This is a genomic window from Rhodococcus sp. IEGM 1370, from assembly GCF_033142325.1.
Classification (GTDB): Bacteria; Actinomycetota; Actinomycetes; order Mycobacteriales; family Mycobacteriaceae; genus Rhodococcoides.
In genome coordinates this window covers 1-57,161 of sequence record NZ_JAWLRY010000020.1, presented here as the reverse complement: position 1 = coordinate 57,161, position 57,161 = coordinate 1, and the positions used below count along the sequence as shown (strand labels likewise).

52 protein-coding genes, 1 tRNA gene and 1 riboswitch are annotated in these 57,161 nt (G+C 65.5%); of the genes, 29 read left to right on the top strand and 24 right to left on the bottom strand.

Annotated features, from left to right (window positions below):
- Nucleotides 1-38 precede the first annotated feature (38 nt).
- Nucleotides 39-1,028, top strand: a complete 990-nt coding sequence (locus R4P47_RS20615) for an ABC transporter substrate-binding protein (protein ID WP_269595687.1) — start codon at nucleotides 39-41, stop codon at nucleotides 1,026-1,028.
- On the opposite strand, the gene R4P47_RS20610 is transcribed toward R4P47_RS20615, so the two are convergent.
- From R4P47_RS20610 to R4P47_RS20595, 4 genes are all read right to left on the bottom strand, one after another.
- Nucleotides 1,025-2,890, bottom strand: coding sequence for an ABC transporter ATP-binding protein (locus tag R4P47_RS20610; RefSeq protein ID WP_317785587.1), 1,866 nt, complete (start codon nucleotides 2,888-2,890; stop codon nucleotides 1,025-1,027). The genes R4P47_RS20615 and R4P47_RS20610 overlap by 4 nt on opposite strands.
- An 87-nt stretch (nucleotides 2,891-2,977) precedes the next feature.
- Nucleotides 2,978-5,293 (bottom strand): endopeptidase La, encoded by a 2,316-nt coding sequence (gene lon, locus R4P47_RS20605; RefSeq protein ID WP_317785586.1) that lies wholly within the window; start codon nucleotides 5,291-5,293, stop codon nucleotides 2,978-2,980.
- A 108-nt stretch (nucleotides 5,294-5,401) separates the two neighbouring features.
- A complete protein-coding gene (locus tag R4P47_RS20600; protein WP_094669513.1) occupies nucleotides 5,402-6,103 on the bottom strand; it encodes a type 1 glutamine amidotransferase domain-containing protein in 702 nt (233 codons plus the stop codon).
- Between the two features lie 46 nt (nucleotides 6,104-6,149).
- Entirely contained in the window at nucleotides 6,150-6,932 is a 783-nt protein-coding gene (locus R4P47_RS20595) for a putative protein N(5)-glutamine methyltransferase (protein WP_317785585.1), read from the bottom strand.
- Nucleotides 6,933-7,065: 133 nt separating this feature from the next.
- On the opposite strand from R4P47_RS20595, the gene R4P47_RS20590 reads away from it, so the two are divergent.
- The gene (locus tag R4P47_RS20590) at nucleotides 7,066-8,106 is read left to right on the top strand and encodes a pentapeptide repeat-containing protein (RefSeq protein WP_317785584.1); all 1,041 of its coding nucleotides are present in this window, start codon (nucleotides 7,066-7,068) and stop codon (nucleotides 8,104-8,106) included.
- Nucleotides 8,107-8,128: 22 nt separating this feature from the next.
- Nucleotides 8,129-9,016 (top strand): oxidoreductase, encoded by an 888-nt coding sequence (locus tag R4P47_RS20585; protein ID WP_317785583.1) that lies wholly within the window; start codon nucleotides 8,129-8,131, stop codon nucleotides 9,014-9,016.
- 10 nt (nucleotides 9,017-9,026) lie between these two features.
- On the opposite strand, the gene R4P47_RS20580 is transcribed toward R4P47_RS20585, so the two are convergent.
- Entirely contained in the window at nucleotides 9,027-10,070 is a 1,044-nt protein-coding gene (locus R4P47_RS20580; RefSeq protein WP_317785582.1) for a glycerophosphodiester phosphodiesterase family protein, read from the bottom strand.
- A gap of 314 nt (nucleotides 10,071-10,384) precedes the next feature.
- Nucleotides 10,385-11,416 carry a GGDEF domain-containing protein gene (locus R4P47_RS20575; RefSeq protein WP_317785581.1) on the bottom strand — a complete coding sequence of 344 codons (1,032 nt, stop codon included), beginning with the start codon at nucleotides 11,414-11,416 and terminating at the stop codon, nucleotides 10,385-10,387.
- Between the two features lie 541 nt (nucleotides 11,417-11,957).
- On the opposite strand from R4P47_RS20575, the gene R4P47_RS20570 reads away from it, so the two are divergent.
- Both R4P47_RS20570 and R4P47_RS20565 read left to right on the top strand, forming a co-directional pair.
- Nucleotides 11,958-12,329: a hypothetical protein gene (locus R4P47_RS20570; protein ID WP_317785580.1), complete on the top strand. Its 372-nt coding sequence runs from the start codon at nucleotides 11,958-11,960 to the stop codon at nucleotides 12,327-12,329.
- Complete coding sequence (locus R4P47_RS20565; RefSeq protein WP_317785579.1) at nucleotides 12,326-13,213, top strand: pirin family protein; 888 nt, start codon at nucleotides 12,326-12,328, stop codon at nucleotides 13,211-13,213. The genes R4P47_RS20570 and R4P47_RS20565 overlap by 4 nt, the downstream gene beginning before the upstream one ends.
- Here R4P47_RS20565 and R4P47_RS20560 read toward each other — a convergent pair.
- The 4 genes from R4P47_RS20560 to R4P47_RS20545 form a co-directional block, all read right to left on the bottom strand.
- Nucleotides 13,181-14,236, bottom strand: a complete 1,056-nt coding sequence (locus tag R4P47_RS20560; protein ID WP_317785578.1) for a hemolysin family protein — start codon at nucleotides 14,234-14,236, stop codon at nucleotides 13,181-13,183. The two genes, R4P47_RS20565 and R4P47_RS20560, sit on opposite strands and share 33 nt — an antisense overlap.
- On the bottom strand, nucleotides 14,233-15,645 hold the full coding sequence (locus R4P47_RS20555; protein WP_317785577.1) for a hemolysin family protein: 1,413 nt from the start codon (nucleotides 15,643-15,645) through the stop codon (nucleotides 14,233-14,235). The genes R4P47_RS20560 and R4P47_RS20555 overlap by 4 nt, the downstream gene beginning before the upstream one ends.
- Before the next feature lie 171 nt (nucleotides 15,646-15,816).
- On the bottom strand, nucleotides 15,817-16,359 hold the full coding sequence (locus R4P47_RS20550; protein ID WP_300519338.1) for a ribonuclease H: 543 nt from the start codon (nucleotides 16,357-16,359) through the stop codon (nucleotides 15,817-15,819).
- Nucleotides 16,360-16,478: 119 nt separating this feature from the next.
- Nucleotides 16,479-17,672 (bottom strand): MFS transporter, encoded by a 1,194-nt coding sequence (locus R4P47_RS20545; protein ID WP_317785576.1) that lies wholly within the window; start codon nucleotides 17,670-17,672, stop codon nucleotides 16,479-16,481.
- Between the two features lie 176 nt (nucleotides 17,673-17,848).
- Between R4P47_RS20545 and R4P47_RS20540 the strand changes: the two genes are divergently transcribed.
- From R4P47_RS20540 to R4P47_RS20520, 5 genes are all read left to right on the top strand, one after another.
- Nucleotides 17,849-18,781 carry a DNA-3-methyladenine glycosylase family protein gene (locus R4P47_RS20540; RefSeq protein WP_094669521.1) on the top strand — a complete coding sequence of 311 codons (933 nt, stop codon included), beginning with the start codon at nucleotides 17,849-17,851 and terminating at the stop codon, nucleotides 18,779-18,781.
- 52 nt (nucleotides 18,782-18,833) lie between these two features.
- Entirely contained in the window at nucleotides 18,834-19,778 is a 945-nt protein-coding gene (locus tag R4P47_RS20535) for an aldo/keto reductase (RefSeq protein WP_317785575.1), read from the top strand.
- A gap of 60 nt (nucleotides 19,779-19,838) precedes the next feature.
- Nucleotides 19,839-21,104: a multidrug effflux MFS transporter gene (locus R4P47_RS20530; protein WP_411567363.1), complete on the top strand. Its 1,266-nt coding sequence runs from the start codon at nucleotides 19,839-19,841 to the stop codon at nucleotides 21,102-21,104.
- 39 nt (nucleotides 21,105-21,143) lie between these two features.
- On the top strand, nucleotides 21,144-21,620 hold the full coding sequence (locus R4P47_RS20525) for a DUF309 domain-containing protein (RefSeq protein ID WP_317533516.1): 477 nt from the start codon (nucleotides 21,144-21,146) through the stop codon (nucleotides 21,618-21,620).
- 107 nt (nucleotides 21,621-21,727) lie between these two features.
- The gene (locus R4P47_RS20520) at nucleotides 21,728-22,423 is read left to right on the top strand and encodes a hypothetical protein (protein ID WP_269595670.1); all 696 of its coding nucleotides are present in this window, start codon (nucleotides 21,728-21,730) and stop codon (nucleotides 22,421-22,423) included.
- Here R4P47_RS20520 and R4P47_RS20515 read toward each other — a convergent pair.
- A complete protein-coding gene (locus R4P47_RS20515; protein WP_068048648.1) occupies nucleotides 22,401-23,165 on the bottom strand; it encodes a deoxyribonuclease IV in 765 nt (254 codons plus the stop codon). The genes R4P47_RS20520 and R4P47_RS20515 overlap by 23 nt on opposite strands.
- Nucleotides 23,166-23,240: 75 nt before the next feature.
- Between R4P47_RS20515 and R4P47_RS20510 the strand changes: the two genes are divergently transcribed.
- From R4P47_RS20510 to R4P47_RS20490, 5 genes are all read left to right on the top strand, one after another.
- Nucleotides 23,241-23,975 carry an ABC transporter ATP-binding protein gene (locus R4P47_RS20510; RefSeq protein ID WP_068048639.1) on the top strand — a complete coding sequence of 245 codons (735 nt, stop codon included), beginning with the start codon at nucleotides 23,241-23,243 and terminating at the stop codon, nucleotides 23,973-23,975.
- Nucleotides 23,976-24,043: 68 nt separating this feature from the next.
- A complete protein-coding gene (locus R4P47_RS20505) occupies nucleotides 24,044-26,566 on the top strand; it encodes an ABC transporter permease (protein ID WP_269595700.1) in 2,523 nt (840 codons plus the stop codon).
- Between the two features lie 183 nt (nucleotides 26,567-26,749).
- On the top strand, nucleotides 26,750-29,305 hold the full coding sequence (locus tag R4P47_RS20500; protein WP_317533517.1) for an alpha/beta fold hydrolase: 2,556 nt from the start codon (nucleotides 26,750-26,752) through the stop codon (nucleotides 29,303-29,305).
- A gap of 98 nt (nucleotides 29,306-29,403) precedes the next feature.
- Nucleotides 29,404-30,318 (top strand): alpha/beta fold hydrolase, encoded by a 915-nt coding sequence (locus tag R4P47_RS20495; protein WP_269595668.1) that lies wholly within the window; start codon nucleotides 29,404-29,406, stop codon nucleotides 30,316-30,318.
- A complete protein-coding gene (locus tag R4P47_RS20490; protein WP_269595667.1) occupies nucleotides 30,315-30,953 on the top strand; it encodes an LON peptidase substrate-binding domain-containing protein in 639 nt (212 codons plus the stop codon). Before R4P47_RS20495 ends, R4P47_RS20490 begins: the two co-directional genes overlap by 4 nt.
- 55 nt (nucleotides 30,954-31,008) lie before the next feature.
- On the opposite strand, the gene R4P47_RS20485 is transcribed toward R4P47_RS20490, so the two are convergent.
- A tRNA-Met gene (locus tag R4P47_RS20485) sits at nucleotides 31,009-31,082 on the bottom strand.
- Nucleotides 31,083-31,159: 77 nt separating this feature from the next.
- On the opposite strand from R4P47_RS20485, the gene R4P47_RS20480 reads away from it, so the two are divergent.
- Nucleotides 31,160-31,939, top strand: coding sequence for an enoyl-CoA hydratase/isomerase family protein (locus tag R4P47_RS20480; RefSeq protein WP_269595666.1), 780 nt, complete (start codon nucleotides 31,160-31,162; stop codon nucleotides 31,937-31,939).
- Here the strand turns inward: R4P47_RS20480 and R4P47_RS20475 are convergent.
- Nucleotides 31,922-32,539 carry a DUF998 domain-containing protein gene (locus R4P47_RS20475; protein ID WP_269595665.1) on the bottom strand — a complete coding sequence of 206 codons (618 nt, stop codon included), beginning with the start codon at nucleotides 32,537-32,539 and terminating at the stop codon, nucleotides 31,922-31,924. The two genes, R4P47_RS20480 and R4P47_RS20475, sit on opposite strands and share 18 nt — an antisense overlap.
- A 65-nt stretch (nucleotides 32,540-32,604) precedes the next feature.
- On the opposite strand from R4P47_RS20475, the gene R4P47_RS20470 reads away from it, so the two are divergent.
- Nucleotides 32,605-33,168, top strand: a complete 564-nt coding sequence (locus R4P47_RS20470) for a TetR/AcrR family transcriptional regulator (RefSeq protein ID WP_188078731.1) — start codon at nucleotides 32,605-32,607, stop codon at nucleotides 33,166-33,168.
- The gene (locus tag R4P47_RS20465) at nucleotides 33,165-34,505 is read left to right on the top strand and encodes an ABC1 kinase family protein (protein WP_317533519.1); all 1,341 of its coding nucleotides are present in this window, start codon (nucleotides 33,165-33,167) and stop codon (nucleotides 34,503-34,505) included. The genes R4P47_RS20470 and R4P47_RS20465 overlap by 4 nt, the downstream gene beginning before the upstream one ends.
- A 20-nt stretch (nucleotides 34,506-34,525) precedes the next feature.
- Here the strand turns inward: R4P47_RS20465 and R4P47_RS20460 are convergent, their stop codons facing one another.
- Nucleotides 34,526-35,503, bottom strand: coding sequence for an NADPH:quinone oxidoreductase family protein (locus R4P47_RS20460; protein WP_317533520.1), 978 nt, complete (start codon nucleotides 35,501-35,503; stop codon nucleotides 34,526-34,528).
- A gap of 139 nt (nucleotides 35,504-35,642) precedes the next feature.
- Between R4P47_RS20460 and R4P47_RS20455 the strand changes: the two genes are divergently transcribed.
- Nucleotides 35,643-36,329, top strand: a complete 687-nt coding sequence (locus R4P47_RS20455) for a dienelactone hydrolase family protein (RefSeq protein ID WP_317533521.1) — start codon at nucleotides 35,643-35,645, stop codon at nucleotides 36,327-36,329.
- Nucleotides 36,316-37,224, top strand: coding sequence for an amidohydrolase family protein (locus R4P47_RS20450; RefSeq protein ID WP_317533522.1), 909 nt, complete (start codon nucleotides 36,316-36,318; stop codon nucleotides 37,222-37,224). The genes R4P47_RS20455 and R4P47_RS20450 overlap by 14 nt, the downstream gene beginning before the upstream one ends.
- Nucleotides 37,225-37,233: 9 nt before the next feature.
- On the opposite strand, the gene R4P47_RS20445 is transcribed toward R4P47_RS20450, so the two are convergent.
- Together R4P47_RS20445 and R4P47_RS20440 are read right to left on the bottom strand one after the other, a co-directional pair.
- Entirely contained in the window at nucleotides 37,234-38,079 is an 846-nt protein-coding gene (locus R4P47_RS20445; RefSeq protein WP_269595660.1) for a patatin-like phospholipase family protein, read from the bottom strand.
- Between the two features lie 28 nt (nucleotides 38,080-38,107).
- Nucleotides 38,108-38,962, bottom strand: coding sequence for an alpha/beta hydrolase (locus R4P47_RS20440; RefSeq protein ID WP_283347215.1), 855 nt, complete (start codon nucleotides 38,960-38,962; stop codon nucleotides 38,108-38,110).
- Between the two features lie 174 nt (nucleotides 38,963-39,136).
- Between R4P47_RS20440 and R4P47_RS20435 the strand changes: the two genes are divergently transcribed.
- Complete coding sequence (locus tag R4P47_RS20435; protein ID WP_283347214.1) at nucleotides 39,137-40,318, top strand: alkane 1-monooxygenase; 1,182 nt, start codon at nucleotides 39,137-39,139, stop codon at nucleotides 40,316-40,318.
- Nucleotides 40,319-40,325: 7 nt separating this feature from the next.
- Here the strand turns inward: R4P47_RS20435 and R4P47_RS20430 are convergent, their stop codons facing one another.
- The gene (locus tag R4P47_RS20430; protein ID WP_068048586.1) at nucleotides 40,326-41,528 is read right to left on the bottom strand and encodes an ATP-binding protein; all 1,203 of its coding nucleotides are present in this window, start codon (nucleotides 41,526-41,528) and stop codon (nucleotides 40,326-40,328) included.
- A gap of 229 nt (nucleotides 41,529-41,757) precedes the next feature.
- Here R4P47_RS20430 and R4P47_RS20425 point away from each other — a divergent pair, with 229 nt between their 5' ends.
- A complete protein-coding gene (locus tag R4P47_RS20425) occupies nucleotides 41,758-42,225 on the top strand; it encodes an alpha-isopropylmalate synthase regulatory domain-containing protein (RefSeq protein ID WP_121871447.1) in 468 nt (155 codons plus the stop codon).
- Between the two features lie 48 nt (nucleotides 42,226-42,273).
- Here the strand turns inward: R4P47_RS20425 and R4P47_RS20420 are convergent, their stop codons facing one another.
- On the bottom strand, nucleotides 42,274-42,789 hold the full coding sequence (locus R4P47_RS20420) for a hypothetical protein (RefSeq protein WP_259468079.1): 516 nt from the start codon (nucleotides 42,787-42,789) through the stop codon (nucleotides 42,274-42,276).
- A gap of 114 nt (nucleotides 42,790-42,903) precedes the next feature.
- Here R4P47_RS20420 and R4P47_RS20415 point away from each other — a divergent pair, with 114 nt between their 5' ends.
- The 3 genes from R4P47_RS20415 to R4P47_RS20405 are packed head-to-tail and all read left to right on the top strand — an operon-like array spanning nucleotide 42,904 to nucleotide 45,809.
- Complete coding sequence (locus R4P47_RS20415; RefSeq protein WP_094669920.1) at nucleotides 42,904-43,803, top strand: metal-dependent hydrolase; 900 nt, start codon at nucleotides 42,904-42,906, stop codon at nucleotides 43,801-43,803.
- On the top strand, nucleotides 43,800-44,906 hold the full coding sequence (locus tag R4P47_RS20410) for a PDR/VanB family oxidoreductase (RefSeq protein WP_121871449.1): 1,107 nt from the start codon (nucleotides 43,800-43,802) through the stop codon (nucleotides 44,904-44,906). The genes R4P47_RS20415 and R4P47_RS20410 overlap by 4 nt, the downstream gene beginning before the upstream one ends.
- Nucleotides 44,907-44,918: 12 nt before the next feature.
- A complete protein-coding gene (locus R4P47_RS20405) occupies nucleotides 44,919-45,809 on the top strand; it encodes an alpha/beta fold hydrolase (protein WP_121871450.1) in 891 nt (296 codons plus the stop codon).
- A gap of 10 nt (nucleotides 45,810-45,819) precedes the next feature.
- Here the strand turns inward: R4P47_RS20405 and R4P47_RS20400 are convergent, their stop codons facing one another.
- The 5 genes from R4P47_RS20400 to R4P47_RS20380 form a co-directional block, all read right to left on the bottom strand.
- On the bottom strand, nucleotides 45,820-47,088 hold the full coding sequence (locus R4P47_RS20400; RefSeq protein ID WP_121871451.1) for an LLM class flavin-dependent oxidoreductase: 1,269 nt from the start codon (nucleotides 47,086-47,088) through the stop codon (nucleotides 45,820-45,822).
- 1 nt (nucleotide 47,089) lies between these two features.
- Nucleotides 47,090-47,851 carry a 3-oxoacyl-ACP reductase gene (locus tag R4P47_RS20395; RefSeq protein WP_121871452.1) on the bottom strand — a complete coding sequence of 254 codons (762 nt, stop codon included), beginning with the start codon at nucleotides 47,849-47,851 and terminating at the stop codon, nucleotides 47,090-47,092.
- A 49-nt stretch (nucleotides 47,852-47,900) separates the two neighbouring features.
- Nucleotides 47,901-47,993: riboswitch (TPP riboswitch) on the bottom strand.
- Between the two features lie 74 nt (nucleotides 47,994-48,067).
- The gene (locus tag R4P47_RS20390) at nucleotides 48,068-49,363 is read right to left on the bottom strand and encodes an alpha-amylase family glycosyl hydrolase (protein WP_269595656.1); all 1,296 of its coding nucleotides are present in this window, start codon (nucleotides 49,361-49,363) and stop codon (nucleotides 48,068-48,070) included.
- Nucleotides 49,363-50,541 (bottom strand): alpha-hydroxy-acid oxidizing protein, encoded by a 1,179-nt coding sequence (locus tag R4P47_RS20385; RefSeq protein WP_121871454.1) that lies wholly within the window; start codon nucleotides 50,539-50,541, stop codon nucleotides 49,363-49,365. Before R4P47_RS20385 ends, R4P47_RS20390 begins: the two co-directional genes overlap by 1 nt.
- Before the next feature lie 9 nt (nucleotides 50,542-50,550).
- Nucleotides 50,551-51,264, bottom strand: coding sequence for a type 1 glutamine amidotransferase (locus tag R4P47_RS20380; RefSeq protein ID WP_121871455.1), 714 nt, complete (start codon nucleotides 51,262-51,264; stop codon nucleotides 50,551-50,553).
- A 48-nt stretch (nucleotides 51,265-51,312) separates the two neighbouring features.
- Between R4P47_RS20380 and R4P47_RS20375 the strand changes: the two genes are divergently transcribed.
- The 3 genes from R4P47_RS20375 to R4P47_RS20365 all read left to right on the top strand — a co-directional run bounded on the left by R4P47_RS20375 (nucleotide 51,313) and on the right by R4P47_RS20365 (nucleotide 54,686).
- A complete protein-coding gene (locus R4P47_RS20375; protein ID WP_259468080.1) occupies nucleotides 51,313-53,262 on the top strand; it encodes a helicase-related protein in 1,950 nt (649 codons plus the stop codon).
- 93 nt (nucleotides 53,263-53,355) lie between these two features.
- A complete protein-coding gene (locus R4P47_RS20370) occupies nucleotides 53,356-53,511 on the top strand; it encodes a DUF6131 family protein (RefSeq protein WP_094611554.1) in 156 nt (51 codons plus the stop codon).
- Between the two features lie 422 nt (nucleotides 53,512-53,933).
- A complete protein-coding gene (locus R4P47_RS20365) occupies nucleotides 53,934-54,686 on the top strand; it encodes a GTP pyrophosphokinase family protein (protein ID WP_068282717.1) in 753 nt (250 codons plus the stop codon).
- Nucleotides 54,687-54,751: 65 nt separating this feature from the next.
- Here the strand turns inward: R4P47_RS20365 and R4P47_RS20360 are convergent, their stop codons facing one another.
- Nucleotides 54,752-56,335, bottom strand: coding sequence for an MFS transporter (locus R4P47_RS20360; protein ID WP_094640520.1), 1,584 nt, complete (start codon nucleotides 56,333-56,335; stop codon nucleotides 54,752-54,754).
- 119 nt (nucleotides 56,336-56,454) lie between these two features.
- On the opposite strand from R4P47_RS20360, the gene R4P47_RS20355 reads away from it, so the two are divergent.
- Nucleotides 56,455-57,021, top strand: a complete 567-nt coding sequence (locus R4P47_RS20355) for a TetR family transcriptional regulator (RefSeq protein ID WP_269595655.1) — start codon at nucleotides 56,455-56,457, stop codon at nucleotides 57,019-57,021.
- The last annotated feature ends 140 nt before the right edge of the window (nucleotides 57,022-57,161 follow it).

Sequence of the window (57,161 nt, the reverse complement as noted above, 5' to 3'; positions counted from 1 at the left end):
TAGGCTAACCTCGCTAAGTTCCGTTGCGAGGAGACCCCATGAAGAAGTCTGTCCAGCTCGTCGTCACCGGTGCCTCGGTTCTGGCGCTGGCCGTCGGCTGCTCGTCCACCGACGAGCCCGAACCCACCGGTAACTCCGGGAGCGCCGACGGATTCCCGGTCACCGTCGATCACCGGTTCGGTGAGACGGTCATCGACACCGAGCCCACCCGCGTCGTGACGATCGGGTTCAACGAGCAGGACTTCGCCCTCGCACTGGGCGTCAAGCCCGTCGCGACCCGCGGCAACCTCAGCTACGACTACCGGCAGCGCCCATGGGCCCAGGAAGCGTTGGGCGGTACCGAGATTCCCGAGGTCGGCAGCACCGATCTCAACCTCGAGCAGATCGCCGCGCAGGCACCCGACCTGATCCTCGGCCCGTACTCCTTCATCGACCAGGGCCAGTACGACCAGCTCTCCGGGATGGCCCCGACGATCGCCGACATCGGCGGCTACGAGAACGTGCCCGCCGCGACGTGGCAGCAGGAGTTCGCCGTCGTCGGCGAAGCACTCGGCAAGCAGCAGGAAGCACAGGACCAGACGTCTACGCTCGAGCAGAAGTTCGCCGACACCGAGGCCGAGAATCCTCAGTTCACCGGCAAGTCACTGTCTCTCGCGTTCGTCATGGACGACGGCAGCTACCTGCTGCTCGGCAGGGACGACATCCGCGCCCTGTTCTTCACCGACCTCGGCTTCGAGATTCCCGACGCCTCCGAGACCATCAGTCCCGAAAATCTCGACCGACTCGACACCGACGTCCTCGTCATCGCCGGCCAGAGCCGCGAGCAACTGCAGGCCAACCCGATCATCGCCGCACTCGACGTCGTCGAGCAGGATCGAACCGTCTACATCGGCTCGTTCAGCACCGATCTGCCCTCGGCCCTGGGATATTCGAGTCCGCTCTCCCTGGACTACGCCATCGACGGATTCACCCCGATGCTCGCAGCGGCGACCGACGACGACCCGTCCACGGTGGTCCCGGACGCTTAGCCGGTTTGTGCGAACTGCGTCCGATGCAGCTCCTCGTAACGGCCTCCCGCTGCGAGGAGCTCGTCGTGCGTGCCCCGCTCGGCGACTCGCCCGTCCTCGATCACCAGGATCACATCGGCTGCCCTGATGGTCGAGAGCCGGTGCGCGATGACCACCGACGTCTTTCCTTCCAAGGCCTCGGCCAACGCAGCCTGCACGGCGGCCTCGGACGTCGAATCCAGTGAAGCCGTTGCCTCGTCGAGAATGACGACTCGTGGCTGCGCGATCAGCAACCGGGCGATCGTCAGGCGCTGACGCTCACCACCGGAGAGTCGGTACCCTCGCTCGCCGACAACGGTGTCCAGGCCGCCGGGCAGCGATCGCACGAGGTCGGCCAGCCGCGCCCTCGACAGCGCATCCCACAGTTCGACGTCGGTTGCCTCGGGCCGAGGCAACAACAGATTCGACCGGATGCTCTCGTGGAACAGGTGACCGTCCTGGGTCACCATTCCCACTGTGCCGCGGACGGATTCGGCCGTCAGGTCTCGCACGTCGACTCCTCCGAGTCGAACCGCACCGCCGTCGACGTCGTACAGCCGTGCGATCAACTGTGCGATCGTGGACTTGCCCGCACCGGACGTACCGACCAGCGCGACCATCTGGCCGGGTTCGGCTCGGAACGAGACGCCGTGCAGCACTTCCTCTCCCCCTCGCGAATCCAGAGTCGCGACCTCCTCGAGTGAGGCGAGCGAGACCTTGTCCGCAGACGGGTACGCGAACCGAACGTCGTCGAGCTCGACGGCCACCGGCCCCGGCGGCAGAGTCCGTGCGTCCGGCTTGTCTGCGATGAGTGGAACCAGATCGAGAACCTCGAAGACCCGCTCGAAGCTGACCAGTGCGCTCATGATCTCCACCCGAGCACTTGCCAGCGCAGTCAGCGGGGAATACAGGCGAGCCAGCAGAAGAGACAGCGCAACAACCGAACCCGGGTCGAGCGTCCCCCGCAGGGCGTAGAAGCCGCCCAGTCCGTACACCACGGCCAGGGCCAGTGCCGAGACGAGAGTCAGCGCCGTCACGAACACCGTCTGCACCATGGCGCTGCGTACTCCGATGTCTCGGACGCGCTTGGCTCGCACCGCGAACTCGACCGATTCCTGTTCGGGATGACCGAACAGTTTCACCAGCGTTGCTCCCGGTGCCGAGAATCGTTCGGTCATCTGCGTACTCATCGCCGAATTGTGCGCTGCCGCTTCACGTTGCAACCGCGCGAGGCGTCGACCCATCCGGCGAGCGGGAAGCACGAACACCGGAAGCACAATCAATGCCAGAAGCGTGATCTGCCAGGAGATCCCGATCATCACCACCAGGGTCAGCGCCAGCGTCACCAGGTTGCTGACGACCCCGGACAGCGTGGTGCTGAATGCGCGTTGCGCTCCGATGACGTCGTTGTTGAGTCGACTCACCAGCGCACCGGTGCGGGTTCGGGTGAAGAACGCGATCGGCATGCGCTGCACGTGATCGAACACCGCGGTCCGCAGATCCAGGATCAAGCTCTCCCCGATGTTCGACGAGAGCCACCGATTGATCAGACCGACCACGGCGTCCACCAGAGCGATGGCCGCGATCGCCACGGCGAGCCACACCACCACGCGCCGCTCGCGCCCGTCGACGATGGCGTTGACCACCCGGCCGGCCAACACCGGCGTGGCCACGGCAAGAACGGCCAGGGCCACGCTGAGCACCAGGAACCCACCGAGGGCACGGCGATGCGGCGCAGCGAACGTCAGGATCCTGCGGGCCGTCACCTTAGAGAACGACGACTGAGTGTCCGGCCTGTTCATCGTGCGATACATCTGGTTCCAGGCGGTCATCTCCATGCTCATGTCATCAACCTCATGTCACCAACGTAGAACCTCGACATAGGTCGAGGTCAAGTGCGGATCCCCTTACCGACCTCGACTGCACCGAACTCACGCCGCCACGGTTGCGGCCGTCGGCTCCAGGGCGAGCGCGATGATGTCGGCGACGTCGGTCATCGGGCGAACATCCAACGCCTCCAACACCTCTGCGGGCACATCGTCCAGATCCGGTTCGTTGCGCGCCGGTATGAACACCGTCGTCAGGCCCGCACGCTGCGCAGCCAGCAACTTCTGCTTCACCCCACCGATCGGCAGCACCCGACCGTTCAGCGTGACCTCACCGGTCATGCCGACATCCGAGCGCACCGGCCGTCCGGTGGCCATCGACACCAGGGCCGTCACCATCGTCACACCCGCCGACGGACCGTCCTTCGGCACCGCGCCCGCCGGAACGTGCACGTGGATGCTGCGGTCGAGAGATTCCTGCGTGACGCCGAATCGTGCTGCGTGCGAGCGCACGTAGGACAGTGCGATCTGCGCGGACTCCTTCATCACGTCGCCGAGTTGACCGGTGAGCTTGAGACCCGGATCGCCTTCGGTCGACGCAGCCTCGATGAACAGCACATCGCCGCCGAGTCCGGTGACCGCCAGACCCGTTGCCACACCCGGCACTTCGGTGCGCTCGTGCGCCTCGAGAGTGAAGCGCGGACGACCGAGGTAGGTCACCAGGTCCGGCTCGTCGATGGACAGAACCTCGGTGGTGCCCACCAACTTCGTCGCGACCTTGCGCAGCGCCTTGGCCAGCAGGCGTTCGAGCTGGCGCACTCCCGGCTCGCGGGTGTACTCGGCCGCGATCGTGCGCAGCGCGGCGTCGGTGACCGTCACCTCCTCGGATGTGATTGCCGCCCTGTCCATCTGACGAGGGAGCAGGTAGTTGCGGGCGATGACGACCTTGTCGTCCTCGGTGTAGCCGTCGATGGTCACCAGTTCCATCCGGTCGAGCAACGGGCCGGGAATCTGGTCGATCACGTTGGCGGTGGCGAGGAACACCACGTCGGACAGGTCGAGATCCAGATCGAGGTAGTGATCACGGAACGTGTGATTCTGCGCCGGGTCCAGCACCTCGAGCAGAGCGGCGCTGGGGTCGCCGCGATAGTCCGAGCCGACCTTGTCGATCTCGTCCAGCAGGACAACGGGATTCATCGATCCCGCCTCACCGATGGCCCGCACGATCCGGCCCGGCAACGCACCGACGTACGTACGACGGTGCCCGCGGATCTCGGCCCCGTCGCGGACACCACCGAGGGCGACGCGCACGAACTTCCGACCGAGCGCACGGGCCACCGACTCACCGAGCGAGGTCTTGCCGACTCCGGGCGGGCCCGCGAGCACCATGACGGCACCGGACCCACGCCCACCGACCGACTGCAGACCACGTTCGGAGCGACGCGCCCGAACGGCCAGGTACTCGACGATCCGATCCTTCACGTCGTCGAGTCCGTGGTGGTCGGCGTCGAGAACCGCACGCGCAGAATCGATGTCGTTGTTATCGGTGGTCGTGTTGTTCCACGGCAGGTCGAGCACGGTGTCGAGCCACGTGCGGATCCAACCCGACTCGGGGCTCTGGTCGCTGGCCCGCTCCAGTTTGCCGACCTCACGCAGCGCCTGCTCGCGCACCTTCTCGGGCAGGTCCGCAGCCTCGACACGGCCGCGGTAGTCGTCGGCACCGTCGGGCTCGTCCTCACCGAGTTCCTTGCGGATGGCCGCCAACTGCTGCCGGAGCAGGAATTCTTTCTGGGTCTTCTCCATGCCCTCGCGGACATCGCCGGAGATCTTGTCGTTGACCTCGACCTCGGCGAGATGGGCCCTGGTCCACTCGATGAGGGAGGTCAGACGCGTTGCCACGTCCGGTGTTTCGAGAAGGTCCCGCTTCTGCACGTCGGTGAGATACGACGCGTAGCCGGCGGTATCGGCGATCGCGCCCGGGTCGGTGAGCTTGTTGACCGAGTCGATCACCTGCCATGCGTCGCGACGTTGCAACATCGCCACGACGAGCTGCTTGTATTCGGCAGCAAGGGCTTTGAGGTCATCGCCTGCGGCCTCGTCCGGTACGGGTTCGGCTTCCACCCAGAGGGCAGCGCCGGGTCCGCTGACGCCGTGGCCTATGTGGGCGCGGCGGCCGGCCTTGATGACCGCGGCCGGACGGCCGTCGGCCAGGCGTCCCATCTGCACGATCGTGGCGAGGACGCCGTACGCGGCATAGCGGTCTTCGAGACGCGGCGCGACGAGTAACGTGTCATCGTTGCTCGCCTTCGCCGCGTCGACGGCGGCGCGCGCAGCCTCGTCGAGCTCGACGGGCACCACCATTCCGGGCAGGACGATCGGGTCGGTCAGAAAAAGCACGGGGACACGAACGGTTTCGGTCACTTCTCCTCCAAAAGATTGAGCTATTGGGGCTCAACTTCGAAAGCAGTAGTGATGTTCCCTTCGGTGTCCACTGTTCTCCGTGGGCAGAACGCCGACCGTCCAGACCTGCTACTTCAGCGCGCTGACCAGCTTCTCGGCGAGAGGACGCGTCGACGCCGGGTTCTGACCCGTGTACAGGTTGCGGTCGACGACGACGTTCGGTGCCCACGCATCGGCGGAATCGAACTTCGCGCCGTTCTCGCGCAGCCGGGTCTCGAGCAGCCACGGGGCCTTCTCGGCGAGACCGGCCTGGGTCTCCTCCTCATCGGTGAATCCGGTGAGCTCGTAGCCGTCGAACGCCCAGGTTCCGTCACTGCGGACGGCAGGAAGAAGAGCGGCCGGTGCGTGGCACACCGCGGACACCACCTTGTTCGAGTCGAGGAAGTCGACAACCAGTGCACCGAAGCTCTCGGAGACGGCGAGGTCTTCCATCGGTCCGTGACCGCCGGGAACGAAGACGACGTCGAAGTCCGACGCCTTCTGCTCCTCGAGCTTTGCAGGCGAGGACAGGATCGACTCGATAGAGGCGAGGTAGCTCTTCTGATCCGCCACCTTCTCTTCGTCGCCGCCGTTGGCGTCGACCGCGAGGCTGCCCTGGTCGACGACCGGAGCCTTGCCGCCCGGCGTGGCGACCGTGATGTCCCAGCCTGCGTCGACGAACGTGCGATGGGACTCGACGAGCTCCTCGGCCCAGTATCCGGTGGGGTGCTTGCTTCCGTCGTTCAAGGTCCAGTGATCGGCAGCGGTTACCGCAAACAGCAATGTAGTCATGCCCCGGGGAATGCCACGAAGACCCACGATCGAAACACCCGGTCGATCACTGCTCGCCCATCGAACCGATCACCACGACGGCGTCGAACATCTCGGACTTGCGGATACTGGCTGCGAATCCGGCCTCGACCACGGTCTGCAGCGTCGAATGCATCAGTGCTGCACTGGTTTCGACGAGGAGATGCCCGCCGGGGGCCAGCCAGAGCGGCGCGTCGACGGCAACGCGGCGATGAATCCCGGCACCGTCCGTACCGCCGTCGAGCGCGATGTGCGGCTCGTGGATGCGCGCCTCACGTGGCATCAGCCCGATGTCGCCGGTCGGGACGTAGGGAGCGTTGACGACGATCGCGTCGAATCTGCCGTGCAGTTCCGGCGGCAGTGCGTCGTACAGGTCACCGCGGTGCACGTGACCGACCGGCACCGCGCCCCCGCCTGCATCGAGGTTGCGCCTGGCACAGGCGACCGCCGCGGCGTCGATATCGGCGGCGTGCAATTCTATGACGCCACCGACCGACAGCCCTATTGCTCCAGATCCACAACACAGATCCAACAGCACCGAAGGACGCAGCGCTGCAGCACATTCGACGAGAAACTCGGTTCGTCGGCGAGGAACGAACACGCCCGGTTCGACGGCGATGCGTCGGCCACAGAACGACACCCACCCGACAACGTGCTCGAGTGGTTCGCCGGCGATGCGGCGTGTGAGCATCTCAGTCAGCTCCGCTGGAGTCGAAGCGGACTCGGCGAGGATGTCGGCTTCTTCCTCGGCGAATACACACCCGGCAGCACGCAGCGCGGTCACCACCGCGTCGTACTCGAGTTCCGCCATGGACGGCCTCCTGAAATGCCGTGCGCCCAGCTGCTTCGTCGAAACACTGTAGCCCGGTATGTCGCAGGCACAAGTCCGTTCCCCGCGGTTATTTCGTTTGACGTTGCCACGCGCCCCGGGACACAGTGAACGCATGCACGCGCCCGAGAACTTACTGGCCGACTGCGGCAGTTGTTTCGGACTCTGTTGCGTCGCTCTGCCCTTCGCGAAGTCCTCGGACTTCGCCGTCGACAAGGCCGCCGGTGAGCCGTGCCGCAACCTCCTGGAGGACTCACGGTGCGGCATTCATTCGACATTGCGGGAGAGAGGCTTTCGCGGGTGCGCGGTGTACGACTGCTTCGGTGCGGGCCAGAAGGTGTCGCAGTCCACGTTCGCGGGACGGGACTGGCGGCAGCAGCCGTCGAACTCGTCGGAGATGTTCGCGGTGTTCCCGATAATGCGCGATCTGCACGAGTTGCTCTGGTATCTGGCGGATGCGCGTGACCGAAAATTGACTGCGCGCCTGCATAATCGGCTTACTCGCTTGTATGACGAACTGGACGAGCTCACCTCCGCGACGCCCGAGGTCCTGATGTCGATCGACGTCACCGTGCTCCGGGCGCTGATCAACGAGGCGCTCTTGGATGCAAGCGATCTGGTTCGCGCCGAAGTGAGAGGCACGAAGAAGAACTACCGCGGCCGCGACATGATCGGCACACAACTGGCCGGCGCGGACCTGCGCGGCGCGAGCCTGCGCGGCACGTATCTCATCGGAGCCGACCTGCGCGGGGCCGATCTGCGTCTGGCCGACGTGATCGGTGCAGACCTCCGGGGTGCCGACCTACGGGGTGCAGATCTACGCGGCAGCATCTTCGCGACGCAGTTCCAGATCGATGCGGCGAAGGGTGACGAGGCAACACGACTCCCGCAATCCCTGACGGTCCGAGTCACTGGGTCTGAGGCTCGGGGCATTCAACCCAGCGATCGACCGGTCTGCTCCAGTGCTGCCTGGATGACTGCCAGCGATTTCGGACCGACACCGTGCAGTGTCTCTAGCTCGGCCGCGGGCACCCCGGCGAGATCGTCCAGGCACCGGTATCCCGCCGCGCGGAGTGCCCGAGACGCGGGATTTCCGGTGCCCTTCGGAAACTCCGCATGTTCGTCGGCTTCTGCTCTGCTCACGGGCAAAGTCTAAAACAGACCGGTAGCCTGGCGGCGTGCCCGAAACCAAGCAGAGACGCGTTGTCATCACCGGTGCGAACACCGGTATCGGCTACTACACCGCCTTGGAGTTGGCGAAGCGAGGCGACCACGTGACGCTCGCGTGCCGCAACAAGGACAAGGCCGATGCCGCCGCGGCCAAAATTTCGGCGGAGGCACCCAACGGAACCGTCGACACCGCCACTCTGAATCTCGCCGAGCTGGCCTCGGTTCGTGAGTACGCCGCGTCGGCACCGGAGTCGATCGACGTGCTGATCAACAACGCCGGCGTCATGATGCCCGCGTTGCGAACCGAGACGGCGGACGGGTTCGAACTCCAGCTCGGCACCAATCACCTCGGTCACTTCGCCCTGACCGGCCTGCTGTTTCCCAAGCTCGCTGCGGACGCCAAGATCACCACCATCGCCTCCGTCGCGCACCGGCAGGGCCCCAAGCTCGATTTCGACAATCTCCAGCTCGAACGCGGGTACAACCCCCAGCGTGGGTACGCGAACTCCAAGCTTGCGAACATCCTGTTCGCGCTCGAACTCCAGCGCCGGATCGACAAGGCCGGGCTGAAGATCACCAGCAATGCCGCGCACCCCGGAATCTCGGCCACCGAGCTGTACTCGAGCCCAGACGGTTTGGGCAGCAACAAGATCCTGTCCACTCTCGCTCCGATCGGACTGAAGTTCTTTTCGCAATCCGCCAGTGCCGGAGCACGTCCCACGCTCTACGCGGTCGACGTTGCGGGTGGCGGCACGTACAGCGGCCCCAAGTCCTTGTTCGAGACGCGCGGTAAGCCGGGCCCGGCGAGCATGACCAAGACCGCACAGGACCCCGCTCTTGCTGCGAAGCTGTGGGACGCCAGCGAGAAGTTGACCGGAGTCGGCTACCCGTTCTGACGGGGAATCGTCACAGGGCGGGCGCGGGCAATGCTAGTCCGCGCTCGCTCATGACGGTGCGCAATCGGTCGGGGTAATCGGTGATCAGGCCGTCGACGCCCAGATCCATCAGCGCGCGCATGGTGTCGGGATCGTCGACGGTCCACGGGATCACTCGTATTCCGCGCTCGTGCGCGGAGTCCACCATGTCCTGGGTGACGTAGAGCTCGAAGTCGGGGTCGCCAACCTTCCCGCTCTGCGGGGTCCCCTGCACCGGTGAGTACGCCGACGCTCCGAACGAATCGATCGCGGCAATCGCATCTCCACCGAAATCGTCGACGTCGATTCCGCCCAGCCACGGCGACGCACCGTCCTGGCCCACCTGCAAGAAGTCGCCGTTGGTCAGCGCCACCACCGGCACCTCGGGTTCGGCGTCGCGGACCAGTTTCAGTGCGCCCCAATCGAAACTCTGCACGGTGACCCGGTCCAGCATGTCTGCGTCGCGGATGGTCGCCAGAACCGTGTCGACGAATTGCTCGCGCGGAGCAGTTTCGGTGGGGCTGCCCGCCTCGACCTTGGTTTCGACGTTCAGCTTCACATCCGGCGCTACGGCCGACTTCACCAGATCCAACACCTCGGTGAGGGTCGGCATTCGAGCGCCGGGCACGCGTCGTTGCTCCGGGTAGTCCGTGAGAGGTAGGGCTCCGCAGTCGAGAGTGCGGATCTGCGCGAATGTCAGTGTATTCACGAACTTCCCGACGTACGGAAACTCGGGGTCCCCCGGTGTGAGCGCACCGGTATCGACGCACTTGCTGTCCGAGACCTTGCGGTCGTGGGTGACGATCGCTTTGCCGTCCTCGGTGATCTGAGTATCCAGCTCGAGGGTGCTCACCCCGAGTTGCATTGCGTTGGTGAACGATTCGATGGTGTTCTCGGTGACCAAGCCGAGTCCGCCGCGGTGCGCCTGCAGATCGAACGAGCCGAGCGGGGTCGGGTCCGCTGCCGAATCCGTTCCGCACCCCGTCAACACCGCGAGGGGAACGCACACCAGAGGCAAGAATCGACCGAATCGCATGCTCGACGAGACTACGGAGGGTCGGTGTCCACCCGGGTTCCTCGCAGTGAAATCCCGGTACCCTGCAGGTAGACGGAGATCGGTATTCGCAGCGTCGCAACATTTTTCGATGTTCTGTCGAGCGAGAAGAACGATCCAGCAAGCACATCCCGAACAATCTGGGCAACAGCAGGATCCAGTAAACCTCGTGGACGTCGCCTACGACCGTGATGTGCGGGTCGACTTCCACGCCCTCGTCCCGCTGGATGAATTCGCCGTCGGATGTTCGGGTCTTGACACCGATCGATTGGTCAGCAGGCTCAGTGAGTTGGGCCCTACATCGACTCGAGCACCGTTCGATTTCCGCCGTTCGCCTTCGCCCGGTACATGAGGGAGTCCGCCGCGCGCGTGACGTCGTTGACCACGTCGACCCCTGATGTCCACGCGTCGGAATCGGGAGCGATCACGATTGCGCCTGCGCTCACTGTCACCGGTATCGGATCCGAGCAATCCGTCAGAGTGCCACTCACCTCGAGTACCAGTTCACACAGTTGTTCTGACTCGCCGACGAGGACGGCCACGAACTCCTCGCCCCCGGTTCTCGCCACTACGCCCGACTTCCCGAGGTGACCGTGGAGACGGTCGGCAACGAGGACGATGACGGCATCACCCTGATCGTGTCCGTAGCGATCGTTGACGCTCTTGAACCGATCGATGTCGACCAGAACGAGAACGAATGCCAACCGCTCGCCGCGAGCGAGCGACCACAGATCCTCGATGGCGTTCTGCAGTCCGCGCCTGTTCTTCATCCGTGTCAGCGGATCGATCTCGGATTGCCGTGCATCCTCGCACACCAGCGACCAGGCGATCTGGGCGAAGATCGGGACACCCGACGTGGCACCTCCGGCGACGAGGACTGCGGCGATCGCATCCCACGGACCCCACAATCCCTGTACGTACGCGGCCGCCCCGATGTAGACGATCACCAGATTGGCGAACACCAGGTGCGCTACGAGCAGCCTCGGTCCGAGAAAGAAGGTGCACATCGACCCCGTCAGCGCGAAGAGGAACGTGCCGATCAGGGCCGACGTGGGGACGTCGAGAAGAATTACCGACGCAAGACCGACATCGCCGAATACCAGGAAAGTCACCACCTGCCACTTGCGGTCCGGCAGCGGCCCGAACAGCAGATACACGATGGCGGCGCACTGCAGAACCAGGATGAAGATCACGTAGGCAACCGGACCCGATCCGGTCGGCCCGTTCGGTGAGGCCAGCATCAGCATCGACACGGCGGCGTACAGAGCCACACAGCTCGCAAACACGACTCGGATCAATCGGTGCAGCGGACGAGTCGACTTGTGCACGAAAATCCAGTCGAAATCGTGCGGAGCAGCGAACCAATGGCGGATGACCTGAGCCGCACTGGGTTGCGGACCGAGCGGTGGAACGGTGATGCTCGAGATCGATCTCGGCGACGAGACGGTGGTCGACCGTTTGCGGTGGCGACTACGTGTCTCGCCGTGTATCCGCCCCGAACGTGGTCGTAGGGACGCATTCGTTCGCTCGCCGTGGCGCGATGCGGGCAATCGAGAGTCTTCTTGCATGTGGCTCCCCTTGTGAAACGAACTGCCCAGGTGCGAAAGCGTACCGATCATCGTTTCGGCTCGCCCGAAATCTCCTGATCCGGTCTTGCCCAGCCTGCGTAGCGCTCGACGGTCGCTTGCCCAACCGGTGTGGACACCTGTGCTCCACACACAAAGGGAGACACCCACTACTGACGGCGGTCGGGGGCGACAGCAGTAGCGGGTGTCTCATTGGACATTCGCAGCACCTCGCAAGGCGGATGGGTACCGGATGAGAAATTCTTTCGAAGTTTTTCGTCGACCCGAGGCATAGCCTGTGACCATGCCTTTCACAGCAGCGAATCACTACGACTTCACCGGCGACGACATCACCGGGACCCTCGATGCCCATCGATCCGCAGGCGTCTGGGCGGCGCAACTCGTTCTGAGCGGACAGACGCTCGAGTCCACCGATGTCACTCGATCCGACCTGGGTTTCGAGGTTCGCACCGTCGTCGAAAATCTGTCGGACGGCAACCGGACCCACCTGCTGGTCGTACTGCCACGCGTCACCATCGACTCCGACGACGGCCAACCGGCCACCTTCACCTCGTATGCGGTGCTGTACACGGTCCACGGTGGATCGACCGAGGTGCAAGGTGCGGCCGAGTCCTACGACGTGCGGCTGCTCAGCGGAACCGCGTTGCACGTATGACCATCCAGATTCTCACCCCACGCGAGGTTCCCCTCGGCGGTCCTCGCGCACTGAAGGTCCGGCGCACGCTCCCCCAGCGACAGCGTTCGCTGATCGGCGCGTGGTGCTTCGCCGACCACTACGGCCCCGACACCTCGTCGATGGACGTGCCGCCGCATCCGCACACCGGACTCCAGACCGTCAGCTGGCTGTTCTCCGGCGAGATCGAGCATCGCGACAGCGTCGGATCGCATGCCATGGTGCGTCCTGGAGAGCTCAATCTGATGACGGCCGGCTACGGCATCAGTCACTCCGAGACCTCCACCCCGGAGACCGAAATTCTGCACGGCATGCAACTGTGGGTGGCACTTCCGGCTCGCTCTCGCTTCACCGCACCGACTTTCGAGCACTACGTGCCGCGGACTCACACGAGCCAGGGGCTGACGGCACGAGTATTTCTCGGTTCACTGCTCGGCGAGACCTCGCCGGTGGCCACGTTCACCCCACTCCTCGGAGTCGAGATCGTGCTCGACGCCGGAGCCCGCGTCACCCTCGACGTCGACCCGACGTTCGAGCACGGCGTCATCGTCGATCAGGGCACCGTGACGATGGACGAGACCGTACTCGCCGCAGCCGAACTCGGTTATCGCGAACCGGGCGATTCGACGCTCGATCTGCACAATCCGACCCGAGAGCCGGTGCGGATGCTGCTGCTCGGTGGACCGCCGTTCGGGGAGCAGATCGTCATGTGGTGGAACTTCGTCGGCCGCAGCCACGAGGACGTCGTCGAGTATCGAGCCGCCTACGAGCGCGGCAGCGAGCAGTTCGGCACCGTCGAGGGCTATCCGGGATCTCGACTGCACGCACCTGCGCTACCCAACAGTCGGATGCAACCGCGCGGCTGACTTGTCCTGCTGTGCAGCAGGAGCCGTGGGCAGCACCCGTTTGATGACGTCGGTGAGCGTGACGATGCCGAGGAACTGTCCCTCGGTCTCGACAACCGCGAGCTGAACGCTGCGGTTGCGCATCTGCCGTAGCAACTCGTACACCGGTGTCGATCCGTCGACCGAGTAGGCCTCCCGTGCGTAGTCGGCGGCGGGTTCTTCGGCGGCTGCCAGCAGCGTGTCACGCACGTGCACGACACCGGGCGTCGCGCCTGCGCTGTCGGTGAGCAGTACCCGCAGGTGACCGGACCGCAGCGCCGCGGCCTGCACGTCGGACACCGTGGCACCGTGCGGAACCGACGTCGCCTTGGAGTCGGGCACCGTGATCTTCTCGACGGTCAGCGTCTCGAGTTCGATCACCCGGGTGATCTGGGTTTGCAGTTCCGGTTCCAATACGCCGACCTGCGACGAGTACTCGACGAGGTTACGGATGGTCTCGGCGTCACGGCCGCCGACCGCAGCGTTCTCGACCGGCTCCACTCCCGACCGTTGGACGAGCGTGTTGGCGATCTTGTTGACCCACACCAGGAACAGCCGGAAAGGGCGGATGAACGCCCGAGACGGCAACCCGATGATGGTGGCAGCGAGTTCGGGGTGCGCGATGGCCCAGGATTTCGGGGCCATCTCGCCGATCACCAGATGCAGGAACGTCACGAGCAACAGCGACAGCGCGAACGCGGCGGTTCCGGCCAACCATCCCGGCACACCCCACGAGGTGAACACCGGGCCCAGCCAGGAATCGACGGCAGGCTTGGTGACGGCACCGAGGGCGAAGGTGCAGGCAGTGATGCCGAGCTGCGCGCCCGCCAGCATGATCGTCAACTCGTTCATTCCGCGCAGCGCGGCCCGCACCGATCGGCTCGTGCCTGCCTTCTCCTCCAGTCGATGCCTACGGGCACCGAGCAGCGCGAACTCGATGACGACGAAGAACGCACTCAGCGCGATGAGCAGTACCGTCACCGCAACGACGACCCACGCGTTCATCGGTCCCCGTCCTCGTCCGACTCCGACGACGCCTCGGTGCCGTCCGGCGAGTTCTCGTGCAGTCTGATTCTCAGCTCACTCGGCACGTGCCGGTCCACCTCGAGCACCTCGACTTCCAGGGACGGACGCGGCGGTTCGTCTTCCATCAGATCGGCTCCGAACACCGCGAGATCGATACGAACGGTGTCTCCGACCTCGGGCAGATTCCCGCCCTCCGCGATGAGCAGGCCTGCGAGCGTCTCGTAGTCCCCTCGCGGCAACAGCATGTCGCGACCGATGGTGCGTTCGACCTCGTCGACGTGGACGTCGCCGTCCATGAGCCACACTCCGTCTTCCTGATCGTGCACGCCTGCGATGTCCTCGTCGCCGTCGTGCTCATCGGTGATCTCGCCGACCAATTCCTCGGCGAGATCCTCGATGGTGAGCACCCCGGCGAATCCGCCGTACTCGTCGATGACGCATGCCAACTCGTTCTTGGTGCTGGACAACAACTCCAGGGCATCCTCGAGTGGCATGAGCTCCGGCACGATCAGCGGTGCCCGCATGATCTCGGTGACCGGCCGCGTGTCGTCGGGCGCAGCGGCCATCACCTCCGCCAGCTGCACCACACCGATCGGCTCCTCACGGTCGCCGATCACCGGATACCGGGTGTGCGCACGCACCATCCGCGCCCGCATCTCACCGATGGCAGTGGCGGGCGTGACCGCATCCACCCGAGTGCGAGGAATCATCGCGTGTGCGACATCGCGCTCCGGAAAGTCCAGGATCCGATCCAGCAGCAACGACAGATCCTCGGTCAAATCGCCACTGGCACGGGAATCCTCGATGATGCTCTCGAGATCCTTCGCGGTGGCGCTGCTGTCCACGTCGTGCACCGGCTCGACCCGCAGCAGCCGCAGCATCGCGTTGGAGGACTTGTCGAAGAAGGTGATCAGCCAACCGAAGGCGGCCAGGTAGATCAGCGTCGAGCGGGCAAGGCGTCGGGACAGCGGATCGGGACTGGCGATGGCGAGATTCTTCGGATACAGCTCGCCGAAGATCATCTGCACGACGGTGGCGAGCACAAGAGCGCCAACCGTGCCGATGGAAATGCCCACCGCGATGGGCACTCCGGCACTGCTGAGCAGCTCGCCCAGCGATTCTCCGATGAACGGCTCGGCCACGTATCCGACCATCAGACCGGTGACAGTGATGCCCAACTGCGCGCCCGACAGCATGAACGACGTGCGCTTGGTGACCTTCAGTGCCCGCTCGGCCGACGCGTCGCCCTTCTCGGCACCGGTACGCAGCGTCGCCCGGTCGACGGACATGTAAGCGAACTCCTGGGCCACGAAGTACCCGTTGGCCGCGATGATCGCGGCGGTGAGCACGAAGCCGAGGAGCAAGGAAAGCAGCGCGGTGATCACCATGCGATCACGCGAGAACGAACGGCCGGAGCAGCGGCCACGGGTGGCCGAAAGAAATCTATGGAGTGCACAGTGCGCTCGACGCCTCCGGTGTCAGAGAATCCGATTCGAGTGGAATGTCCAGATTCTACCGGCTGCCGTTGTCCAATTCTCACGTCCGGGCCGGATGCCCGATCAGAACAGCGTCGGGACCGCGTCGTCGGACGTGGGCCGGGTCACCGGTGCCGGAGCGGAGGGAGCAGCAGCTACCGGAGCCGGTGTTGTCGCTACCGGTGCCGGCGTACCGGCGGCGGCCACGGCGCGCGCGGCTTCACCGGCCAAGGCGTCGGCCGCTTCGTTGAAATGATTGCCGACGTGTCCGCGGACCCACCGGAACCGGACCGGACCTTCACGTTCGGTGATGGCTCGCTCGATGCTCTGCACCAGCTCCAGGTTGCGCACCGGGGTGCCGCCCGCTGTTTTCCAGCCCTTGCGCTTCCAGCCCGCGAGCCATTCCGATGCGCACTTGATGGCGTACTGCGAATCGGATTCGATCAACAGCGGCTCCGGGCCCGGGTGCGCCAGAACCGCCTCGAGCAGGGCCCTGAGCTCGGCGACCTGGTTGGTGCCCGAGGGCTCACCGCCGGAGTTGCTCGGCCCCGTGTGGTTGACCCACGCCCACCCGATTGCTCCGCCGGGGTTACGCAGACACGAGCCGTCCGTACTCACGATGATCACGGTCTCAGACCCTACTTCGGGGCACCGACAAACTCCGGGTGACTCGCGCACGAACACCGAGGTACTTGGCACTCGACTGCACGGCACCGCGAATTCGATTACGGCGCACTGCCAACGGGTCAGGCGTAGTGGGACTCCCTGGCCTTTCTGCCGTCGAGGGTGAGCAGCACGAACGCCACCGCAGCGAGCGCTGCGACGAGCGCGGAGAACACCAGTCCCGCAGTCACCAATCCCCATTCGTTCGCCGCGGCCCCGGCCCCGATGACCGGCAACGAGATGGCGACGTACAGCACCACGAAGAACGTCGAGGTCACTTCTGCTCGACGTTCCGGCGGAAGGCCTGCGGCGATGGCCGCCATACCGTTGCTGAACGTCACGCCCTGCCCGACGCCGCACAGCAGCGCCGCGATCACCAGGACCGGCAGCGACGTCAGGAGCAGCGACAGCGCCAGGACCACCAGCCCGATCGTCAGAACGAGGCAACCCCAGCGCTGCGCAGACGTCGGATCGGCCCGGCCCAGCAGGATCTGCGCGGACGCGGATGCCGCGAAGACCGCGAACACCACGACGCCGGTGACGGCATGGTTGTCGATCTGCAGCACCCCCGCGATGAATCCCGGTGATACCGCGGTGAACAGGCCGAGCACCGCGAAGCCGGCGAAACCACCGATCGACGCGCGCAGAAAAGTGCCACGAACGTCCGCCGGAACGGACAGTCGTTGCATCTGCGGGCGCGCCCCCGCTGCGACCCGAACGGTTTCGGGAGCGAGAAACACCGCCAGAGCGGCCACGGCGAGCAGGCCGATGTCGACGAAGAAGGTCAGGCGTAGCGGTTGCGGAAGGTATTCGGCCAGCAACCCTGCCACCAGCGGGCCCAGGCCGAGGCCGCCGATATTGGCCGCCGTGGCGATGGCCGGGGCACGATCCCGCCACTTGTCCGGCACCAGTTCGATCAGGGTCACCGTCGCGGTTCCGACGAAGATTCCCGCCGACAGTCCGGACAGCACCCGCCCGATCACCAGCGCCGTGAGCGAACCCGCAGTCACGAACACCACGGCACTGATCAGGCCGAAACCGATGGCCGCCAACAGCATCGGACGACGACCGAGCGAATCCGACCACCGCCCGAAAGCCAGCAGGGCGGCGAGTACACCGACCGCGTACGCCGCGAACACCAGCGTGACGACGAATACGGAGAACCCGAACTCGACCTCGTACAACGCGTAGAGCGGCGTCGGCATGGTCGTACCCATCATCGCAACGACGAACGCGTACGCGACTCCGACGAACGATGCGGCACTCGATCGAGCCACGAAAATCCTCCTGACGCTGTAGACCTGGCCAGAGGCGGCGAGAGAGTCCGTGCGGTACTCCTGCGCTCCGAGAGGCACTATGTATCTTGCCGTCGGTGTTGCAACAGTGCCGACCGACGCCCTGAAGGGGACCTTCTCGGTCCGCATGGCCACGACCGTTCGGAGGTGACGAACCGATGCCCGACGACGCCGGTACCGACGGGCTGGCCCGCGTGGTCACGTCCGAGCAACGCATCGACGTCCGGATGTCGGTGTCGCCGCTGCGCCGTGGCCGCGGCGACCCCACCTACGAGTCGACGCCGGACGGCGGCATCTGGCGCACGTCGCGAATGAGCTCGGGCCCGGTGACCTACCGCCTGACGCAGGTGTCGCCGACGAGCGCGCAGGTTCGAGCCTGGGGCCCCGGCGCACCCGAGCTGTTGGACGCGGCACCCGCTCTGCTGGGGCTGGACGACGACGCCGGCACCTTCGCACCGGAGCATCCGATTCTCCGGGAAGCCCATCGGCAGCTACCGCACCTGCGTTTGGGCCGAACCGGACTGGTGCTCGAGGCCCTGATTCCCGCGATCATCGAACAACGCGTACACGGAATTTCGGCATTCGGATCGTGGCGGTACCTGGTGAGCAAGTTCGGCGAGAAAGCGCCGGGTCCGACGCCGAAGCCGATGTTCGTCTTCCCGACACCCGACGTGTGGCGTCGCATTCCGTCGTGGGACTACCACCGAGCCAACGTCGATCCGGCCCGGTCCAAGACCATCGTCCGCGCTGCCTGCGCGGCCGGACGCCTGGAGGAGGCGTCGGGAATGACGCCCGAGGACGCTGCGCGCAGGCTGCGGGCAATCCCGGGCGTCGGTGTCTGGACGGCGGCCGAGACCGCGCAACGCGCCCTCGGGGATCCCGACGCATTGTCGGTGGGCGACTACCACCTGGCGTCGGTGGTGGGCTGGTCTCTGCTGGGTAGATCGATCGACGACGCGGAGATGGTCGAGTATCTGCAGCCTCTGGCCCCGCATCGGCATCGCGCGATTCGGCTGCTGTACCTGAGCGGCAAGGCCACCAAGCCCAAGTTCGGTCCGCGAACCGCTCTGGTGGACCACACCTGGCATTGAGCCCCGGACTGCTCGTACAGTCGAGTTGTACGCCAACGTAAGGGGTTTTTTCGTGGTTGCCATCGGCCGTTCCGATCTCGACATCTTTCCGCTCGCCCTCGGCGGGAACACCTTCGGCTGGACCAGCGACGAGGCTGCGTCCTTCGAGATTCTCGATGCGTTCACCGCGGGCGGAGGCAACTTCGTCGACACCGCAGACTCGTACTCGGCATTCGCCGACGGCAACTCCGGCGGCGAATCCGAAACCATCATCGGCAACTGGACCAGAGCCCGCGGAAACCGGGACGACGTCGTCATCGCCACCAAGGTCAGCCAGCATCCCGAGTTCCGCGGACTGGCCCCGGACAACATCCGGGCCGCCGCCGACGCGTCGCTGAGCCGGCTGCAGACCGACCACATCGACGTCTACTACGCGCACTACGACGACGAGAAGACCCCGCTCGTGGAGTCCCTCGCCGCGTTCGACGGGTTGGTCGAAGCGGGCAAGGTCCGGCACGTCGCCATCTCGAACTACTCGCCTGCGCGCGTTCGCGAGTGGCTGGAACTGACGAACGAGAACGGTTTCGCGCCACCGATCGCACTGCAGCCGCACTACAACCTGGTGGCCCGCCGCGATTACGAGAATGAACTGCAGCATCTGGCCGTCGAGAACGACCTCGGTGTGTTCCCGTACTTCTCCCTCGCCGCCAGGTTCCTGACGGGCAAGTACCGCACCCGCGAGGACTTGGCCGGGAAGCAGCGCGAACGTCTGACCACCGGGTACTTCTCCGATGCCGGTCTGGATGTGGTGCAGGGCCTGCGCGAGATCGCCGAATCCCGTTCGGCAGAGATCTCGAGCGTCGCGCTGGCCTGGCTGCTGGCCCGACCGGGAGTCACCGCGCCGATCGCGAGTGCAAGCAAGGTATCTCAGCTACCGGCCCTGCTCGACGCGCCGGCGTTGGCTCTGACCAGCCAGGAAGTCGAGAAGCTGACCGTACTGTCCGACGCCGTGGCCTAGAACACGAAAGTTGTAGTCAGCAACGGGAACAGAACGAGTACCCCGGTTGCTGAACCTCGGGTGGCCCAAGCACCGAACACGTCAGCAACCGAGACAGCCGTAGCCGAAGCATCGGCAACGAAGACGTCCCCCGAGCCGACCTCCAAGGAACGCCTGCGGGTGATCCTGGTGCTCGGCGCGCTCATCGCGCTCGGCCCCTTGACCATCGACATGTATCTGCCGGCTCTTCCGGCGATCGCCGACGACCTGAACACGTCCTCGTCCGCCGTGCAGCTCACCCTCGCAGGCACCCTGGTCGGTCTTGCCCTCGGTCAGCTGATCATCGGCCCGCTGTCGGACATCGTCGGTCGACGGCTGCCCCTCATCGTCGGCACCGGAGTGCACATCCTGGCCTCCGTGGCGTGCATCGTGGCTCCCAACATCGCTGTTCTCGGCGGCCTTCGCGTCGTACAGGGTCTGGGTGCTGCGGCCGCAGCCGTGGTCGCGATGGCCATCGTGCGCGACCTGTTCAGTGGCCGTGCCGCCGCGACCGTCCTGTCCCGCCTGATGCTGGTCATGGGCGTCGCTCCCGTGCTGGCTCCGTCGCTGGGCGGTGCCGTGCTGCTGGTCGGATCATGGCGTCTCGTGTTCGCGGCGCTGGCGATCATGGGTGTTGCTCTGATGACTCTTGCCATCGTCTCGCTCCGCGAGACGCTGCCACCCGAGCGTCGCCGCGCCAGCGGCGTCATGCCGGTAATGCGCACCTACCGTTCACTGCTGCGGGACGCCCAGTTCGTCGTTCTCGTCCTCGTCGCCGCACTGGCGATGGCCTCGCTGTTCGCCTACATCGCCGGGTCGTCGTTCGTCCTGCAGGAGGAGTTCGGCCTCGACGAGCAGCAGTTCGCCATCGTCTTCGCCGCCGGTGCCATCTCCCTCATCGGCGCTTCCCAGCTCAACGTCCTTCTGCTCGGACGCTTCGCACCGGTGCAAATCGTGCTGACAGCGCTGTCCTTCGCCGTGTTCGCGGGTGCCGTCATGACGGTCCTCGCGATCACCGGGGTCGGCGGCATGGCCGGCTTCGTCGTCCCACTGTGGTTCGTGCTCGGGGCCGTCGGATTCGTGATGCCCAACGCGCCCGCGCTCGCTCTGTCCAGGCACGGTGAGGCCGCAGGCGGTGCCGCTGCCCTCCTCGGAGCAGCTCAGTTCGGACTCGGTGCCATCGTCGCGCCGATCGTCGGCGTGCTCGGAAACGACGCGATCGCCGTGGCCACCACGATGGTCGCCACCTCTGCTGCAGCGCTGATCGCGCTGGGCGTCATCACCGCGCGCTCGTCTTCCCACCGATGAGCACGGTGGTGCGGGCCACCACACACTAGGGTTTCCGCCATGGCCGAACGCGAACGTGATGCGCACGGTAAACCCCTCAATGCCAGGCCTCGTGACGGTCTTGGGCGTCCCATGGCCCGCGGTGGAAACGGAACCCCACGGGTGCCGGACGACCTTCGGCTTCCGCCCACCGCCGCTCTCGTCGAAGCGCAGAAATTCCTGGACGCGAACATGCCGTTCCATGCGCACGAGGTACTGGAAGGCACCTGGAAGAGCTGCCCGTCCGACGAGCGTCCGTTGTGGCAGGGCCTCGCCCAACTCGCCGTCGGGTTGACCCATCTGATGCGCGGCAATCGCGTCGGCGCCGCCTCGCTGCTTCGGCAGGGACACGAACGGCTCGTCGGCTTCGAGTGCAACCCACCGCATCACCTCGACGTCACCGGGCTGCTGACCTGGTCGGAGGGTCTGCTCGGCGAGCTCGAGACCGGAAGGTTGCCGGTCGCTCCCGGCATTCCGGCGCTGCGCGCCACCGACTGAACCGATCCCGACAGGGGGCGTCCTGGACGTCCGATCACGGCTCGAGCTAGCCTGGCGAGGGTTAGGTAAGGCTAGGACAATCTGAACCGAAAGTGGGGTTCGTCGCCGTGACCGTGTTCGCACCGCTCAGACTCGTGCACCGCGAGACGATCAGTCCGGCTCAGCTCGGACGCACTCTCTGCACCGAGGTAGCCGAACAGGTTCCGTACTGGGTGGCCGTCCTGACTCCGGCGGAGCGTCCGTTGCTCACCGAACACACCGCAGTCCTCGAGCAGACGTCGATGACGTTCACTCTGCCCGACGGCCGACACCGCCGCAGCATTCTGCTGCTCGCCGCTCTGGGCTCGGCCGTGTCCACGTGGCAGAGAAACAACCGTCGCGGCTCCTCGGCCGGCGTGCTGGTGGACCTCGACCTCGAGAGCACTGGCGCAGTTCACCCGGTCCGGCTGCCCACGCTTCCCGTCGACGCTCTCGTCGTCCCTTCGCACCGCGAGCACCTCGTCGACGAGGTCTCGAGGCGACTGGGCTCGGTGCCGAACGGCGGCTGCGACTACGCGCTGGCTCGCAACTATCCCGCGCTGGCCTCACGCGCGGGAGCACAGATCATCGTGCACGAGGATGCACTGGCAGAGCCCAGCCGAGAGCACGCCATCGACATCGGGATCACCGTGACGAGTGCGGGTACCGCACTCGCGCGCATCACCTGGGCTGCGAATCTGCCGGGCATCGACGAACTGATCCGGCTGTGGGCGTCGGCCGTGAACGACCTCGCCCTCAGCACTACAGGCTCTTCAGCAGCCTGACGTCGTCTTCGATACCTTCGGGCGGGGTCTCCAGGATCACCGGCGCGTCGGCCGCCAGGGCGACTGCGGTCAGGATCTCCGCGTCGATCGTTCCGGTGCCGAGATTGGCGTGCCGGTCCCTGGCCGAGTCGAACTCGTCGCGTGAGTTGTTCAGGTGCACCAGATCGATGCGTCCGGTGATGGCCTTGATTCGGTCGACGACGTCGACGAGATCCTCTCCGCCGGCCCAGGCATGGCAGGTGTCCAGGCAGAAGCCGGCACCGAACTCGCCGATGGCATCCCACAGGCGGGCGATGTCGTCGAAGTGGCGTGCCATCGCGGAGTCTCCGCCCGCGGTGTTCTCGACGAAGATCGGTACCCCGAAGCCGCCCTGCTCCGCTTGGCGCTCGAACAGCTTGCGCCAGTTGTCGATTCCCTTGGCGGTGTCCTCACCCTCACGGACGTGGCCGCCGTGGACGACCAGCCCGATGGCCCCGATTTCGGCCGCAGCAGCAGCCTGCTCGACGACGGCCTTGCGCGACGGAATGCGGATCCGATTGTTCAAGCTCGCCACATTGAGGACGTAGGACGAGTGCACCACCACGTCGACCGAGCCGTTCAGCAACGCCTCGCCCTGCGGGTGTGGTTCGAGCTTGTTCCACTTCTGCGGATCGGTGAGGAACATCTGAACGAGGTCGACGCCGAGCGCCTCGGCCGTTCCGAGAGGGTCGCTGCTGTCGCGGACGTGGGCTCCGATGCGCATGACGCCCATCATAGGGGTGGTGTTCAGGGTCTCCCCTGATAGCGACGGGCGCGGAACGCTGGAACACTGGCACCCATGAGCGACATTGCCGCACGTGCGGTCGACGTATCGAAGGTCTACGGATCAGGGGACACCCAGGTCCACGCACTGTCCGGGGTGAGCGTCGAATTCGCTCGCGGAGAATTCACCGCCATCATGGGCCCCTCGGGTTCGGGCAAGTCCACGCTCATGCACTGCCTGGCCGGCTTGGACAACGCATCCTCGGGAACGGTGACCATCGGCGACACCGAGCTGACGGCGCTCTCCGACAAGGAGATGACCGGATTGCGAAGGGACCGAATCGGATTCGTGTTCCAGGCCTTCAACCTGGTGCCGACGCTCACCGCACTGGAGAACATCACCCTGCCCCTCGACATCGCCGGTCGCACGCCGGACAAAGAATGGCTCGACACCGTGGTCGACCGACTCGGCCTGCGCGACCGCCTCGATCACCGCCCCAGCGAACTCTCGGGCGGACAGCAGCAGCGAGTGGCGTGCGCCCGCGCTCTGGCAGGCCGACCCGACATCGTGTTCGGCGACGAGCCCACCGGTAACCTGGACTCCCGCTCGTCCGGCGAGGTGCTGTCGATTCTGCGCACTGCCGCAGACGAATTCGATCAGACCGTCGTCATCGTCACGCACGATCCACGCGCGGCCAGTTACGCCGACCGCGTCGTGTTCCTCGCCGACGGCGCAGTTATCGATCAGCTGAACTCGCCCACCGCCGACGCCGTACTCGAGCGGATGAAGAAGCTCGAGACGGTCCGATAATGGCGCACTCCATCTCCAAGAAATCCGTCTCCGACAAACCTCCTCGACACAAGCCGTCGGGCAATCCCATGCGCAAGGTGTCACTGAGAAACCTTGCCGCACACAAAGTCCGACTGGCCCTGACGGTACTGTCGGTCGTGCTCGGCACGGCATTCGTCGCGGGCTCGTTCGTGTTCACCGACACCCTTCAGCGCACTTTCTCCTCACTGTTCGCCGATACCGCGCAGGGCGCGGATGTTCGAGTGAGCCCCGAGGACGCACGCTCGTCCGGCGTGCCGAACGAGGACATCGCGGCGATCTCGGCGTTGCCGAACGTGCGCGCCGTATCGCCGTACGTCGGCGGACAGTTGGTACTGCTGGGGTCCGACGGCGCCGCCGTACAGTCCGGTGGCGCACCGACCATCGGCGAGTCGTATCTCCCCGACGACCAACGACTCGGTGATCCGACCACCTTCGTCGACGGTTCGGCTCCCACAGCCCCCGGCCAGGTCGCGATCAACGCCGGTGGTGCCGAGCGCGCCGGACTCGAGGTGGGCGACGCCACCCAGGTACTCGTGCCGTCCAAGGGCATCACCGACATCACGATCACCGGAATCTATTCGACAGCAACAGAATCCGGTGGCTACATCGGAATCCAGTTCGTGCAGAGCCAGGCGAACGAGCTGTTCACCGACGGTGCCCACGTGCAGTACATCGACGTCGCAGGCACCGATCTCGCCGCGCAAGGGCTGACTCAGAGCGATCTCCGCGACGAGATCGCCGCGGCGTTCCCCGACCTGAAGGTCCAGACCGCCGCGGACGTACAGGCCGAGACTCAGGCCGAGGTCGAGTCGGCACTGTCGTTCATCAACTACTTCCTGCTGGCCTTCGGTGGGATCGCCCTGCTGGTCGGCACCTTCATCATCTACAACACGTTCTCGATGATCGTCGCTCAGCGCGTCCGCGAATTGGCACTGCTGCGCGCCGTCGGAGCCAGCCGCGGGCAGGTCAGCCGCTCGGTCGTTCTCGAAGCTCTCGTTGTCGGCATCATCGGCAGCATCCTCGGCTTCGTCGGCGGGGTAGGGCTGGCCTACGGGCTACGGGCACTGCTCAACGCCTTCGATCTGGGTCTGCCGTCGGGACCGTTGGCACTCGAGCCGCGCACCGTTGTCGTCGCGTTCGCCGTCGGCATCGTCGTCACCGTGCTGAGCGCGTACGCGCCGGCCCGGCGGGCAGCCAAGATTCCACCGGTCGCCGCGATGCGCGAGGAATTCGCCTCTGCGGGTGACACCCTGCGTACCCGAACGTTCGTGGGCGTCGGCCTCGGAATCGCGGGCGCGGCCGCGTTGATCATCGGCGCGCAGTCGACCGGCGGGGCGGCCGCTGCCACGGTCGGCGCGGGAGCCGTCGCGCTGATCGTCGCCACCGCACTGGCCGCGCCGTCGCTGTCACGGCCGGTCGTCGGCGCACTCGGGGCCGTCATCACCCGTCCGTTCGGAGCGATCGGACGCCTGGCCAGGACCAATTCGGTTCGCAACCCCAGACGCACCGCGGCCACCGCCTTCGCCCTCATGCTCGGACTCATGCTCGTCACCGTCATCGGCGTGCTCGGATCCACCGCCAAGGCCAGCGTCGACTCACTCGTCGACACCGGGGTCGAGGCGGACTACATCCTCTCCGGCCCGCAGTCGATCGGCGTTCCGACCGGTGCCACCACGGCCGCACAGCAGGTGACCGGCGTGGACCGTACTGCGGTGCTGCACCCGGTGTTCGTGACGATCGCAGGCCAGGAGGAGTTCGGCGCCGCGATCGACGGCTCCCCCGAGGGACTGCTCGAGCTGTCGATGGTCCAGGGCACGGCAGATCTGAACAGCAACGGGTTCTCGGTGTCGGAAACCGAAGCGGCGAGCCGCGGCTGGACCGTCGGAACCGAGGTCACCTTCGACACCGTCGACGGTGCGTCCGTCCCGGTGACGGTCACCGGGGTCTTCACCGACAATCCTCTGATCGGGAACTGGATCGTCTCGGGCGACATCTACCAGGAGGTGACGCCGTCGATCACCCGCTCGGACCTTCTGGTTCTCGTCAAGGCCGCACCCGGCAGCGACCTCGACACACTGCGCACCGACCTCGAAGCCGCGACCAAACCGTTCGTCGTCGTCCAGGTTCAAGACGTGGAGGAGTTCAAGGGCAGCCAGGGACAGCAGATCGACACGCTGCTCGCGGTGTTGTACGGCTTGCTGGCATTGGCCGTCGTCATCGCTGTGCTCGGCATCGTCAACACGCTGGCCTTGTCGGTGGTGGAGCGGCGTCGGGAGATCGGCATGCTGCGCGCGATAGGCATGCAGCGGCCGCAGGTCCGTCGCATCATCTATCTCGAGTCGCTGCTCATCGCGCTGTTCGGCGCGATCGTGGGCGTGGTCCTCGGAATCGCGTTCGGGTGGGGATTCGTGCAGACCCTGCGCGACGAGGGCCTGGGCACCATGACCGTGCCGTGGGGCCAGGTGGTGGCCATGCTGCTCGGATCGGCCGTTGTCGGTGTGTTGGCGGCACTGTGGCCTGCTGTGCGAGCCGCGCGTACGAAGCCGTTGGAGGCCATCGCGGACCTGTAGGGCCGAGCCCGAAACAGACCGGGCATTCCGCAACGTCACCCGATTGTTGTGGAATGTCCGGTTTTCCGCTTGCGCGAAAAGGTTCTGCACGTTTACCTTTGAGTCGGTAAAAAAGTCTTCGAGCCGGTTTGTAGGTTTCAAACCGACTCCGACATCACGGGTCGGGCTCGTGCAAGGAGAATCATGTCGATTCAGGACATCGATGCGCCGACCCGTCTTTCACTGGCCCCACTGTGCCGGCCGGAACGCCGCGACACCCTGATGGCCCGCTACCGCGAGGTGGCTCACGCGCTGCCCGACGCCGTCGCACTCGACGTCGACGGCTCGTCCCTGACCTTCGACGAGCTCCTCCATCGCGCCTACTCTCTGGCTCGTAAGATCGCCACGCTCTTTCCTGCCGATTCTCGGCCGCTCGCCGTGGACACCGACGCGACGACGGACTCGATCGTGCTGATGCTGGCCGTCGTCGCTGCAGGCCATCCCCTGGTGCCGCTCGACCCCATGCTTCCCGCCGAGCGCCGCGCCACGATCATCGACCAAGCAGGTGCGACGGCGATCGACTCCACCACCGTCGCCGCCGCCATGGACTCGTGTGTGCCGCTGCCGACGCTGTTGGGCGACCACACCGCGGTGATCAACTACACCTCGGGATCCACCGGCACCGCCAAGGGCGTGATCCTCAGCCACCGCATGTGTCTGACCAAGGCATACGAAGTCGCCAACGCGTTGGCGCTGGGCCCACACGACCGCGTCGGAAACTCGCTTCCGGTCAGCTTCGGGGCCGGCTTGAACACGTTGTTCGCGGGGTTGCTCAGCGGTGCCGCCGTGCACTGCCGCGACCCGAGGGCAGGTGTCCCCAGCAGCACCGTCGAGTGGACAGCCGCGCATTCCCTGACCACGCTGCACTGCTCGTCGTCGCTGCTGCGCGCAGTCTCCGCCGCCGATCACGGACCCACCGGTCGGGCCGTACCCACGCTGCGGGTGGTCATCACATACGGGGAATCCCTGCACGCCGACGATGCCGACGGTTTTCGGCGGCGATTCGACAGCCGCGCCACGGTGGTCAACTGGTACGCGACCACCGAGGCCGGGGCCGTCGCCTACAGCGAATACCCGCTCGAACGAGCGCTGCCGTCGGGCTTTCTCCCTGCGGGCAGACCCATCGCAGGCAAGCTGGTCGAAGTCGTCACCTCCGACGGTTCGTCGTGTGCACCGGACGTGATCGGCGAGATACGGGTGACGTCGAACTGTTTGGCCGACGGCTACCTCGGCGGTGCCGGTCGGGATTCCCAGCGATTCGCCGCGCTCGGCGACGGTCTGTTCCGGTACCGCACCGGCGATCTGGGACGACTCGACGAACACGGGACGCTGCACCTGGCCGGCCGCATCGACGACGCCGTCAAGGTGCGCGGATACCTGGTGGAGCCGGCCGAGGTCGAGGCAGCACTGCGCGCCATGCCGGAGATCGGCGACGCAGCGGTGATCGGCAGGACTTCCGGCACCGATACCGACCTGGTCGCCTACGTGTGCTCGGCGCGTTCCGGTCGTCGACCCTCCGTGGGCGAGATCAGAGCGTCGCTGCGCCGGACGCTGCCGGAGTGGATGGTGCCCACCCACATCGTCGCGCTCGACGCGATGCCGCGCAACGAACGCGGCAAGCTCGACCGCGGCGCACTGCCCGAGCCGGCCGATCGACGCGTCGAGCGCACCGCGGTCGGCCCGACCGAGTACATCGTGGCCGAGGCTGCGCGCACCGCGATCGGGCTGGACACCATCGGACGAGACGAGGATTTCCTGGCGCTGGGCGGAAACTCGCTGACCACCACGGCCATGCTGGCCCAACTCCGCGAGAACCTGAAGATCGATCTGACACCGGAGGACGTGTTCGCGGCGACCACTGTTCGAGAGTTGGCCGTGACAGTCGACGCCCGCCTCGAAGACGCGGCAACGGCGCGTCGACGCACTGCTGGCGAACACGATGTGCTCGTGCCGCTGCGCACAGAGGGAAGCAAGGCACCGATCTTCCTGATCGGCGGTGCAGGTGTCGGTGCGATGGCATTTCTGAATCTCGTCAAGCACATCGACGCCGACCGGCCGGTGTACGCCCTGCAGGCGCATGGCCGCGGCAAGCGCGGACGACCGGACCGGACCATCCGGCGAACTGCGAAACGCTACGTCGACGCCGTTCGCACGGTCCAGCCGGACGGCCCGTTCCACCTGGTCGGCCATTCGCTCGGCGGCTGGATAGCCATCGCGATGGCGGAGGAGATCCGAGACTCCGGCCTGGGGTCTCCCCACCTGCTGCTCCTCGACACGCGGCTGTTTCGGCACCTGCTGGACAGGTTGCCCGGCGGCACCGAGGTTCCGGCTGCCCCGCCGGCTCAGACGCGTGAAGAGGCGGGCTTCCACCTCGGCCGGATCGGCACCGCGGCCCTCTGGTTGCGTATGCAGTGCGCCGGATTGCTGCGGTACCCGACGACGATGGAGTGGTTGGTCTTCGCAAGTATCGGGTACGCGGCGTTGAACAAGCATGTGCCGACACCGTGGTCGGGTTCGATGACCGTGGTTCGCACAGCGGAGAACGTGAAAGATCTCCGGTCGTGGCAGACGGTCGGCCGTGGTGAGCTGACCTTCGTCGACATCTCCGGAGATCACGTCGACATGTTGCGTGAACCGATGGCCGAGCACTTGGCCGAGACGATCGCGAACACCTTCGACGAAGCGGGCGTCGCGCGCTGATCGACGGTCTGTCGTTGTGTGGGCTCAGCTTGTACGTTTGTGCCAACGGCTCACCGAGCCACGCGCCGATCCGGGATCACACGACGAGGAGGTCGACCATGAGTTCATCGTACGAATTGCAGTCGGTAGAACTACACAAGGACGTCCTGCGATACGTGGACATGGGCGACGGCCCACCCGTGATTCTGGTGCACGGACTGCTCGGATCGCATCAGTCCTGGGGTCCGCAGCTCGAGCGTCTGTCCCAGAAGTATCGGGTCATCGCTCCGGACCTGTTCGGGCACGGAGACTCCGACAAGCCGTCCGGCGACTACTCGCTGAGTTCGCACTCGGCCACCATTCGCGATCTCATGGATCACCTGAATATCGACTCCGCCCCGATGGTCGGTCACTCGCTCGGCGGCGGCATCGTCATGCAGCTGACGTACCTCTTTCCCGAGCGCGTCGATCGCCTGGCGCTGGTCAGCAGCGGCGGCCTCGGACCCGAGGTCAGCCTGCTCCTCAAGGCTGCGACGCTGCCCGGCAGTGAACTGGTTCTGCCGCTGCTCGCATCGGACTGGTTCCGCAAGAACGCAGAGGGCGCGATGGCGCAATTGGGCAAATGGGGCCTGCCGGTCAAGCCAGGTCCCAGCATGGCCGAGACCTGGCGGTCGTTCCGGTCGGTCGCAGACCGCTCCACCCGCGGGGCCTTTCTGGCGTCGACGCGAGCCGTGGTGGGCCCGCGCGGGCAGACCGTGAGCGCGAAGCAACACTTCGAGAAGTTCGAGTCCATTCCGTCGCTGCTCGTCTGGGGCGGCAAGGACCGGATGATTCCCGCCAAGCACGCCGACAACATTCGACGTGAAGTTCCCAACAGTCGCGTCGAGATCTTTCCCGACGCCGGCCATTTTCCCCAGCTCGACGAGCCGGACTTCTTCTTCCGCTTGCTCGACGAGTTCCTCGGTGCCAACGAGTCCGACAAGAGCGCGCCTGCGGCCATCACCCCGGCGGCTGTTCCGTTGCAGCACCCGTGAGCGTGACCCCGATGTTCCCGCTCGGCAGCGTGCTGCTCCCCGGTGAACGCCTACCACTGCACATCTTCGAGCCGCGCTACCGAGCTCTGGTCCACGACTGCCTGAAGCAGGACGATCCGAGCTTCGGCGTGGTCCTCATCGCGCGTGGGCACGAGGCCGGTGGCGGCGACGTCCGGCACGACGTGGCCACGACCGCACACATCATCGGTCACGAGTCCATCGGCGACGGCCGCTATCTACTCGAATGCGTCGGCGGGGAACGGATCAGGATCGACGCCTGGCTGCCGGACGATCCGTACCCACTGGCCGACGTTCGAGCATGGCCGGACGAAGAGACCGATACGGTGATCGCCGACACCGAGTTCGACGCCACTTGGGCGCGGGTCGAGGATCTCTACGAGCTGATCGGTCGACTCGAATCGTCGGAAGTCGTTTCCACGCCCGGTGTTCCGGATTTCCTGGGCCTGCCGATCTCGGCCGCCGAGAAGATCTGGTCGCTGGCGGCACTGATTCCGATGGGTCAGTCCGATCGACTCGACATCCTGTCTGCACCGAACGCCAGAGCGCGCAAGACCGCACTCGACGACGCCATCGAGAACGTCACCGCGGTCGTGCAGTTCAGACTGCAACCCTGATACCGACGAAACAAGTCAGGCCCGACATCATCGATGTCGGGCCTGACTTGTGTAGTAGCGGGGACAGGATTTGAACCTGCGACCTCTGGGTTATGAGCCCAGCGAGCTACCGAGCTGCTCCACCCCGCGTCGGGTGTTCACCACGCTACATGCCATCTCGGCAGTCTCCCAATCGCCAGGTCAGCCACACGCTCTACCGTTCAGGTATGCCCAACGCGCCGTCTCCAGTCCTGACCTTTCCGCACGCCGCCGTCGCGCAGATCACGCTGAGCAACCCGCCGGTCAACGCGCTGACCCGTCCGGCGACGCGGCGACTGCGCGCCGTCCTTCTCGAGTTGGCCGACGACGCCGCGATTCGGGCGGTCGTTCTCACCGGCGACCGGGTGTTCAGCGCCGGCTCGGACATTTCCGAGATGCCCGAGATGCAGGACCGCGGTGACGTGCTCGCCCGCAAGAGCATTCTCGAGAACGCGACCCTCGAGATGCTCGACGATCTGCCGCTGCCGACGGTCGCGGCAATAGACGGATTCGCGTTGGGCGGCGGCCTCGAGCTGGCGCTGTGCTGCGACCTCGTCGTCGCCGACGCGGGGGCTCGACTCGGACTCCCGGAAATCGACCTCGGTGTGATCCCCAGCAGCGGCGGATCGATGCGCGCGCTGCGACGGGTGGGTCAGGCGCGTGCCGCCGAACTGGTGTTGCTCGGCGAGCCGATCTCGGCCGAGACTGCACTGGAGTGGGGTCTGATCAATCGGGTCGCTCCACGCGGGCAGTCGTTGTCAGTGGCACTGGGCTTGGCGCAGACGCTGGCGCACAAGTCCCGTTCTGCTGTTCGAGCGAACAAGCGTGCCCTCGCTCTCACGTTCGGCGAGTCCCCTGGCCTACCGGCGCAACGGGCATTGCCGGTGTTCGAGGAGGCGTTCGAGTCGGCGGACGGCAGAGAGGGCGTACGCGCCTTTCTCGCCAAGGAGTCACCCGAGTTCGGATAGGCGACGCTTGACCAGAATCGTTGCGCCGGTGACGATCTCCCATCCGATGATGGTGTAAACCGAGATGCGCTCGAAGGTTCCGCCGCCGAGGACTCCGGTGTCGGCGAGAAACAGGATCAGCCCCACCAGACCGGCCACTCCGGCAGTCGCACTGCCCACGGTGTACCAGCGCGGCGCGCCGACGCGGCCGCCGTACCGTCCTGCCGCCAGCAACACCACATTGCCGCCGACGATCGCCATGCCTGCACCCACCGCGTGGGGCGTCGATGCCCCGTCCACCGAGGCGTGGGCGAGCCCGACGACGATGCTGCCGACACCGTGCACAACGGAGGTGCCGGCCACGATCCACCGCGCCCGGCCCTCGAAGAGCACCGACAAGCCCAGCCCCGCCAGGACGAACAAGGTGCCGTCGACGACGAAACCGGTGTTCATCACCGCGTGCAGCGGCGAGATGTCGGGGATTCCGAGATCGCTGATGTTGTTGCGGGCGTAGCTGTACGGTCGGTCCGTCCAACCGAGTGCGGCGACGGCTTCGGCGGCCAGATAGGTCACCCCACCGACGAGGAAGGCCCCGGCGGCCAGGACGGTGGTTCTCTTCACAGCTGCACGTCCACTCCCGGAGCCCCGATACACCTGGCGTGTACCGATTGGTACAGTACCGGCTCATGAGCGATCGCCACGACGTGGTGCCGATACTCGCAGGGGTGTTCCGCGACCATGGGTTCGACGGTTCCTCCCTCGCGGTCATCAGCAAACAGACCGGCCTGGGGAAAGGCAGTCTCTACCACTACTTTCCGCGTGGAAAGCAGGAGATGGCCGAGGCCGTCCTCGACGACGTGGAGCAGTGGTTCCACCACAACGTGTTCGAGCCGTTGCGACACGGCACCGATGCCGCGTCGACGACGCACGAGATGTTCGAGCAGACCGCGCGATACTTCCGGTCCAATCGTCTGGTGTGCCTGTTCGGCGCATTCACACTCGGTCTCGAACGTGCGGTGTTCTCGGGCCGCGTCGCAGCCCATTTCACCCACTGGATCGACGCGCTCACCCCGGTACTGAGCCGCCTGGGACACGGCGAATCGGCAGCCGAACTGGCCGAGGAGATCGTGGCCGGAATTCAGGGCGCACTGGTGCTCTCACGCGCCTCGGACGATGCGACGCGGTTCGATCGACTGTTGGCGCGCCTGGAAGCCTCGGCGGCGCGCGTGCCGGTGGGGGTGCACGTATGAATCCCACGCCCGCACCCCAGCTGAAAACGTTCGGAATACGAGAACTGCTGCGACTCATCGTCATCGGCACGGTATTGGCGTACTTCCAAGTCGTCGCGATCGGCCGCTGGGTGCGCGCGCCACGGCGCGGGTGGCCGCTGCACGCCTCGGAGGCCGTCGTCGACGCCTTCTTCGTTCTCGGCCCCACCTTCGTCAAGGTCGGGCAGCTGATGGGATCCTCGCCCGGGCTGTTTCCCAAGGTCCTCGCCGACACCTGCCTGCGCTGCCTCGACGAAGTGCCACCGTTTCCCGGGTCACAGGCGCGCGCGGTGATCGAGGCCGATCTGGGTCGCGGAATCGACGACCTGTTCTCCTCGTTCGACGACGTGCCGCTCTCGTCCGCCTCGGTCGCTCAGGTGCATCTGTGCGTCCGCCGTGACGACGGCCGTGAAGTGGTCATGAAGGTACAGCGGCGAGGGATCTACCACCGCATGAAGATCGACCTGCGTATCGCGTACCTCATCGCCCGCGGACTCGAGAAGTTCATTCCGTTCTTCGCCACGGCCAACGCGTCGGCGATCATCGTCGACCTGCACGCCGCCACCTTCGCCGAACTCGACAGCGCCGTGGAAGCGAAGCGTCAGGACAGCTTTCGCGCGGCCATCGGCACCTTCGGCGACAACGCCCACGTCACCGCGCCCGAGGTGTTCCTGGACTACTGCGGCGGGCGCGTCATCTGCATGGAGCGCATGCACGGCTCCCCACTCGACCGCTACGAGCCAGGAGAGCAGTCCGAGCTCATCGTCCGCCGCGCCGCCAAGGTCTGGATGGAAGCCCTTGTGCTGCACGGTCTCTTCCACGGCGACGTGCATGCAGGCAACGTGTGGGTGCTCGACGACGGCAGGGTGGCGTTCCTCGACTTCGGAGTCATGGGCGAGGTGGACGAGCAGTGGCGCGCACTGCTGCTGGATCTGTTTCACGCCACCGTGATCGACGGCGACTTCACCCGACTGGCCGGTACCGTCAAGCGGCTGGGAATCGTTGCCCCGCAGATGGGTTCGGACATCGAGGTAGGGGCGATCCTGCAGTCGGTGTTCGCTCCGATGCTCTCGGCAACGCTCGCGCACTTCAGCCTGGCCGACTTCATTCGAGCGCTGGTGAACATGGGCAAGCAGTACAAGACGTCGAGCCCGGAGGAATTGATCCTGGTGGCCAAGCAACTCGGCTACTTCGAGAGATACGCCATCGAACTGGCACCGAACTGGGCCCTGGGTACCGACCCGTTCGTGTTCAAGAACGTCTTTCCCGCCGAGATCGCGGCACTGGCCGAGGCGCGAGGCGTCGAACTGCCGGAGTGACCCGGCAGCTCGACCCAGCATCAGTGGGTGAAGTCCAGCACCACTTTGCCTGCCGCAGTACGGTTTTCCAGTGACGCGATGGCCGAGGCAGCGTCTGCGGCCGGGAACACCGACGGCTCCGGCGCACCGAGAGAACCGTCGGCGAGGAGCGGTTCGATCTCGGCCCACTGGGTGGCGAGGTAGCCCGGCCGCGTCATCCACCACGCACCCCAACCGACGCCGACGACGTCGACGTTGTTGAGCAGCAGTCGATTGACCTTGACCGTCGGGATCTCACCACCGGTGAAGCCCAGCACCAGGATTCGGCCCGAGGGTGCGAGCGAGCGAATGCTGTCGGTGAACCGGTCACCACCCACCGGATCGACGACGACGTCGACGCCACGGCCGCCGGTCAGTTCCTTCACCGCGTCCTTCCAGCCGTCGACGAGAACGACGTCGGTGGCTCCGGCGGATCGTGCGATGTCGGCCTTGGCCTCCGAGCTCACCACAGCGATCACCCGAGATGCGCCGAGTACCGGAGCCATTCGCAGCGCGGAGGTTCCGATACCACCTGCTGCACCGTGCACCAGAACCGTCTCGCCCGGTGCCAACCGGCCACGTTCCCGGAGCGCGAAGTGCACCGTCAGATCGTTGAACAACAACCCAGCGCCTGCGGAGAGCGACACCGACTCCGGCAGCGCGAACACCGTGTCCGGGGATACGACGGCGACCTCGGCCATACCGTCGCTCAGTCCCGTCAGGGCCGCTACTCGGTCACCTGCGGAGAAGCCGGACTCCGGCGGTGCCGACCGAACGATTCCGGCGATCTCGCTGCCGGGGACGAACGGCAACTCGGGCTTGTACTGGTAGAGCCCGCGAGTGAGCAACGCATCGGGAAAGGCGACGCCGGCGGCATGGACCTCGATGACCACCGACCCGTCGCGCGCAGCAGGCTCGTCGATGTCCACCACACTCACCGAGTCGGGTCCGTCGAGGCTGGAGATCTGTACCGCGCGCATGAGTTGTCCTCTCGGTCGGGATCGTTCCCTGCACGCCACCGTACAAAACTGCAGAACTTGCCGTCGCTACCGGCATCCACTCCTGCCTGCTGGGTCGTTCCGACAGGCTCCACTCCTGGTGGTGTGCTCCAATCGAAGGATGAACACCACTCCCCTCACCGTCGTCCGTCCCGACGGGGATGCCCGCGGCGGCGTCATCGTCATCCAGGAAGCCTTCGGCGTCACCGATCACATCGTCGACGTCTGCAACCGCCTCGCCTCCGCCGGTTGGGTCGCGGTCGCACCGCACCTGTTCCACCGGCAGGAGGGTGTGACCGTGTTGTCGTACTCGGACATGGATTCCGCGATGGCGGCAATCGGGCGGCTGCAGGCGGACGAGGTCGACTCCGACGTCGACGCGGCGGCGAGTGCGCTCGCCGAGCTCGGATTCGAGCCCTCGTCCATCGCGATCGTCGGCTTCTGCATGGGCGGCACCGTCGCGTTCCACACCGCTGTTCGACGGCAACTCGGTGCGGCAGCGACGTTCTACGGCGGCGGAATCGCCAAGGGCCGCTTCGGTTACCCCGCAATGGCGTCGGTGGGCGACGCACTGCAGACGCCCTGGCACGGATTCTTCGGGGATCTGGACGAGGGCATCCCCGTCCAGGAAGTCGAGACGCTGCGCGAGATCACCGCGACGGTGCCGGTCGACACGGAGATCACGCGCTACGAGCACGGCAAGCACGGGTTCCACTGCGATGACCGCCCCGCCGTGTTCGACGCCGACGCCGCCGCCGACGCCTGGGGCAAGACGCTCGAGTGGTTCGACGCCCATGTCGCACACTGAGCCACCCCGCTCCGACGCCGCACTCGCAGACGAGACCGAACACATCGTCGCTTTCTGGACCGAACTGTCGCTGCCCGGACTGTTCGACGTCCACACGCACTTCATGCCGAAGAACGTGATGGACAAGGTGTGGAGTTACTTCGACAGCGCCGGGCCGCTGACCGGCAGCGTCTGGCCCATCTCCTACCGGTTCGCCGAAGAGCAACGGCTCGAGGTCATTCGGGGGTTCGGAGTCCGGCACTTCACGTCGATGATCTACCCGCACAAGCCGGCGATGGCAGCCTGGCTCAATTCCTGGGCAGCAGATTTCGCGGCGCGCACCCCCGACTGCCTGCACACCGCCACCTTCTACCCCGAGGACGGTGCCACCGAGTACGTCGAGCAGGCGCTGACGAGCGGTGCCCGAATCTTCAAGTCGCACATCCAGGTCGGGAACTATTCGCCGAACGATCCGCTGCTCGACGGTGTCTGGGGCGCACTCTCGGACGCGCAGGCACCCGTGGTGATCCACTGCGGATCCGGTCCGGCACCCGGCACCCATACCGGCCCGGACCCGATTGCGGCACTGCTGCAACGGTTTCCCGAGCTCCCGTTGATCATCGCGCACATGGGCATGCCGGAGTACGGCGACTTCCTCGATCTGGCCGATCGCTACCGGAACGTGCGACTCGACACCACGATGTCGTTCACCGACTTCTCCGAGGCGAGCGCACCGTTTCCGAAACACGAACTGCCCCGGCTGGTCGACCTGCAGGATCGCATTCTGTTCGGCAGCGACTATCCGAACATCCCTTACCCGTATCTGCACGCCCTGCAGGCGGTGCGCCGACTGGACCTGGGAGACGACTGGGTTCGTGCAGTGTGCTGGGGCAACGGAGCCGCACTGTTCGGCTAGAGAGGTTCTCTAGACCCAGAACTCGGCAATACGCTCGGCGATGGCATTGCCCTGCGCTCGTCCGGCGACGGCCGCAGCCGATCGGACCGCGATGTCGGTGGCATCGGGGCCGATCGCGGCCGCCGAATCTGCATCGGGGGCAATCACTTCCACCTTCGAGCCACCCTTGATCAGCCGCTCACGTTCGATGTCGAACGGATCGTGCTCCAGGTCGAGTGCTCCGACCCTGAACACCAGTACCTTCTCGAAACCGACTGCCAGATCCGCATTTTCGCTGGCGCGGATACCACCGTCGACGTAACGATGATCACCGATCGTCACCGGCGGCCACATTCCCGGGATGGCGCAGCTCGCGGCCACCGCATCGACCAACTGAACGCCCGAGCCACGATCGAGAACCCGATGCCGACCGCTCACCGCGTCGACCGTGACGATACGCAAATCGCGGTTCGGCCAGGAGTGCGACGGTAACCGTCGTTCGATGATGGCCCTGCGCTCACGCTCGCTGATCGTCGAGGCCGACAGCGCCTCGGTGCCGATACGCCTGCGCGTGTCGATGGCACTGCCGTCGGAGTTCTGGGCAGCCCGAGCCAACATGGAGACCAGCTCGTCGATGGTCGAGTCGGCATGCGGTTCGTGGTCCTGCTTCGCTTCGTCTGCCTGCCGCGCGAACAGCTCGGTCAAGGCGGCTCCGCTCGAGATCTGGGCTGCGACCGAGGACCCGGCCGAGGTCCCCAACAACATCTCGGCGTCGCTGACGTCGGCTCCGGCTTCTGCCAATCCCAGTAGGACACCCGTCTGCCACGCAATACCTGCGACTCCGCCGCCGCCCAATACGAGTGCTCGCCTGGTCATGGTCGTACCCCTTCTTCGAAAAGATCCGTCAGGAACTTACAGCGCCGGTGTGTACGCGTGGACGCAGCCAGTCGATGAGATCGTCGAGTACGCGCTCCTTCTCCGGTTCGTTGAACACTTCGTGGAACAGCCCGTCGTACGTTTTCAGGGTCAGGTCGTCGGATCCGGCGAGTTCGGCGATGAGCTCGCTGCCCGAGACGTCGGCCAAGCGATCCGCCGTCCCGTGCTGGAGCAGCACGGGGATCGTCAGCGACGGCAGGCGAGCAGGGAACGTATCCCCGACGCCCAGCATCGCCGCGGCCAGACCCGCCGAGACGCTGCCGTGGTAGCCCAAAGGGTCGGCGACATAGGCGTCGACGACGTCCTTGTCACGGGATACGAGGGTGGGATCGAGCTTGAGCACAGGGGCGGCCGGTACGAATCGTCCGAGGAACTTACCGACCGCCACCAGCGCTTTCGGTTGCCCGACGCTGGGGACGACGGCAGGGCCGGACAGCATCAGACCGTCGAGATCGGCCTGATGGTCGAGGGCGTAGGACAGTGCGATGGCACCGCCCATGCTGTGGCCGAGCAGGAAGGTGCGCTGATTCGGATGCTCGGAAGCTGCGATGCCGAACAGCGTGTGCAGGTCGTCGGTGAAGTCGGACCACTTGTCCAGTGACACCCGTTTGCCACCGGATCGGCCGTGTCCTCGGTGGTCGGGCGCGTAGACGACGAGGCCGAGCGAGCCCAGCCGTTCGATGACGTGCCGGTACCGACCCGCGTGCTCGGCCAGGCCGTGGGCGAGCACCACAATCCCGGTCGACGTGGTCTCGGGGGTCCAGACGTCGTAGACGATTCGGGTTCCGTGAACTCCGACGAACGACGACTCGACATGCTTCATCCGGTCACCGTACAAGGGCAGCGGGGCGTTCGACGGCCCATCGGAGAACCTACAAAATTTGCTTGGGTAACATATCCTGGTGGAACGAGCGATGTAGTTGTGACACGCCACTACCGTTTGTCCCCGCACCTCGGGGCACGGCACCGACCAGGACTCAGGAGTGAAGAATCCAGAATGCGTGATGAGTCCGCCACGAGCACGTCGCCGCGGTGGCGCGACCCAAAGCGCTACCTGTGGCCGCTGGGGCTGACGATTCCTCTCAGCCCGTTCCTGGCCTGGGGGCTGGTGACCCTTCTCGGCCCCGGTGCGTTCTGGACCCTCGGCCTGATGATCATGGGTGTCGCACTGCCTCTGGTGGACAAATTCGCCGGAGTGGACCGCAGCAATCCCCCGGACGAGGCGATCGCCGCGCTGGAGAAGGATCCGTACTACCGCTGGTGCGTCTATCTGTTCCTGCCGTTGCAGTACGCGGGTCTGGTTGCGGCCTGCTATCTCTGGGCGCACGGCCCGCTGGGAGTCCCGGAGCGGATCGGCCTGGCCATCACCGTCGGCATCGTCGGTGGGGTCGGCATCAACGCCGCGCACGAGCTGGGCCACAAGCGTGAGCGTCTGGAGCGATGGCTGTCGAAGGTGACACTGGCACAGTCCCTGTACGGCCACTTCTACGTCGAGCACAATCACGGCCACCACCTCCGCGTCGCCACCCCGGAGGATCCGGCGTCGGCAAAGTTCGGCGAGTCGTTCTGGAAGTTCTTGCCGCGCACGATCGTGCACGGCCTGCGCTCGGCCTGGGAGCTCGAGACTCGACGCCTCGCCCGCCAGGGCCTGTCTCCCTGGTCGTACCGAAACAACCTGTTCAATGCCGCGGCCATGAGCGTTGTGCTGTTCGGCGTGCTGATCGCCGTCTTCGGTGTGGTGACCGTGCCGTATCTGTTCCTGCAGGCTGCGATCGCGATCGTCCTCTACGAGGCAGCCAACTACCTCGAGCACTACGGGCTGCTGCGGCAGAAGCGCAAGAGCGGTCGATACGGCAAACCGACCCACCGCGACAGCTGGAACAGCGACCACCTGTGGAGCAACCTGTTTCTCTACCACCTGCAACGGCACAGCGACCATCACGCGAATCCGGTGCGCCGCTACCAGGCACTGCGCACCGTCGACGAGTCCCCACAGCTACCGGCCGGATATGCAGTGATGATCTTCTGCGCGCTGGTTCCGCCGTTGTGGCGCAAGGTGATGGATCAGCGACTGATCGACTTCTACGACGGCAACTCGGAGCTCGTCAACGTCGACCACTCCGACCCCAAGGCAGTGCGGAAACTCGAGCAACTGTGCGTCGAGCGCGCTGAGGCGTAGTGAGAGTTCACACCGCCGCAGGTTCGTCGGTCTGGGCCCGCAGGTAGCGACCGAAGTGCGGCACCGTGAACGCGATGGTTCCGCGCTCGGCCGAATAGATCAGGCCCTTCTTGATCAGTCCGTCGCGAGCCGGAGACAGCGATGCAGGCTTGCGCTTCAGCTCGGTCGCCACGGCCGAGGTCGGCACCGAGCCGTCGTCCACGGACAGTTCGGCCATCGCACGCATGTATTCACGCTCGGCAGGCGTCGCACGCTCGTAGCGAGATCCGAAGAATCCGACGGCCAATTCCTCCTCCGCCGTCGGAGCGGCGACGCGCACGTCCTCGACGGTGATCGGGGTGTCGGCCGCGAGATCCCACGTCGCCTTGCCGTAGGCCTGGACGAAGTACGGGTAGCCGTCAGCGGCTGCATACAGCGCGTCGAGCGCGTCGGGGGTGAATTCGACGTCCTCGCGGTCGGCCGGAGCGATCAACGCGAGGTCGGCCGCGGCTCGTTCCAGTCGGCCGATCCGGTGGTAACTGAACAGGCGCTCGGAGTAACTCTTGGATGCCGACAACACCGCAGGTAGGTGTGGCAGCCCGGCCCCGACGATGATCAGCGGCGCGGTGTCCTGACTGAGCTCGTGACAGGCCGCACACAACGCGGAGATGTCCGCGGCACCCAGATCCTGCATCTCGTCGATGAAGATGGCGATGCCCACGCCCACGTCGCCGGCCAGCGCGGAGGCGTCGAGCAGCAGTTCCACGAGGTCGATCTCGATGTCGCCGGAGTCGGCGCGGCCGGTCTTCGCCGGGACGTCGATGCCGGGCTGCCACCGCTCCCGCATGCCCTTGTCCGCGGTGGCGCGTAGGGCGAAGGCCTTGAGGACGCCGAGGAATTCGTCGACGCGTTCGGGATCGCGATGCGATGCCGCGATGCCGCGGACCGCCATGTGCAGCGCAGACGACAGCGGTCGACGCAGTTCCTGGTCCGGCCGAGCCTCGATCTTGCCGGTGCCCCAGCCGCGGGCGATGGCCGCGGATCGGAGTTGGTTGAGCAACACCGTCTTCCCGACGCCTCGCAGCCCGGTGAGTACGACGCTGCGTTCCGGCCGGCCGCGGGTGATGCGTTCGAGTACGACGTCGAAGGCGTCGAGCTGCTTCTTTCGGCCTGCGAGCTCGGGTGGGCGCTGGCCGGCGCCGGGGGCGTAGGGGTTACGCACGGGGTCCATGGGGCCAAAGTTACAACGAATCGTGCGATATATGCGGACATCTAGTTCGTGTCCTAGAGATCTGTATTCACTCGATACTTGCGCGCGACTGCGACGGAGGACTACTTTCTGGGGTGTGAAGCGCATTCTCGTAGTACGCCGCCGTAGCGGGGTCTGATTCGGACCGACCCCTCGCTGCGGGTCGTTGTGCTCTCTCGGTCCTCCCTTCACATTCGCCAGGACCACCCTCATGAATGCATTTGCTTCCACTCTCGCCACAGATCCGTTCCACGCCCGTTTCGGTTGCGCCCTGCCGCGCACGATGCGCGACGAGATCACCTGGCAACACATGTCGTGGACGAACTTCACCGACCGTTTCTCGCCCACCACCGGCCCTCTTCGACTGGGGTCATGGACTGCCGACAGTGCAGCTGGCGGTAGGACGGCTTTCGACGCGACCTTCGGCGTCGGCGACACGATCATCGCCTGTGCGGCAACGACTTACGGGCCGATCGAGGCCTTGACGTCGATGCTCCACAACGCCGGATTCCGCATCGAGATCCTCTCGTTCCACCAGCAGATCATCGGCGACGAGACCGCCACCTTCGTCCTCACCGAGCACGACGGTCGCCGCGAATGGTCGATGGGCATGGATACCGACGCACACCTGTCGGCCGTGCGAGCCGTCATCGCCGGAGCGAACATTCTGCATCGGTAGCGCTTTCTTCGACGGTCTAGCGCGTATGCAAGACAGGCGAAGACTTTCCTAGGGCATCTCGATCGTCTCGGCGCGCTGCACTTCGGCCAGTGCGCGTCGCAGATAGGTCTCGGCTCGGCCACGGCGCACCGCGAGCAGGTCTGCGACCACCAGCAACGCGTGCGCCGGACGCGGCCTCACTCGCGACTGCTCTTCGACGTCGGACACCCCCAGCGCTCCGGTGAGCACCTCCACGAATCCGGCGATGTCCAGGTTCGGCAGCCAGCCGGCTCCTCGTACGGTTCGGCCGAGCACCTCCTGGACGTTCTCGCCGGTCAATCCATCGCTGTATACCTCTTCGAGCAACGTGCGTACCATTTCGGCATGCACGTGGCCGGCCTGCGCCGAGTCCGAGCGGCCCAACGATTCGACGGCATCGTCGAACGCGACCGAATCCTGCGAGGCGACAGCAGCCAGCGCATCGTTCGTGGCATCGGCGATGCGCCGAACTTCGACTGGCCATTCAGCAGGCCAGGTGACGGGCATACGACTCGGGGGAGTCGACACGGGGGAGGAGTCGGTCATGACAGAAGTGTCTCATCGGATACCGTCACGGTTCCCTTTATGTGTTACCGGTGTTTATACTAAGTCTCGCACTGTGGCATCGGCCACACCTGCGAACGTGGAGGAGGTGGCTCGATGAGCGAACGGAAGATCGTCGCATCGGATCCCGGTGAAGTGATGCTGCAAGCCAGAAACGTCAAGTTCGACTGGAGCGATCTGCCGATGCACTGGGTGCCGGGCGATCCGTACACCACGCACGTACTCAACGTGCTGCATCTACTGCTGCCCGCCGGCGAGCACTGGTTCGTCGACACGTTCAAGGAAGCCCTGCCGTACATCGACGACGAGAAGCTGCGCGACGACGTCATCGGCTTCATCGGCCAGGAAGCCGTACACGCCGAGGCCCACACCGGCGTCCTCGTGCATCTCCAGGCCAAAGGACTCGACCCGACTCCGTTCACCGACCAGATGGAGTGGGCCTTCGGCAAGGTCCTCGGCTCCGATTCGGTGACCAGCCTTCGATCGAAGAACAATCTGGTCGAGCGCTTGGCTCTGATCGCCGCGATCGAGCACGTGACGGCATTTCTCGGTGACTGGGTACTCAACGCCGACGGTCTCGACCGCGCGGGCATCCACCCCACCATGCTCGATCTGCTGCGCTGGCACGGTGCCGAGGAAGTAGAGCACCGCTCGGTCGCCTACGACACGCTGCGATACTTCGACAAGCGCGAGGTTCGCCGATTGCGCACGTTCGTCGTGGTCGTGCCGTTGATGGCCTACATCTGGATGCGCGGGATCATCTTCCTGATGAAGAACGACCCGGAGCTGCAGTCGGCCCCGAAGTCCGTCCGCAAGCCGCGCTCGGCACTGTGGCGGAAGTCGGTCAAACGCGGCACCCTGCCCGCGCTGACGCACGTCGGCCGCAGCATGTCGCGCTACCTCAAGAAGTCGTACCACCCCAGCCAGGAAGGCTCCACAGCTCAGGCCGTCCGGTACCTTGCGTCCTCGCCTGCCGCTCAGGCTGCAGCGAGGTGAAGCTCTCTTCACGGCGCGTCCCGCGGCTGCTCCCCAAGGATGCTCCGCCGGACCTGCGCGGGCGCGGACGTCCTGATCGCTCGATGCAGCTGCTCGGTACGTTTCTCAACGGGTACATGCAGGCGGCGGCCGGAGCGGAGTACAACGACGCCGTCGCCGGCCACAACCCCGATTCGGCGTTGAAGTTGGTCGTCACCGAACGCGAGATCGTCGCCGAGGACAACGATGTCGCAGCCCTCACCCTTGCGTCGCCGACGGGTGCACAGCTGCCCATCTGGCATCCGGGCTGTCATCTCGATCTGCACCTGCCCTCGGGCCGTCGCCGGCAGTACTCACTGTGCGGAAATCCCTCCGATCGCAGCTCCTATCGCATCGCGGTGCGCCGAATCCCGACCGGCGCAGGCGGATCCATCGAAATGCACGGACTGCAACCCGGCACCGAGGTCACCGTCCGTGGCCCCCGCAACGGATTCCCTTTCGTCGGCGACGGCAGCGCACTGTTCATCGCCGGCGGTATCGGGATCACTCCCATCATCGCGATGGTCCGCGCCGCAAGAATTCTCGGCATGGACTGGCAATTCGTGTACTGCGGTCGATCACGCGACACGATGCCCTTCCTCGACGAGATCGAGAGCTGGGAATCGGACCGGGTGTTCGTCCGGACCGACGACGTGCACGGGTACCCCACCGAGGGTGAATTGCTCGAGCGCGCACCCGCAGGCGGTGCCGTCTACTGCTGCGGCCCCACCCCCATGCTCGACGCAGTCCGCCGCGACTTTCGCCAGTGCCCCTCCACCGCACTGCATTTCGAGCGATTCGGCCCGCCGCCGATTCTCGACGGCACTCCGTTCGAGGTGCAGTTGATCAGCACGGGCGCTGTGCTCGACGTCGCCGCCGACGCCTCCGTGCTGACGGCGGTCAAGGAGCAGAAACCCAACGTCGCGTACTCGTGCCAGCAGGGCTTCTGCGGCACCTGCAAGGTCCGGGTGCTCTCCGGTGAGCCCGAGCACCTGGAAAACAGACTGACGCCGGAAGAGCAGCGCGATCACATGCTCATCTGCGTTTCGCGCGCACGCAGCGGGCGTCTCGTACTCGATCTATAGAACGGAAAACTGTTGAGCAGCAACGCGGTTCAGACGACAGTCATCAACGAGGGCATCCGGCTGGCGGTGTTCGAGAGCGGCAATCCCGACGGCGATCCCATCGTCCTCGTGCACGGCTGGCCCGATACTCATGAGCTGTGGAGCCACATCGTGCCGCAGCTCGAGGACCGCTTCCGGGTGATCAGCTACGACTCCCGCGGCGCAGGCGAGAGCTCGGTCCCCGCCGAGCAGTCGGCGTACAAGCTGGCCCGGCTCGCCTCGGATTTCTATGCCGTCGCCGATGCCGTCAGCCCCGACGCCCCAGTCCATGTACTCGCCCACGACTGGGGTGCCGTCGAGGTATGGGAGGCCGCAGCCCAGCCCCAGGCGAAGGACCGAATTCGTTCGTACACATCGATTTCCGGGCCGAACCTCGATCACCTCGGCAAGTGGTCGCAGTCGCGCCTGCGCAAACCCACCCTCACCGGCATCAAACAGGTGCTCGCCCAGGTACGCGCGTCGTGGTACACCGTCACCTTCCACATCCCCGGCCTGTCCACGTTGCGCATCAAGCGGCAGTTCGCCAAGGGGTGGCCGGCGTTCCTCCAGGAGTTCTCGGGCGTCGATCCGAAGCTCGTCACCCAGAACCCCACACTGTGGTCGGATGCCACCAACGGCACCAAACTCTACCGGGCCAACATCATTCCGCTCCTGGGCAATCCACGTGAGCGGTACATCGACATCCCCGTGCACCTCATCGTCAACACCGAGGACGTCGCAGTGCGTCCGTACCACTACGACGACACCGGCAAGTGGGTGAAGAACCTCACGCGCAACGACATTCCGGCCGGACACTGGTCGCCGATCTCCCATGCCGACGACATCGCACGATTGACGAGGGAATTCATCGCCTCGCTGGACTGATGTTCACGAATCACCCCGCCAGGTGCCCGCGCAGCGTCGACGCGGTGTAGTCGGCGCGAAAAATACCGCGCCGCTGCAGGATCGGAACCACCTGATCGACGAAGTCCTCCAATGAGTCCGGGTAGCGCGGACACATCAGATTGAAGCCGTCGGCACCGCGGCCGATCCACGACTGCATCTCGTCGGCAATCGATTCCGGCGTGCCGATCATTGTCGCGTGGCCGCCGCCCGCGGCGAGGGTGCCGAGCAACTCCCGCACAGTCGGGGCGTCCTTCTCGATGATCCGCAGGATCGTCTCGTAGCGACCCTGCGGTCCGGCGAACTCGGCCGCCGGAGGCAGGGACGGTACCGGCGCGTCGAGTTCCCAGGCAGCACAGTCCTGTCCGGTGAACGTCGACAGCATCGCCAGTGACTGCTCCGTGGGCAGCAGCTCATCGAGTTCGGCCTTCTTGCGGCGAGCCTCGTCCATGGTCGACCCGATGTACGTCACCAAACCCGGCATGATCCCCACTGTCGCGCTGTCGCGGCCCGCATGGCGGATTCTCGCCTTCACGTCGTTGTAATAGCTCTGCGCTGCAACGAGATCGTAGGCGACGGCATAGATCGCCTCGGCGTACTTCGCGGCCAGATCCCGGCCCGGGCCCGACGCGCCGGCCTGAAACAGCACCGGCCTCCCCTGCGGCGACCGCGGCACCGTCAACGGCCCGTCGACCCGAAAGTGTTTGCCGTCGTGGTCGATCGAGTGCACCTTGGCCGGATCGGCGTAGTGCCTGCTTCGATCGAGCGTCAACGCGTCGGCATCCCACGAATCCCACAGCGCCAGAGCCGTATCCACGAACTCCTCGGCGCGGGCATATCGCTCCTCACGAGCCGGGATGACGTCCATCCCGTGGTTGCGTGCTTCGGCGTCGAACATGGAGGTGACGACGTTCCAACCAGCACGGCCGCCACTGATGTGATCGAGCGACGCCAACATGCGTGCAGCGTGGAACGGGGTGTAGAACGTCGACGAGACCGTGGTGACGAGGCCGATGTGCGTGGTGGCCCGCGCCATGGCGGACAGCGCGGTGATCGGCTCGAGGAACCAGGTGCCTGCCCCGGCCGGGTCGCGTACCGAATGACCGTCGGCGAAGAACACCGCGTCGAACTTGCCCCGCTCGGCGAGCTGCGCGAGTTCCTCGTAGTACGAGATGTCGCCGAGGTCCTCCACTCGCGAATCGGGGTGACGCCACGCCGCGCTGTGGTGGCCGCAACCGTAGAGAAAAGCGTTGAGGTGCATGTCAGTCCTTGACCAGTCCGCCGTCGACGACGAGATTCTGGCCGGTCACCGACCGCGCCCACGGCGATGCGAAGAACAGCAGAGCGTCGGCGAATTCCTCGGGGGTGGTGACGCGTTGCAGCGGGGTCGAGGCGGCGATGAAATCGAACACCTCGGCCGGGGTCGCGGAGCTGGCGTCGGTGGTGCGGAGCAGTCCACCCGAGACCATGTTGACGGTGATGTTGTCTGCGCCCAGATCGGCGGACAGAGTGCGGGTCAGCGAGAGCAGCGCCGCCTTGGAGGCCGTGTAGTCGTGGTACGGGACTACCGGATTCTGGAACAAATTGGTGCCCACGTTGATGATTCGTCCGAACCCCGCCTCGCGCATGCCCGGCAGTGCAGCCTGGGTGGTCAACAACGCCGCGCGGACGCTGCCCCGCAGTTGAGCGTCGAAGCGCTCCCAGGTGATCGTGTCGGCTTTGGGCCGTGCGTCTCCGTCGAACGAGAAATCGGCCAGCGCGTTGTTGACGACGGTAGTGATCGGGGTGCCGAAATGCTCACGCGCGGTATCGAACAGCGCGGCCACCGCGGCGTCGTCGGTGACATCACCCTGGACCGCGATCGCGTTCTCACCGAGTCGGTTCGACAGCGCTTCGGCGGCATCTCTGCTGTTGCGGTAGTCGATCACCACTCGGGCACCCTGGCCGGCGAACGCCGCGGCGATCGCTGCTCCCAGTCCGCGTCCACCGCCGGTGACCAACACTGTCTGCTCGTCGAATTTCATGCGCCTCGCCTCTCGTTCGAGGTCGGGACCGTCACGAGGGAACAGGAATACCGCAACGCCACGACATTCCCTTCGCTGGTCCTAACCAGATCAGGTTCGACGGGTGTGTTCTCAGCCCTGACGGGCACCCCGTGTCGCGGTCGACTGTACCTGTAGCGGTTTCTCGCCGTGTCTTGTTTTCACGCTAGAGAGACGAATGGAACCGAATGCACGCGTTCAGCCGATCACGGCCCAGCCGTGCGGCGGGACGCTCACCCGCCCGTCGTGCAGATCCGCTTCGCCTGCGAGCACCTCGTCGCCTTGAACCGGGTAGTCGATGGCGTCGTCACCGAGGTTGAGCGCGACCGTCAGCGATTCGCCGTCGGCGTGCGCGCGATAGAGCAGTGCGGTGTTGGTGAGTTCGAGCGTCTCGGTGCGCGCGGAGTACAGCCACGGATTGCGACGCCGAAGTGCGATCAGCTCCTGATGCACTCGGTAGACCGGCCAACCGTACGGAGCGAGATTCTCGGACGTGTCGGGGTACTCCGGACGCACCTCGTCGTCACCGCCGACTCGATCCTCCTTGATTCCGCGAAACGCCTGCTCGTCGCCGTAGTAGATCATCGGCATACCGCCCACGGTGAACAGAACCACCAAGGCGTGCAGCAGATGTCGCTCGTCCTCGATGACGCTGGCGATGCGGTTGACGTCGTGATTTCCGACGAACGTGGCGGGCACGAAGGCGTCGAGCCAGCCGTTGTGACGCTCGAGCGCATGGGAGAGCTCGAAGAAGTTGAGCTCGCTCAGACCGCTCCAGACGGCCTTCCACAGCTCGTACTGAGTGACCGAGTCCAGCGTGGAGGCCGAGACGATTCGGTCGTAGTCGCCGTGAATGACCTCGCCGAGAAAGTAAGCGTCCGGGTGCTTTTCCCGAACCTTCGGCAACACCGCGGCCCAGAAACGCGGCGATACCGCATAGGCCGCGTCCAGCCGCCAGGCGTCGACGCCTCGCTCGAGCCAGTGCGACAGGACGTCCACGACGTACTGCTGCACATCCGGGCTCTCGTGATCGAGTGCGACCAGTTCGTCGTGGCCCTCGAAGTTGCGATGCGTCGGCTTTTCACCGGACCAATCGAGGTGGAACCACCCCGCGGCCTCGGAGTCCGCACCCTCGGTCAGCGCTTCCTGAAACTTCGGAAAGCTCTGCGCCACATGGTTGAAGACGCCGTCGAACATGATCGTCAGGCCGCGGGAGTGCGCCGCGGCGATCAGGGAGTCGATGTCCTCGTCGGTGCCGAGCCTGCCGTCGATGTGGAAATAGTCGACAGTGTCGTAGCCGTGCTTCTCGGACTCGAAGATCGGACCGAGGGCGATGCCCGACGCGCCGAGTTCGAGTGCGTAGTCGAGCCAGTTCTCGATTCTGTTCAGCCGGTGCAGATCCGCCTGAGATTCACCGTCCCAGCCGTGTACCGGCGCACCGGTGAAGCCGAGCGGGTACAGGTGCCACCAGATGGCGTGCTTCGTCCACTCCATCAGGACTCCATGATCGAGTCGCGGCCCAGTTCGCCTGCGCCGGTATGACCGGACAGGCTCGTCACCAGGTCGAATTCGGCCAGCAGGCAACGTAATACGTGCGCAACACCCTCCTGACCATCGAGTGCGAGGCCGTACAGGAAGGGTCGGCCCAGCAGTACCGCATCTGCCCCGAGCGCCAACGCCTTGGCCATGTCTGCCCCGGTGCGCACACCGGAGTCGAACAGGATGGTCAGATCGTCTCCGACGGCATCGACGATGGACGGCAACGCGTCGAGTGACGGCCTGGCCCCGTCGATCTGACGCCCACCGTGGTTGGAGACGACGATGCCGTCCACTCCGTGCGCGGCCGCCTCTCGCGCGTCGCCCACCGTACAGATTCCCTTGAGCACGATCGGACCGCTCCAGTGCTCGCGCAGGAACGCCAAGTTCTTCCACGACAGACCCGGGTTGGGGAACATCTGCGCCCAATGCATCGCGGCGGCAACAGGATTCTCCTCGACCGGCTGCCCCAGGCCGGCCTGGAACGCCGGATCGGTCAGGTAGTTCTCGATACCCAGGTTGGCCAGGAACGGCAGGTAACCGCGGTCCAGATCGGCGGGCCGCCAGCCCAGCAAGGTCGTGTCGAGGGTCAGCACCAGGGTGGTGAATCCGGACTCCTTCGCGCGCTGCAGGAAGCTCAGCAGCACCGATTCGTCCGTCGGCCAGTACAGCTGGTACCAGCGGGGAGCGTCGCCCCCTGCCTCCGCGATCTGCTCGAACGAATGCGAGGCCTGTGTCGAATGGATGTATGGCACACCGAGTTCCGCGGCTGCGCGAACGGTGGCGAGCTCGCCGTCGGGGTGCGCGAGCGTCTGAATGCCCACGGGAGCGATCATCAGCGGGGCCGGCATCTCGGTGCCGAGCACGGTGCACGAATGATCACGAGCAGCCGAACTCCGAAGCATCCTGGGGGCGATGGCCCACTTGTCGAAGGCCGCTCGGTTCGCCCGTGCCGTCGAGCCGCTGCCCGCGCTGGCGACGATGTAGCCCAATGCCTCGGGCGAGAGCTTCTCGGCAGCCTGGTCCTCCAGCCTCGCCAGGTTGGTGGTGATCGGCGGTGTCTGCTGGGCGAACATTCCGGCGGCGTAGATGCCGAGTTGGTGATCGCTGAAGTTGCTGGGCCTGGCCTCGGTCATCGTTCGACCCTACCGGGGCACCGCCGAGGATCGGGCGAGAAATGCGTCGAGCAGCGCCGAGCAGCGCGACCGAGCTGCGGCTTCGGCCTCCGCGATGGCCCGGCGGATTTCGCGGGTGTCCACCGCATGTTCGACGCCGTCGCGGTCCCACGCGGCGGCCCACGCGTCGTAGGTGTCGAGGTCGATTTCGGGGTGGAACTGCAGCCCCAGGTGCGGTCCGCATACGAAGGCCTGCTGCGCGGCCTCGTTGCGCGCGATCACCGTGGCCTGCGGCGGCGCGGTGAAGGTGTCGCCGTGGAATTCCATCCACGGGCCGGGGCCGATGAGCTCGGGATCGGAGGTGTCGATGTCGACGAATCCGTACTCGGGATGCTCGGACTTGCGGACCGACCCGCCGAGCACTCGCGCTAGCAACTGCCCGCCGAAGCACACACCCAGGATCGGGACCTGCGCGTCGATGGCGTCCTGCAGGTAGACGATCTCGGGCGCGAGCCACGTCAGCGTGTCGTCGTAGGCGGCGTCGGGCGAGCCCATGACCACCATCAACTGCGCGTGAGACAGTGGCGGCGGCGGAACGTCGGGGCTGTGATCGAAGGAGTGCACCTCCAACTGGAAACCCCTGGTGCGTAATTCGGCGTCGAGAGTGCCGATGTCGCGTCGCGCCAGAGTCGGATCCTGATCGTGGACGAGAACTACGGCGCGCGGGTCGTTCGTGTATGTCACAGGGCTCCTTTACGGTGTTCGTGCACACCGTACGACAGACTGGATCCGATGCCACCTCGTAGACGCACAGCCCGATCCACCACTGCCCGCACCGTCAAGGCCGGGCAGAGCGCCGCTGCGCGAAAGTTCGCGGCCGCGAAGAACGGTGAGCCCGCTCCCAAGAAAGCAGCAGCAAAGAAAGCGGCACCGCGGAAGAGAGCCGCCCCGCGCAAGACGTCGCCTCGCAAGACTGCTGCCCCCGATCTGCGGGTGCCCGATCCCGGTGAGCGCGTCTGGGTGTTGGACGTGCCGTTCGAGGATCGGTCGGCGGCGGGCGCTGCCGGGGCGCGCTGGTATCCCGGACCGCGGGTGTTCGCGTACTACGGCACCGAATTGCCCGAGTATCTGCAGCCGTACGAGTCGATGCCGTACAGCCTGCAACGGTGGCTCGAGGACGATGCCAACGAGAACTGGCGGGACGAGATGGTGCGGGAGCGCGCGATGCAGCCGCGTGAGACCCAACTCGAATCCGTTCGACGCCATCTCGCCGCCCTCGACGCGGGATTCCCGTACTTCGCGCAGATGGATTCGACGGGTCTGGGCAAGACGTTGGCGGTGTGCGAGGCCGTTCGGCAGATGTCGGCGGCCGAGATCGGCACGGTGCTGGTGGTCGCACCCAAGGGCGCATTGCCGGGATGGCGGCGCACCATCGCCGACAGCGAGGCCGACATCGAACCGTCCGAGCGCAAGCGCTGGCTGCTGATCACGTACCAGTCGACGAAGAAGCTCCTGTCCGTTCCGCCCGAGACCGACCTGGGCAAACGCAAACGGACACAGAACAAGCGGACCATCTCGCTCGGCGAGCTTCGGTTCGACATGGACGTGGTGATCGCCGACGAATCGCATGCGCTGATGAACATCGAATCGCAGCAGTCGCAGATCCTCTGGCGGTATCAGGAGGCGGCGCGCTCGGTGGTGTGGATGTCTGCAACTCCCGGCTATCAGCCGCTGCACTTCGCCTACATGGCACGGGCCGTCGAGCGCAGCCGCGGGGTCGAGATCCTCGGCGACGACGAGTATCTCGGCTATGCGGTGACGATGAAGTGGGCCGAGTTCCTCATCGAATCGGGGTTCGCCGTCAAGGCAGGCAAGGCGACGACGGGATTGACGACGTGGCGGTGGGAGCCCGAGGACGCGGCCCGACGCGCCCGCGATATCGCGTCCGTACATGGGTGGCTGTCGGGAGGTGCTGTGCCGTGGTCGATTTCGCGTCCCTCACCGCCGACCCCACGCGAGCCGCTCGGCCAGGAACTCACCGCCGCGCAGAAGCGGCTGTACAACTCGGCGTGGGTGGACTACCGCAAGGAAGTCGGGCTACCGATCTGGAAGGCCGTCGGCGGCAAGCGCGTGCTGCAGAAGAACCCGAGCACCCGCGCCGCGACCCTGCGATTCCGCCAGAAGTGTTCGTACCTACGCATTCCCGCGTCCGCCGACCAGGTGCGCACCTGGGTCAAGGCCGGCAATCAGGTGTTCGTCTCGATGTTCTACCGCGAGTCGGTAGCGGCGTTGGCGCAGACGCTTCGGGACGAGGGCCTCGAGGTCGCGGTCGTCGACGGGAGTATGAGCAGCCCGGATCAGGAGGCGTCGATCAGACGCTTTCAAACCGGCGACGCGTCGGTCATCGTCTCGACAACCACCAGTGCGATCAACCTGCACACCAACGAATTACTGCTCCCGGAGGGCACGGTCTCCACCCTCGCACCACGCGTGACGCTGATTCACGATCCCCGGTGGACGCCCATCGACATTCGGCAGATCGAGGGCCGGGCCAACCGAATAGACAAGGACCACAACCACACGACGTCGACCTGCTACTACGGCTACGCCGAGGGCACGGTCGAAGAAGAGATGGTGCTGACCGGTATCGAACGTATCGCTGACCTGGGATCGATCGTCGGGCAGGCGGATCTCATCGACCCCGAGGCGTTTCTCGCCGCGAAAGTGGACGCCGGAAAATAGCGACAATTGTGAGCAATCGTCCACGCGCCCGAGTAGGTTCGGTCCCATCGGCAATTCGTCGGTAGCGGGCTCACAGTGGCACCAGGAGTAGTCATGATCGTTCTCGGAATCATCCTCGCCCTCATCGGCTATTTCGCCGGCATCTCGATCTTGACGACCATCGGCATCATTCTTGTCGTCGTCGGCGCGGTTCTGACGTTGCTCGGTTCGATGGGGCGCGCAGTCGGTGGCCGCAAGACGTGGTTTTGACCTACGAGTTAGAACACACGTTCGATTTCTGTTAGTCTGAGCGGGCCCCCGAAGTTGGCGATGCGGCCAGCGGAGCCACTTCGGGCGGTCCATATCGGACGGTAGACAGTGTCGAAGGCGGTTGCGCGCGATGGCATCCGACGAGCGCGACACCGACCCGGTTGCCGGATCGCTCTATCGCGTCGGCGATCGGTGGGCAGAACGAGCGCCTTCTCGCTGCACCAACGGCCATCCACTCGTCGCCGGTTCGGTATTGGTGGGTTCACGGGCCTGTTCGTGCGACCGCGGACATCACCGCACCCATCAGTGCGAACGCTGTGGCGTCGTGCTGTTCACGCCGGAGCTACGCAACTCGTGCAGTGACGCCAGCTTCGATTCCCGCGCTGCGCGAACACAGTCGCCCGTCGTGGACAATCGACGGTATGAACAACAGTGAGCCCGTCGTCGATCTGGGTCAACTGAGACAAGATTTCACGCGATTCATGATGAGCTACAAGTTCGGGATCGACGAGCTGATCACGAAGATCAACATCTTGAAGCAGGAATTCACCCACATTCACCGGTACAGCCCCATCGAGCACGTCTCGTCGAGGTTGAAGACTCCGGAGAGCATTTTCGAGAAGGCGCAGCGGAAGAAGTGCGCCCTGACTCTCGATGCGATTCGCGAGAACATCTTCGACGTCGCCGGAGTGCGCATCACCTGCAGCTTCATCTCCGACACCTACCGCATCGCCGACATGCTCAGCAGTCAGAGCGACGTGCGCGTCGTCGAGATCAAGGACTACATCGCGAACCCGAAAGCCAACGGCTACAAGAGCTTGCATCTGATCGTCGAGATTCCGGTGTTCATGTCCGATCGCGTCCAGCCGGTCCTCGTCGAACTGCAGATCAGAACCATCGCGATGGATTTCTGGGCGAGCCTCGAGCACAAGATCTTCTACAAGTATCGCGGGCAGATTCCGGAGACTCTGTTGGCGGAGCTGACCGAGGCGGCCGAGAGCGCCAACAAGCTCGACGAGAAGATGGAAAGCCTGCACGACGAGGTGGTCGAGCTGGGCGGCGAGGCGGAGAACTCCATCGCTCTCGGCGCGCTGCCGCCCATGGCTCTGCCTCCCGAGTTGCTGCACATGCTGCTCACGGCGCAGGCCGAGGCGATCGACCCCGATCGGGCTTGACGGTCACCACAACGAAAAACCCCGCTGCTCGACGGGCGAGCAGCGGGGTTCTGTTCTCGTATGCGCTAGCCGATGTGGACCGGAGTGTCCCCGACTGGCAGGTCGTCCTTCTTGGCACGGACCAGTACCAGCACGACCGGGCACACCAACGCGACCAGGATCGCGGCGGTTCCGAAGGCCCACGCGTAGCCCGACACCTCGGCTGCGAAAGCGTGATCGATGGTGGCGAGCACGAAGTTGCGGATCGGTTCCGGTAGCGCGGCCAGCATCTCGTCGCTGGGGATTTCCTGGCCGGCAAGAGCCTCCGCAGGAACTCCTGCGGGCGGCGTCGGTGCCGGGTTCTCGGCGAGGAACGTCGTCTTCGACGAGGTGTACACCGTGGTGAACACCGCTGCGCCGAGTGCGCCGCCGACCTGAAGCGTCGCGTTGATCAGCGCGGATGCGGCACCCGCATCGTGATCGGGGACGCCGATGAGAGCGACGTTCTGCATCGGCACCATCAGCAGGCCGAGACCGAGCCCGAGCAGTACGACTCCGGGGAGCACGTGCGTCCAGTACGAGGTGTCGACGCCGATCTGCGTGAGCAGCAGCAGGCCGATCGCCGAGACGACGGGGCCGACGGCCATCATCGGCTTGGGCCCGATCTTCGGTACGAGTGCCGAGGCGATCGCGGCGGTGATCAGGATTCCGCCGGTCATGGGCAGCGACGCGACACCGGCGATGACCGGGCTCATCTGGAGCACGATCTGGAAGTAGAAGGTCAGATACAACGTGCCACCGAGCAGTGCTGCACCGATGACGGCCGACCCGATGTATGCGGCACCGCGGTCGCGGTCGAGCAGAACGCTCAGGGGGAGCAGCGGGTTGGCGGACTTGGATTCGACCACGACGAACGCGGCGAGCAGCGCGAGGCCGAGAGCGATGAAGGAGATGGTGGGTACCGTCGCCCAGCCGTCCTCGGCTTCGGTGAAGCCGTAGACCAGCGAGGCCAGTCCGAGCGCGACGAGGATCGCTCCGGGCAGGTCGTAGCGGGTGTCGCCGTGTGCCTTGCTCTCCTTGACCAGCGGGACTGCGGCGGCGATGGCAATGATGGCGACGGGGATGTTGACGAGCAGGCACCAGCGCCAGTTCGCGTACTCGGTGAGCACTCCGCCGAGGAGCAGTCCGACGGCTGCGCCGCCACCGGCGATCGCGCCGAACACGCCGAATGCCTTGGCGCGCTCCTTGGTGTCGGTGAACGTTACCGTCAGGATGGCCAGCGCTGCGGGTGCGAGCAGTGCAGCGAAGACGCCCTGACCTGCGCGTGCGATGAACAGCTGCCAGCCCTCTTGGGCGAGTCCGCCGACGGCGGAGGCAACGGCGAAGCCGGCCATGCCGACGATGAACGAGCGCTTGCGGCCCCAGTAGTCCGCGATTCGACCACCGAGCAGCAACAGCGCGCCGAACGCCAGCGCGTATGCGGTGATCACCCAGGTGCGGCTGGTGTCGCTGATGCCGAGGTCGATCTGCGCCTGCGGCAGGGCGATGTTGACGATGGTGCCGTCCAACACGATCGTGAGCTGCGTGATGGCGACGATGCAGAGCACCAACCAGCGGCGTTCGTAATTCGGATTCTCGGCCAGCGCCCCGTGTTCGGAGACCTGCGACATGTTTCTACCCCACTCGTACTCGTTGATTCTCTGGGCACGAAAAATGTCCCGACCGAAAAGGTAAGCGACGATGGACCGGCTGTCAAACGAACTAGTTGGTTGGCGGTAGGGTGGCCGCCATGAAGCCTGACGCAAGCGCCACCCGCGCCCGCATCGTCGTCGCTGCCCGCGCAGAATTCTCCGAGCACGGCCTGGCCGGCGCACGGGTCGACCGCATCGCGGTCTCGGCCAAGGCGAGCAAGGAACGCCTGTACGCATACTTCGGAGACAAGGAAGCACTGTTCCGGGCCGTCGTGGAAGACGGATTCGCGCGCTTCCTGGAGTCGGTTCCCTTCACCGTCGACGATCTCGGGGGATACGCCGCGCGCGAGTATCTGCACCTCGACGCGAATCCGCAGGAGCACCGACTGCTGCTGTGGACGCAGCTTCAAGGCGGCACGGCGGTCGCCGGTGCCGACGACATCCATGCGGTGATCGCCGAGCGACGAAACGCCATGGCGGCCGCGCAGCAGAACGGACTGATCTCCGACACCTTCACCGTCGACGACCTGTTCACCATGATCTTCGGCATCACCTCCGCCTGGATGACCGCGCCCGGCAGCGACTGCGGACCCGTCGACGACGCCGAACACCAGCGTCGGGCGTCGAAAATCGAAGCAGCGGTCCGGCGACTCTGCACTCCGTAGCATTGTCTATCGATATCTAGCTTCAAGTGAAGAGTTACGAATAGTTGGGTAGCGGGCCGATTTCCCTCTTTGCCAAGCTTCTGGTGAGTCATTCGAGAAGCTATGGAGGGTTACTGCATGTTGAGTGCTGAGTTCACAGG

Bases quoted from the DNA above. Each gene is read 5' to 3' on its own strand.
- R4P47_RS20615 (WP_269595687.1), top strand. From the start codon at position 39: ATGAAGAAGTCTGTCCAGCTCGTCGTCACCGGTGCCTCGGTTCTGGCG.
- R4P47_RS20610 (WP_317785587.1), bottom strand. From the start codon at position 2,890: ATGAGCATGGAGATGACCGCCTGGAACCAGATGTATCGCACGATGAAC.
- R4P47_RS20600 (WP_094669513.1), bottom strand. From the start codon at position 6,103: ATGACTACATTGCTGTTTGCGGTAACCGCTGCCGATCACTGGACCTTG.
- R4P47_RS20595 (WP_317785585.1), bottom strand. From the start codon at position 6,932: ATGGCGGAACTCGAGTACGACGCGGTGGTGACCGCGCTGCGTGCTGCC.
- R4P47_RS20590 (WP_317785584.1), top strand. From the start codon at position 7,066: ATGCACGCGCCCGAGAACTTACTGGCCGACTGCGGCAGTTGTTTCGGA.
- R4P47_RS20580 (WP_317785582.1), bottom strand. From the start codon at position 10,070: ATGCGATTCGGTCGATTCTTGCCTCTGGTGTGCGTTCCCCTCGCGGTG.
- R4P47_RS20570 (WP_317785580.1), top strand. From the start codon at position 11,958: ATGCCTTTCACAGCAGCGAATCACTACGACTTCACCGGCGACGACATC.
- R4P47_RS20565 (WP_317785579.1), top strand. From the start codon at position 12,326: ATGACCATCCAGATTCTCACCCCACGCGAGGTTCCCCTCGGCGGTCCT.
- R4P47_RS20560 (WP_317785578.1), bottom strand. From the start codon at position 14,236: ATGAACGCGTGGGTCGTCGTTGCGGTGACGGTACTGCTCATCGCGCTG.
- R4P47_RS20555 (WP_317785577.1), bottom strand. From the start codon at position 15,645: ATGGTGATCACCGCGCTGCTTTCCTTGCTCCTCGGCTTCGTGCTCACC.
- R4P47_RS20540 (WP_094669521.1), top strand. From the start codon at position 17,849: ATGCCCGACGACGCCGGTACCGACGGGCTGGCCCGCGTGGTCACGTCC.
- R4P47_RS20525 (WP_317533516.1), top strand. From the start codon at position 21,144: ATGGCCGAACGCGAACGTGATGCGCACGGTAAACCCCTCAATGCCAGG.
- R4P47_RS20515 (WP_068048648.1), bottom strand. From the start codon at position 23,165: ATGCGCATCGGAGCCCACGTCCGCGACAGCAGCGACCCTCTCGGAACG.
- R4P47_RS20510 (WP_068048639.1), top strand. From the start codon at position 23,241: ATGAGCGACATTGCCGCACGTGCGGTCGACGTATCGAAGGTCTACGGA.
- R4P47_RS20505 (WP_269595700.1), top strand. From the start codon at position 24,044: ATGCGCAAGGTGTCACTGAGAAACCTTGCCGCACACAAAGTCCGACTG.
- R4P47_RS20500 (WP_317533517.1), top strand. From the start codon at position 26,750: ATGTCGATTCAGGACATCGATGCGCCGACCCGTCTTTCACTGGCCCCA.
- R4P47_RS20495 (WP_269595668.1), top strand. From the start codon at position 29,404: ATGAGTTCATCGTACGAATTGCAGTCGGTAGAACTACACAAGGACGTC.
- R4P47_RS20480 (WP_269595666.1), top strand. From the start codon at position 31,160: ATGCCCAACGCGCCGTCTCCAGTCCTGACCTTTCCGCACGCCGCCGTC.
- R4P47_RS20470 (WP_188078731.1), top strand. From the start codon at position 32,605: ATGAGCGATCGCCACGACGTGGTGCCGATACTCGCAGGGGTGTTCCGC.
- R4P47_RS20465 (WP_317533519.1), top strand. From the start codon at position 33,165: ATGAATCCCACGCCCGCACCCCAGCTGAAAACGTTCGGAATACGAGAA.
- R4P47_RS20460 (WP_317533520.1), bottom strand. From the start codon at position 35,503: ATGCGCGCGGTACAGATCTCCAGCCTCGACGGACCCGACTCGGTGAGT.
- R4P47_RS20455 (WP_317533521.1), top strand. From the start codon at position 35,643: ATGAACACCACTCCCCTCACCGTCGTCCGTCCCGACGGGGATGCCCGC.
- R4P47_RS20450 (WP_317533522.1), top strand. From the start codon at position 36,316: ATGTCGCACACTGAGCCACCCCGCTCCGACGCCGCACTCGCAGACGAG.
- R4P47_RS20445 (WP_269595660.1), bottom strand. From the start codon at position 38,079: ATGACCAGGCGAGCACTCGTATTGGGCGGCGGCGGAGTCGCAGGTATT.
- R4P47_RS20440 (WP_283347215.1), bottom strand. From the start codon at position 38,962: ATGAAGCATGTCGAGTCGTCGTTCGTCGGAGTTCACGGAACCCGAATC.
- R4P47_RS20435 (WP_283347214.1), top strand. From the start codon at position 39,137: ATGCGTGATGAGTCCGCCACGAGCACGTCGCCGCGGTGGCGCGACCCA.
- R4P47_RS20430 (WP_068048586.1), bottom strand. From the start codon at position 41,528: ATGGACCCCGTGCGTAACCCCTACGCCCCCGGCGCCGGCCAGCGCCCA.
- R4P47_RS20425 (WP_121871447.1), top strand. From the start codon at position 41,758: ATGAATGCATTTGCTTCCACTCTCGCCACAGATCCGTTCCACGCCCGT.
- R4P47_RS20420 (WP_259468079.1), bottom strand. From the start codon at position 42,789: ATGACCGACTCCTCCCCCGTGTCGACTCCCCCGAGTCGTATGCCCGTC.
- R4P47_RS20415 (WP_094669920.1), top strand. From the start codon at position 42,904: ATGAGCGAACGGAAGATCGTCGCATCGGATCCCGGTGAAGTGATGCTG.
- R4P47_RS20400 (WP_121871451.1), bottom strand. From the start codon at position 47,088: ATGCACCTCAACGCTTTTCTCTACGGTTGCGGCCACCACAGCGCGGCG.
- R4P47_RS20395 (WP_121871452.1), bottom strand. From the start codon at position 47,851: ATGAAATTCGACGAGCAGACAGTGTTGGTCACCGGCGGTGGACGCGGA.
- R4P47_RS20390 (WP_269595656.1), bottom strand. From the start codon at position 49,363: ATGGAGTGGACGAAGCACGCCATCTGGTGGCACCTGTACCCGCTCGGC.
- R4P47_RS20385 (WP_121871454.1), bottom strand. From the start codon at position 50,541: ATGACCGAGGCCAGGCCCAGCAACTTCAGCGATCACCAACTCGGCATC.
- R4P47_RS20375 (WP_259468080.1), top strand. From the start codon at position 51,313: ATGCCACCTCGTAGACGCACAGCCCGATCCACCACTGCCCGCACCGTC.
- R4P47_RS20370 (WP_094611554.1), top strand. From the start codon at position 53,356: ATGATCGTTCTCGGAATCATCCTCGCCCTCATCGGCTATTTCGCCGGC.
- R4P47_RS20365 (WP_068282717.1), top strand. From the start codon at position 53,934: ATGAACAACAGTGAGCCCGTCGTCGATCTGGGTCAACTGAGACAAGAT.
- R4P47_RS20360 (WP_094640520.1), bottom strand. From the start codon at position 56,335: ATGTCGCAGGTCTCCGAACACGGGGCGCTGGCCGAGAATCCGAATTAC.
- R4P47_RS20355 (WP_269595655.1), top strand. From the start codon at position 56,455: ATGAAGCCTGACGCAAGCGCCACCCGCGCCCGCATCGTCGTCGCTGCC.